A 57,120-nucleotide genomic window follows, 5' to 3' on the forward strand; every position below is an offset into this window, starting at 1 on the left:
TCGCCGGTATCGTGTTGACCATGGGTATGGCGGTCGACGCCAACGTTCTGATCTTCTCGCGGATTCGTGAAGAGATTGCGGCGGGCATGAGCGTGCAGCGGGCGATCAACGAAGGTTTCGGTCGCGCATTCACGGCGATTCTCGACGCCAACCTGACCACCTTGCTGGTGGGCGGAATCCTGTTTGCCATGGGTACCGGTCCGGTCAAGGGCTTCGCCGTCACCATGTCCCTCGGGGTTTTGACTTCGATGTTCACGGCCATCATGGTCACCCGCGCGATGGTCAACCTGATCTTCGGCGGTCGTGACTTCAAGAAGTTGTGGATTTAAGGGGCTGCCATGTTACGTACAATCAACTTCATGGGCGTTCGCAACTTCGCGTTCGGCGTCACATTGTTCCTTACCGCACTGGCCATTTTCAGTGTCTTTCACAAGGGCATGAACTGGGGCCTGGACTTCACCGGCGGTACGCTCATCGAGCTGACCTACGAGCGTCCGGCAGACGTGACCAAGGTGCGCGAGCAGCTGGTGACGTCGGGCTACCACGAAGCCATCGTGCAGAACTTCGGCGCGACCACCGATCTGCTGGTGCGCATGCCGGGTGAAGACCCGCAACTGGGTCACCAGGTGGCTGAAGCGCTGCAGAAGGTCGGCGGCGACAACCCGGCGACCGTGAAGCGCGTCGAGTTCGTTGGCCCTCAGGTGGGTGAAGAGCTGCGCGACCAGGGCGGCCTCGGCATGCTGATGGCGCTGGGCGGCATCCTGATCTACCTGGCGTTCCGCTTTCAGTGGAAATTCGCCGTCGGTGCGATCGTGTCCTTGATCCATGACGTGATAGTGACCATCGGTATCCTGTCGTTCTTCCAGATCACCTTCGACCTGACGGTGCTGGCGGCGGTACTGGCGATCATCGGTTACTCGCTCAACGACACCATCGTGGTATTCGACCGGGTTCGCGAGAACTTCCGCGTGCTGCGCAAGGCCAGCCTGATCGAGAACATCAACATCTCGACCACGCAAACCCTGCTGCGGACCATTGCGACGTCGGTTTCCACTTTGCTGGCAATCGCGGCACTGCTGTTCTTCGGTGGCGACAACCTGTACGGCTTCTCCCTGGCGTTGCTGGTGGGTGTTCTGGCCGGTACTTACTCGTCGATCTACATCGCCAACGTGGTGCTGATCTGGCTGAACCTGAGCTCGGAAGACCTGATTCCACCGGTCAATACCGAGAAGGAAGTCGACGACCGTCCTTGAAGGAAGCTTCTTCCAGTGATGTAGTCCAAAAAGGCGCGAGTTGAACTCGCGCCTTTTTTTATGCTCCAAGGCTGGGAGAAGCGCGGGTTAGTCCCGCCTGTGATGGTCAGGAGGTTCATGTGAACAAGTCGATGCTGGTTGGTGCGGTATTGGGTGCTGTCGGTGTGACTGCCGGGGGTGCTGTGGCCACCTACAGCCTGGTTAAAAATAACGGACCTGAGTATGCGCAAGTACTCGCCGTTGAGCCGGTCAAGACGCAAATCAAGACTCCACGTGAAGTGTGCAAGGATGTCACGGTCACCCGGCAGGCGCCGGTGAAGGATCAACACCAGATTGCCGGTACCGTGGTCGGTGCGCTGGCAGGTGGTTTGCTGGGTAACCAGATCGGCGGCGGCACCGGCAAGAAGATTGCCACGGTGGCGGGCGCGGTCGGTGGCGGTTACGCCGGCAACAAGGTTCAGGAAGGCATGCAGGAGCGTGACACCTACACTACGACGCAAACCCGTTGTAATACGGTGAATGACATCAGTGACAAGGTCGTGGGTTACGACGTGCGGTACTCGCTGGACGGCAAAGAGGGGAAAGTGCGAATGGATCGCGATCCCGGGAACCAGATTCCGGTGGATAAAGAGGGCAAGTTGATCTTGTCGGAGAATCAGCAGGGTCAATGATCGGCTGAGAGATTTAAGAAGAAGCACCCTGCGGGGTGCTTTTTTTGTGCTCGGGATCCATGCGCCACCACCAACCCTGTGGGGGCGGGCTTGCTCGCGACAGCGGTGTGTCAGTCGATATCAATATTGGATGTCAGCCCGCCTTCGCGAGCAAGCCCACTCCCGCATTGGATCTGTGGGGTGTTGGCGATCGAATTTCTGGCATAAAAAAAGCACCCCGAAGGGTGCTTTCTCTGTCGCTGGACGCTTAGCGCTTCAGCGAGGCTGGCAGGTGCGGCTGGATCGCCGTCAGGACGGCCTTGAAGCACTTGGTGTTGCCGGCAACGATGTGGCCTTTTTCAAGGAAGTCGTGACCGCCGGTGAAGTCGCTCACCAGGCCGCCGGCTTCTTGAATCAGCAGGGCGCCTGCTGCCATGTCCCACTCGGACAGGCCCGACTCCCAGAAGGCGTCGAAGCGACCGGCGGCCACGTAGGCCAGGTCCAGGCTCGCCGAACCGGCGCGACGGATGCCGGCGGTCTGGCCGACCAGGGCGCGGAACATGCCCAGGTAGTTGTCGAGGTTGTCCATCTGGTCGTCACGGAACGGGAAGCCGGTACCCAGCAGGGCGCCGTCCAGGCTGGTGCGACCGCTGACGCGCAGGCGACGACCGTTCAGTTGAGCGCCGCGACCACGGCTGGCGGTGAATTCTTCCTGGCGAACCGGGTCCAGGACAACAGCGTGTTCCAGGCGACCGCGGTATTTGCAGGCGATGCTGACAGCGAAGTGAGGAATGCCGCGCAGGAAGTTGGTGGTGCCGTCCAGTGGGTCGATGATCCACAGGTATTCTTCGCCTTCGATCCCGGTACCGGCGTGCAGGCCGGTCTCTTCACCGCGGATCGAGTGATTCGGGTAAGCCTTGCGCAGGGCATCGATGATTTTCTGTTCGGCGGCGCGGTCCACCTCGGATACGTAATCCTTGGCGTCTTTTTCGTCGACCTTGATGGTATCCAGGCGCTCGATGGAGCGGAAGATCAATTCACTGGCGCTGCGGGCGGCGCGCAGCGCGATATTCAGCATGGGCTGCATGGATGTGTCACCTAAGGTTGTTAAAGAAAGCCGGGCATTCTATCAGAAAGTTTCTACAGGTGAAGGACGACGTTCGCTTTCATGGCTTAACGGTAGTTTGAGCTGTAAGATTCTGCTCCCAATCTATATGTTCGAGAGCGCCTCCCTTGCTGCAAAACATTCGTGTCGTCCTGGTCAATACCAGCCATCCGGGCAATATCGGCGGGACTGCGCGCGCCATGAAAAACATGGGCCTGTCGCGGCTGGTGCTGGTCGAGCCACGGCTGTTTCCGCACCACGAGGCCGACGCCCGTGCCTCCGGTGCCGGTGACATCCTTGAAAATGCGCAAGTCGTCGCCACGTTGGAGGATGCCCTGGTCGGCTGCAACCTGGTGCTCGGCACCAGCGCTCGCGACCGCCGGATTCCCTGGCCGCTGCTCGATCCCCGCGAATGCGGTGCGAAAGTGGTCGAGGAAGCCGGGCAGGGCGCCGAGATCGCCCTGGTGTTCGGTCGTGAAGATTCCGGCCTGACCAATGACGAGCTGCAGCGATGTCATTATCACGTGCACATCCCATCAGACCCCGAGTTCAGTTCGCTGAACCTTGGGGCGGCGGTGCAGGTGTTGAGTTATGAAGTGCGCATGTCCTGGCTGGCGGCCCAAGGCCAGCCGAGCAAGGTCGAGAAGGAAGAGGTGGCATCGGTCAAAAGCGCTGAGCTGGCGACCATGGATGAGCTGGAGCGGTTCTATGAGCACCTGGAGCAAACCCTGGTGGCCATCGAGTTCCTCGATCCGGAAAAGCCACGGCACTTGATGGCGCGCCTGCGCCGGTTGTACGGACGCAGCTCGGTCAGCCGGGCGGAAATGAATATATTGCGTGGCATCCTCACGGAAACCCAAAAAGCGGCCCGTGGTGAGCTTCTGAAGCGGAAGGATTAATGATGTTCGAGCGTTTGCGTGAAGATATCCAGAGTGTTTTCCATCGTGACCCGGCGGCGCGTAATGCTTTTGAAGTCCTGACCTGCTACCCCGGCATGCATGCCATCTGGATCCATCGCCTGTCTTCGATGTTGTGGCGCGCGGACCTGAAATGGCTGGCGCGCCTGGTCTCGAACTTTGGTCGCTGGTTGACCGGGATCGAGATTCATCCGGGCGCGAAGGTCGGTCGACGTTTCTTCATTGACCATGGGATGGGCATCGTCATTGGCGAAACCGCTGAAATCGGCGATGACGTCACGATCTATCAGGGTGTGACCCTGGGCGGCACCAGCTGGAACAAGGGCAAGCGACACCCTACTTTGGGCGATGGCGTGGTGGTCGGGGCGGGCGCGAAGGTGCTCGGTCCGTTCACTGTTGGAGCCGGCGCCAAGGTGGGCTCCAATGCCGTTGTGACCAAGGAAGTGCCGCCGGGCGCCACTGTGGTGGGTATTCCGGGGCGGATCATCGTCAAGCCCGACCAGGAGCTGGACGCCAAGCGCAAGGCCATGGCCGAGAAGATCGGCTTCGATGCCTACGGAGTGACTGAAGACATGCCGGATCCGGTGGCGCGTGCCATCAATCAATTGCTCGATCACCTGCAGGCAGTCGATGGGCGTCTGGAGGGGATGTGCGGGGCGTTGAAGGATCTGGGCAGTAATTACTGTGCGAAAGATCTGCCTGAGCTGCGCGAGGAAGACTTCGCTTGCGTAAAAGACAAAGATCAAAGCCAGGCCAGTTGATGCTTTTGTAGGAGCTGCCGCAGGTCGTATTCAGGCAATGGCGCAGCGCTCAGCGGTGTGCCATTAAGCCGCAGACCCTGATATCATGCGCCCGCTGTTTTGCGGGTAAACCTGACTAAAGTACTAGGTCTTATAGTTGACTTAAATACTCGGGAATTGCATACTCGCCCCATTCCGAACTCCGTGGTAATTGTCCATGCGACTGACTACAAAAGGCCGATACGCCGTGACCGCCATGCTAGACCTGGCGTTGCACGCGCAGCACGGGCCCGTGTCCCTGGCCGATATCTCCGAGCGCCAAGGCATCTCCCTGTCCTACCTCGAACAGCTTTTCGCCAAGCTGCGCCGCAGCAACCTGGTGTCGAGCGTGCGTGGTCCAGGTGGCGGTTACCAGCTGTCACGCGACATGCAGGGTATCCAGGTCGCCCAGGTGATCGATGCGGTGAACGAATCGGTCGATGCCACCAAGTGCCAGGGCCAGGGCGACTGCCACCAAGGCGATACCTGCCTGACCCATCACTTGTGGTGCGATCTGAGCTTGCAGATTCACGAATTTCTGAGCGGTATCAGCTTGGCTGACCTTGTGACTCGCCGTGAGGTGCAAGAAGTAGCCCAGCGCCAGGACCAACGCCGTTGCAACAGCAAGGCGCCACGCCTGGACAAGATTGAAGCGTCCGCCGTCGAATGACAGCCATAGAGCTAACGGCGTGCCAGCCAGCCTGATTTAGGAGATAGTCCATGAAATTGCCGATTTACCTTGATTACTCTGCGACGACCCCGGTTGATCCGCGTGTCGCGCAAAAAATGAGTGAATGCCTGCTGGTCGACGGAAACTTCGGTAACCCGGCGTCCCGTTCCCACGTGTTCGGCTGGAAAGCTGAAGAATCCGTCGAAAACGCCCGTCGTCAGGTGGCCGACCTGGTCAATGCCGACCCGCGTGAAATCGTCTGGACCTCCGGTGCCACCGAATCGGACAACCTGGCAATCAAGGGTGCGGCACATTTCTACGCCACCAAAGGCAAGCACCTGATCACCACCAAGATTGAGCACAAGGCTGTCCTCGACACCATGCGCCAACTGGAACGTGAAGGTTTCGAAGTCACCTACATCGAGCCTCGTGAAGATGGCCTGGTGACCCCGGAGATGGTCGAAGCCGCACTGCGCGACGACACCATCCTGGTTTCGATCATGCACGTGAACAACGAAATCGGCACCATCAACGACATCGCCGCCATCGGCGAGCTGACCCGTTCCAAGGGCATCCTGTTCCACGTCGACGCCGCTCAGTCCACTGGCAAGGTCGAAATCGACCTGCAGAAACTGAAAGTCGACCTGATGTCGTTCTCCGCCCACAAGACCTACGGCCCTAAAGGCATCGGCGCCCTGTACGTGAGCCGCAAACCGCGAGTTCGCATCGAGGCGACCATGCACGGCGGCGGTCACGAGCGCGGCATGCGTTCCGGTACCCTGGCGACCCACCAGATCGTCGGTATCGGTGAAGCCTTCCGTGTAGCCAAGGAAGACATGGCTGCCGAGAACGTGCGCATCAAGGCCCTGAGCGACCGTTTCTACAAGCAGGTCGAGCATCTGGAAGAGCTGTACATCAACGGCAGCATGACCGCCCGCGTACCGCACAACCTGAACCTGAGCTTCAACTACGTTGAAGGCGAGTCGCTGATCATGGCGCTCAAGGATCTGGCGGTTTCGTCCGGTTCGGCCTGCACCTCGGCCTCGCTTGAGCCTTCGTACGTGCTGCGCGCCCTGGGCCGCAACGACGAACTGGCTCACAGCTCGATCCGTTTCACCTTCGGTCGCTTCACCACCGAAGAAGAAATCGACTATGCCGCGCAGAAGGTCTGCGAGGCCGTTACCAAGCTGCGCGCTCTGTCGCCGCTGTGGGACATGTACAAAGACGGTGTCGACATTTCGAAAATCGAGTGGGCGGCACACTGATTTCAAGTCGCCGCGAACCAGCCTCGGGGACTCAGGTCCCGGGGTTCCAAGAGCGACTCTCTGATGAGTGAGGATTAAGCATCATGGCTTACAGCGAAAAGGTCATCGACCACTACGAAAACCCGCGCAACGTCGGCAAGATGGACGCGGAAGATCCTGATGTCGGCACCGGCATGGTCGGCGCGCCGGCTTGCGGCGACGTCATGCGCCTGCAGATCAAGGTCAACGACGCCGGCATCATCGAAGATGCCAAGTTCAAGACCTATGGCTGCGGTTCCGCCATCGCTTCCAGCTCCCTGGCCACCGAGTGGATGAAGGGCAAGACGCTGGATGAGGCAGAAACCATCAAGAACACTCAGCTGGCTGAAGAACTGGCCCTGCCGCCAGTGAAAATTCACTGCTCCGTGCTCGCTGAAGACGCCATCAAGGCGGCCGTTCGCGACTACAAGCAGAAGAAAGGCTTGATCTGACTTTCAGGATTTGGCGACGAGTAAGGAGTCACCGATGGCTATCAGCATGACAGAAGCGGCTGCTCGACACGTGCGACGCTCCCTCGACGGGCGCGGCAAAGGTGAGGGGATTCGTCTGGGTGTTCGCACCACAGGCTGCTCCGGCCTTGCCTACGTGCTGGAGTTTGTCGACGAGGTGGTTGCAGAGGACCAGGTGTTCGAAAGTCACGGCGAGAAAGTGATCATCGACCCGAAAAGCCTGGCCTACCTGGACGGCACCGAGCTCGATTTCGTCAAGGAAGGGTTGAACGAAGGCTTCAAGTTCAACAACCCTAACGTGCGCGGTGAGTGTGGCTGCGGCGAAAGCTTCAATATCTGAGGCTTCTTGTGGGTACTCCTTGTCATTTCGCTTTATTTGAGCTGCAACCGAGCTTCAATCTGGACCTCGATCAGCTGGCTACGCGCTACCGTGAGTTGGCGCGCAGTGTTCATCCGGACCGTTTTGCGGACGCTTCCGAGCGCGAGCAACGGCTGGCGCTAGAGCAATCCGCGAGCCTCAACGAGGCCTACCAGACGCTCAAGAATCCCCCCAAGCGCGCGCGTTACCTGCTCGCCTTGAGTGGTGGTGAGCTGCCGCTGGAGGTCACGGTGCATGACCCGGAATTTCTTCTGCAACAGATGGAATTGCGCGAAGAGCTCGAAGACCTGCAGGACAGCGCCGATTTGTCGGGTGTTGCCGCGTTCAAGCGCCGCCTGAAATCTGCCCAGGATGAACTGAACCAAAGCTTCGCAGCTTGCTGGAACGATACCGCGCAACGTGAACGGGCCGAACGCCTGATGCGGCGCATGCAGTTCCTCGACAAGCTCACTTACGAAGTGCGCCAGTTAGAAGAGCGCCTCGACGATTAACCCAGTGCCGCTCCGGTCGCACGCCTGATATACAGATAAGTCCTGATAACGATGGCCCTACTGCAGATCGCCGAACCCGGCCAAAGTCCTCAACCGCACCAGCGTCGTCTGGCTGTGGGGATCGACTTGGGCACTACCAATTCGCTGGTCGCTGCCTTGCGCAGTGGTCTTTCCGAACCTCTGGCGGACGCGCAGGGGCAGGTCATCCTGCCATCCGCCGTGCGTTATCACGCCGATCACGTCGAGGTGGGCGAGTCGGCCAAGCTGGCTGCCTCAACCGATCCGCTGAACACCGTGCTGTCGGTCAAGCGCTTGATGGGTCGTGGTCTGTCCGACGTCAAGCAGCTGGGCGATCAGTTGCCATACCGCTTTGTCGGTGGCGAATCGCACATGCCGTTCATCGACACGATCCAGGGCCCGAAAAGCCCGGTCGAAGTCTCGGCGGATATCCTCAAGGTCTTGCGTCAACGTGCCGAAGCCACCCTTGGCGGTGAGCTGGTGGGCGCAGTGATCACGGTTCCGGCCTATTTCGACGACGCCCAGCGTCAAGCCACCAAGGATGCGGCCAAGCTGGCCGGCCTTAACGTGCTGCGTTTGCTCAATGAGCCGACCGCCGCGGCGGTGGCTTATGGTCTGGATCAGCACGCCGAAGGCCTGGTGGCGATTTATGACTTGGGTGGCGGTACGTTCGATATTTCGATTCTGCGCCTGACCGGCGGCGTCTTCGAAGTCCTGGCTACCGGTGGTGACAGCGCCCTGGGCGGCGATGATTTCGATCACGCCATCGCCGGCTGGATCATCGAGAGTGCCGGTTTGTCCGCCGACCTCGATCCCGGCGCACAGCGTAATCTGTTGCAAACCGCTTGCGCGGCCAAGGAAGCGTTGACCGATGACGTGGCTGTTGAGGTTGCTTACGGCAACTGGAAAGCCGAGCTGAGCCGCGAAGCCTTCAATGCGCTGATCGAGCCGATGGTCGCTCGCAGCCTGAAAGCCTGCCGTCGTGCCGTTCGTGATTCCGGCGTCGAGCTGGAAGAAGTTCACGCCGTGGTGATGGTCGGTGGCTCGACGCGTGTCCCGCGTGTTCGCGAAGCGGTCGCCGAAGCCTTCGGTCGTCAGCCGTTGACCGAAATCGATCCGGATCAAGTGGTAGCCATCGGGGCTGCGATCCAGGCTGATACCCTGGCCGGCAACAAGCGTGACGGCGACGAATTGCTACTGCTTGACGTGATCCCGCTGTCCCTGGGGCTGGAAACCATGGGCGGCCTGATGGAAAAGGTGATTCCGCGCAACACCACCATTCCCGTCGCCCGCGCCCAGGATTTCACCACCTATAAAGATGGCCAGTCGGCCATGGCTATCCATGTCTTGCAGGGTGAGCGCGAGCTGATCAGTGACTGCCGATCCCTGGCGCGCTTCGAATTGCGTGGCATTCCGGCGATGGTCGCCGGTGCGGCGAAAATTCGCGTGACCTTCCAGGTCGATGCCGATGGCCTGCTCAGCGTCTCTGCCCGTGAGTTGGGTTCGGGCATTGAAGCGAGCATCCAGGTCAAGCCGTCCTACGGTCTGACCGACGGTGAAATCGCCAAGATGCTCAAGGATTCGTTCCAGCATGCCAACGACGACAAGGTTGCCCGTGTGCTGCGTGAGCAGCAGGTCGATGCCCAGCGTCTGATCGAAGCGGTGCAGGCTGCCCTGGAAGCCGACGGCGACCGTTTGCTCGATGCCGATGAGCGCATGGTGATCGATCTGCAGGTGCAGGAACTCACCGAACTGATGAAAGGTACCGATGGTTACGCCATCGAGCAGCAGACCAAGCGTCTGTCGCAAGTGACCGATGCCTTTGCTGCCCGCCGCCTGGACTCGACGGTGAAAGCCGCGCTGGCGGGGCGCAACCTGAATGAGATTGAGGAATAACGATGCCGCAGGTCATTTTTCTGCCACACGAAAAGTTTTGCCCGGAAGGCATGGTCGTGGAGGCTGAGACCGGTACGTCCATCCTCGAGCTGGCCCATGAGCACCACATCGAGATGGAAAGTGCCTGTGGCGGCGTCTGCGCCTGTACCACCTGTCACTGCATCATCCGCGAGGGGTTTGACTCGCTGGAAGAGGCCGACGAGCTGGAAGAGGACTATCTTGACAAGGCTTGGGGGCTGGAAGCCCAGTCGCGCCTGGGCTGTCAGGCCAAGGTCGGGACTGAAGACCTGACGGTCGAAATTCCGAAATACTCGCTCAACCACGCAGCCGAAGCGCCGCACTGATTCAAGGAACTGTCATGAGTCTCAAGTGGACTGATGTGCTGGAAATCGCGATCCAGCTGGCTGAAAACAAGCCCGATGTAGACCCAATGTCGGTCAACTTCGTCGATCTGCGTAAATGGGTAATGGAATTGCCCGAGTTTGACGACAAGCCTGAGCATTGTGGCGAGAAGATCCTGGAGGCCATTCAGGCCCACTGGATCGAAGAACGCGACTGAGCCACGCTGCAGGTTAGGCAATACCTAAGAACCCGCGTATAATTCGCGGGTTTAATTTTTCGCAAATTACCGTTTCTGGAGTTACACCATGGCTGTTCAACGTACTTTCTCCATCATCAAGCCTGACGCCGTTGCAAAAAACGTTATCGGCGAGATCACCACTCGTTTCGAAAAAGCTGGCCTGCGCGTTGTAGCTTCGAAACTCAAGCAACTGTCCAAAGCTGAAGCCGAAGGCTTCTACGCTGAGCACAGCGCTCGTGGTTTCTTCGGCGACCTGGTTGCTTTCATGATCTCCGGTCCGGTTGTCGTTCAGGTTCTGGAAGGCGAAAACGCTATCGCTCTGAACCGTGAGCTGATGGGCGCTACCAACCCTAAAGAAGCTGCTGCCGGCACCATCCGCGCTGACTTCGCTGATTCCATCGACGCCAACGCTGTGCACGGTTCGGACTCCGAAGCCGCTGCTGCTCGCGAAATCTCGTACTTCTTCGCAGCTACTGAAGTAACCACTCGCTAAGCATTGGCTTAAGAGTGAAGGTGAATCCATGACGACATCGACTGTAAAAACCAACCTGCTGGGTCTGACTCAACAGGAAATGGAAAAATTCTTCGACTCAATCGGGGAGAAGCGTTTCCGTGCCGGTCAGGTAATGAAATGGATTCACCACTTTGGCGTCGATGATTTCGACGCCATGACGAACGTCAGCAAGGCCTTGCGCGAGAAGCTCAAGGCTGTTGCTGAAGTTCGCGGTCCGGAAGTGGTCAGCGAGGACATCTCCAGCGACGGCACCCGCAAGTGGGTGGTGCGCGTGGCGTCCGGCAGCTGCGTCGAGACCGTTTACATTCCCCAGGGCAAACGCGGCACCTTGTGCGTTTCGTCCCAGGCGGGCTGTGCCCTGGACTGCAGTTTCTGCTCCACCGGCAAGCAAGGCTTCAATAGCAACCTCACCGCCGCCGAAGTCATCGGCCAGGTGTGGATTGCCAACAAATCCTTTGGCAGCGTCCCGGCAACCGTCGACCGTGCCATCACCAACGTGGTGATGATGGGCATGGGTGAGCCGCTGCTGAACTTCGACAACGTCATTGCCGCCATGCACCTGATGATGGATGACCTGGGCTACGGCATCTCCAAGCGCCGCGTGACCCTGTCCACCTCGGGCGTGGTGCCGATGATCGATGAGCTGTCCAAGCACATCGACGTCTCCCTGGCGTTGTCCCTGCACGCACCGAATGACGCATTGCGTAACCAATTGGTGCCGATCAACAAGAAATATCCGCTTAAGATGCTGCTCGAGTCGTGCCAGCGCTACATGTCGTCCCTGGGCGAAAAGCGCGTGCTGACCATCGAGTACACCTTGCTCAAGGACATCAATGACAAGGTCGAGCATGCGGTCGAGATGATCGAGTTGCTCAAGAATATCCCGTGCAAGATCAACCTGATCCCGTTCAACCCGTTCCCGCATTCCGGGTACGAGCGGCCAAGCAACAACGCCATTCGCCGGTTCCAGGATCAGCTTCATCATGCCGGTTTCAACGTCACCGTCCGCACCACCCGTGGTGAAGACATCGACGCCGCTTGTGGTCAACTGGTAGGGCAGGTGCTGGATCGCACCCGTCGCAGCGAACGTTATATCGCCGTGCGTGAATTGAGCGCCGAGAACGATATGGCACAGAACGCTGCGAATAAGTAACCAAGAGAGGATCTCTATGTCCCTGCGCTTTGCGCTGCTTTTGCTTTTGGCCAGCCTGTGTGCTGGCTGTGTGCTTTCGGGCGATTACAACCCGATGAAGACCAGCAAGGGCCGTGACGAAGCGCGTGAGGCGTATGTGCAGTTGGGCATCGGTTATCTGCAGCAGGGCATGACCGAACGGGCCAAGGTGCCGTTGAAGAAAGCGCTGGAGCTGGACGATACCGACCCGGACGCCAACGCGGCGCTGGCGCTGGTGTTCCAGGCCGAGATGGAGCCGGAACTGGCCGACCAGCATTTTCGCAAGGCGCTGTCCAAACGTCCCGCCGATGCACGCATCCTCAACAACTACGGCAGTTTTCTTTTCGAGCAAAAACGCTACAAGGAAGCCTACGAGCGCTTTGAGCAGGCCGCTGCCGATACTCTGTATCCTGAGCGTTCACGAGTGTTCGAGAACCTGGGGATGACCGCCGCGATGCTCGGTCAGCGCGACCTGGCCCAGCAGCAACTGGAAAAAGCCCTGCGTTTGAATCGACAACAACCCCGCGCATTGCTGGAAATGGCTGAGTTGTCTTACGAAGACAGGCATTATGTGCCCGCGCGTGACTATTACGATCGTTTTAGCCTGCTCGCCGAGCAAAATGCACGTAGTCTATTGCTCGGCGTCCGGCTGGCAAAAGTGTTTGAAGATCGCGACAAGGCCGCCAGTTTTGGCTTGCAATTAAAAAGACTCTATCCCGGTACACCGGAATATCAGCAATACCTGTCGGAGCAATGATGAAAGCGGCGCATCCCGAAGTTGTAGCAGCGAATCGCGTTAACCCCGGTGAGACTCTGCGCCAGGCCCGCGAAAGCAATGGCTGGTCGCTGGCCGAAGTGGCTCTCAAGCTCAACCTCACCGTCAATTCCCTGAGCAATCTGGAAGCCGGCGCTTTCGACAAGCTGCCAGGGCATACCTTCGCTCGCGGCTATATTCGCGCCTATGCCAAATTGCTCGGCATGGACCAGGCCGTTCTGGTCCAGCAGTTCGACCAATCCACCGGCACCGACTCCCAGGGCAGCAGCGTGCATAGCCTGGGTCGCATCGAAGAGCCGGTCCGGGTATCCCACACTATTTTACGTATTGTCAGCCTGTTGTTGCTGGTGGCAGTGATTGGCGGCGGTTTTGTCTGGTGGCAGGATCAAACGTCGTTGCGCACCAAGGATCTGATCAGCCTGAGCCCTGAGCACGTTGAGGTCGAAGGCGCTGACGGCACCACCCAGATTCACCCGCTGGACGAGCCGGAAGACCAGGCTGTCGCCGAGGGCCAGGCTGAAAACTCCACGGTTCTGGCATTGCCGCAAGCCGAGACTTCGGCCGAAACACCGGTTGAAGCGCAAGTGACTGCACCCGCGGCAGCGCCAACACCAACGCCCGCTGCTCCAGCACACACGGCGGCACCAGTGGTCGCAACGCCAGCCCCGGCGGTTCCTGCCGTACCGGCCCCGACCGTGACCGCGCCAGTTGCTCCGGTGGCTCCTGCGCCAGCCACTCCGGCGGTTGCCCCGGTTGCCGGCCAGGGCCAGGTTCAGCTGCAATTTACCGCCGATTGCTGGACCCAGGTGTCCGACGGCAGCGGCAAGGTGCTGTTCAGTGGTCTCAAGCGTAAGGGCGACAGCCTTTCCGTCAGCGGCAAGCCGCCGTTCGCGGTCCGCCTGGGCTTCGCTCGCGGCGCACAGGTCAGCTACAACGGCCAGGCGGTTGATGTGGCTCCGTTCACCAGTGGCGAGACTGCTCGCCTGAAGTTGGGTCAATAAGTCATGCACGGCGAATCTCCAATCAAACGTCGCGAATCGCGCAAGATCTGGGTCGGTAATGTGCCTGTTGGCGGCGATGCGCCTATCGCTGTGCAGAGCATGACCAACAGCGATACCAACGATGTTGCTGCCACTGTGGCGCAGATCAACCGTCTGGAAGCGGCCGGCGTCGACATCGTAAGGGTGTCCGTGCCGGACATGGATGCCGCCGAGGCCTTCGGCAAGATCAAGCAACTGGTCAAGGTGCCGCTGGTTGCCGATATCCATTTCGACTACCGGATCGCCTTGCGCGTCGCTGAACTGGGCGTCGACTGCCTGCGGATCAACCCGGGCAACATCGGTCGCGAAGATCGTGTACGCGCCGTGGTCGATGCCGCCCGTGATCGCGGGATCCCGATTCGTATCGGGGTCAACGCCGGTTCCCTGGAAAAAGACCTGCAAAAGAAATACGGCGAACCGACCCCGGCCGCGCTGGTCGAGTCTGCCCTGCGCCACGTCGAGCACTTAGAACGGCTGAACTTCCAGGACTTCAAGGTCAGCGTGAAAGCGTCCGACGTGTTCATGGCCGTCGAGGCCTATCGCCTGCTGGCCAAGGAAATCGTCCAGCCGTTGCACCTGGGCATCACCGAAGCCGGTGGTTTGCGTTCAGGCACAGTGAAATCCGCCGTGGGCCTCGGTATGCTGCTCGCCGAAGGGATTGGCGATACTATTCGCATCTCGTTGGCGGCTGATCCGGTCGAGGAAGTGAAAGTCGGCTACGACATTCTCAAGTCCCTGCACCTGCGTTCCCGTGGCATCAACTTCATCGCCTGCCCGAGTTGCTCGCGGCAGAACTTCGATGTGGTCAAGACCATGAACGAGCTGGAAGGGCGCCTCGAAGATTTGCTGGTGCCGCTGGATGTGGCGGTTATCGGTTGCGTGGTCAACGGGCCGGGTGAAGCCAAGGAAGCCCATATCGGCTTGACCGGCGGCACGCCCAACCTGATTTACATCGACGGCAAGCCGTCGCAGAAACTGACGAATGACAATCTGGTGGATGAGCTTGAACGCTTGATCCGCGAGAAAGCGGCCGAGAAGGTCGAGGCTGAAGCAGCGGTTATCGCTCGCGGCTAAGCCCGACTGAAGAGCCGAACGAATTTAAGGATTTAAAGTGAGCAAGTCTCTGCAAGCCATTCGTGGCATGAACGACATCCTGCCCGAACAGACTCCGCTGTGGCGTCATTTCGAGGGCACCGTTTCGCGCCTGCTGGATAACTACGGTTACAAGCAGATCCGCATGCCAATCGTCGAGTTCACCGAGCTGTTCAAGCGCTCCATCGGTGAAGTGACCGACATCGTCGAAAAAGAGATGTACACCTTCGACGACCGCAACGGCGATTCCCTGACCCTGCGCCCTGAAGGCACCGCGGCCTGCGTGCGTGCTGTGCTTGAGCACGGCATCACCGGTGGTGGCCAGGTGCAGAAGCTCTGGTACATCGGCCCGATGTTCCGCCACGAGCGTCCGCAGAAAGGCCGGTACCGCCAGTTCCACCAGATCGGTGTCGAGGTGTTCAACCTGGATGGTCCGGACATCGATGCAGAGCTGATCGTGCTGACGTGGCGCCTGTGGGGCGAGCTGGGCATCCGTGATGCAGTCAAGCTCGAGCTCAACAGCCTGGGCACCAGCGAGTCCCGTGGCCGTTATCGCGAGGCGCTGGTCGAGTTCCTGTCCGGGCACCTGGACAAGCTGGACGAAGACAGCCAGCGTCGCCTGAAGACCAACCCGCTGCGGGTACTGGACACCAAGAACGCCGACACGCAGGCGATCCTGGTCGATGCGCCGAAAATGGCCGACTACCTGGACGAAGAATCACGCCTGCACTTCGAAGGCCTCAAGGCTCGTCTGGACGCCGCCGGCATTCCTTACGTGATCAACCCGAAGCTGGTTCGCGGGCTGGACTACTACAGCAAGACCGTTTTCGAATGGGTCACCGACAAGCTGGGCGCCCAGGGCACCGTGTGTGCCGGTGGTCGCTACGACGGCCTGGTCGAGCAGATGGGCGGCAAGCCGACGGCCGGCGTTGGTTTTGCCATGGGCATCGAGCGCCTGGTCCTGCTGCTGGAAACCCTGGAGCAGATCCCGCAAGAGATCTCCCGTCAGGTCGACGTCTACCTCTGCGCCTTCGGTGAAGAAGCCGAACTGGCCGGCCTGGCCCTGGCCGAGCGTGTGCGTGACCAGTTGCCCAACCTGCGCCTGCAAGTGAATGCCGGCGCCGGCAGCTTCAAGAGCCAGTTCAAGAAAGCCGACAAGAGCGGTGCGTTGTATGCACTGATCCTCGGTGACGATGAGATGGCCCAGCAGGTGGTAGGTTTCAAACCCCTGCGTGGCCAGGGCGAACAACAAAGCATTGCCTGGGATGCGCTTGCTGCACACCTGGCCACCTGCGTCGTGCAGGGTTGAAGCTGTCATAAACAGCCGATTTAGCGATTAAGGAGTATTGGGGTGTCGAGTACCGAAGACGAAAACCTGGCGGATTTAAAGGACTGGTGGTCACGCAACGGCAAGCCCCTGGTCACTGGCGGCCTGTTGGCGCTGGTCATCGTGTTCGGCTGGCAAGCCTTTCACAAGTATCAGAGCAATCAGTCGCAAGGCGCCTCGATGCTCTATCAGCAATTGCTGGAAACCACGCTGACGCCTGATGGCAAGCCTGATGCGGCCCGTGTTTCGGATCTGGCAGGCAAGCTCAACAGCGAGTTCGGCGGCAGCGCCTACGCGCAATACGGCAGCCTGTTCGTGGCCAAGGTCGCCGTCGACAGCGGCAAGCTGGATGACGCAGCCAGTGAGCTGAAAGCCATTGTTGCCAAACCGGCCAACCCGGCGCTGGGCGAAATCGCCCGTCAGCGCCTGGCGCAGGTACTGGCCGCGCAGAACAAGGCCGATGAAGCCCTGAAACTGCTTGAAGGCGATGCCGACAAGGCCTTCCTGGCCACTCGTGAAGAACTCAAGGGAGACCTGCTGGTGCAGTTGGGTCGTACCGATGAAGCACACGCGGCGTATCAAAAAGCCAAGGCGGCACTGTCGGATGAAGCGGCGGTCGGTGGCCTACAAATCAAGCTGGACGACCTGGCCAAAGGGGATGCGTGACGTGATCCGTTGGAAACATGCAGCATTGCTGGCCCTGGCCATTTTGGCCGCGGGTTGCAGCAGCAACAGCAAGAAAGAACTGCCGCCGGCCGAGTTGACCGATTTCAAGGAAGAAGTGGTCCTGCAAAAACAGTGGAGTCGTTCGATCGGTGACGGTCAGGGCGAAACCTACAACATGCTGGTTCCGGCGATCGATGGCGATACCATCTATGCCGCCGACGTCACCGGTGTGGTGATGGCGCTGGATCGCAGCAACGGCGACGTCAAGTGGAAGAAAGATCTCGAACTGCCTGTTTCCGGTGCCGTTGGCGTTGGTTACGGTCTGCTGACGATCGGTACGATCAAGGGTGAAATCGTTGCCCTGGACGCCATCAACGGTGAAGAGAAATGGCGCGCTCGCGTGTCCAGCGAAGTCCTCGCACCACCGGCCAACAACGGTGATGTGGTGGTGGTCCAGACCCAGGACGACCGTCTGATCGGCCTGGATGCCGCAACTGGCAACCAGCGCTGGTTGTATGACAGCACGCCTGCCGTACTGACCCTGCGTGGCACCAGCGCGCCGATCGTGACCAATCGCCTTGCAGTGGCTGGCTTTTCGACCGGTAAAGTGGTTGCCCTGGACATCTCCAACGGCGTGCCGGTCTGGGAGCAGCGTGTAGCGATCCCGCAAGGTCGTTCGGAGCTGGAGCGCGTGGTCGACATCGACGGCGGCCTGCTGCTGTCCGGCGAGACGATTTATGTCGCCAGCTACCAGGGTCGCGTTGCGGCACTGGACCTGCAAAGCGGTCGCCAGCTGTGGCAGCGTGATGCTTCCAGCTACGCCGGTGTCGCCCAGGGTTTCGGAAGCGTCTACGTGAGCCTGTCTTCGGGCACCGTTGAAGGCGTCGACGAACGTTCCACCACGGCCCTGTGGAGCAACGATTCGCTGGCTCGCCGTCAACTCTCGGCTCCGGAAGTGTTCTCCAGCTATGTTGCAGTCGGTGACCTGGAAGGTTACCTGCACCTGCTGAGTCAGGTGGACGGTCGATTCGTCGGCCGCGAACGCATCGACAGCGACGGCCTGCGTGCCCGCCCGCTGGTGGTGGGTGACACGATTTATGTCTATGGCAACAGTGGCAAACTGGAAGCCCTGACCATTAAGTAAAGGTTTGACTATGCTTGGGGTTAAACCCCCAGGCGGCCCCGATTTCCGGGGTTTGCAGCGTTTGTTTACGCTGCCCCGAGCACCAGCCGCTGCCTCGCAGCGGCTTTTGTATTTTCTGAAATAACGAAGTGGAGAGCCGCATGGTTCCCGTAATCGCCCTGGTGGGCCGACCGAACGTCGGCAAGTCCACCTTGTTCAACCGCCTGACCAGGACTCGCGACGCCATTGTCGGCGACTTGTCCGGTCTGACCCGTGATCGCCAGTACGGTGAGGCCAAGTGGCAAGGGCGTTCCTACATTCTGGTCGACACCGGCGGTATCTCCGGTGACGAACATGGTATGGACGAAAAAATGGCCGAGCAGTCGCTGCTGGCCATTGAAGAAGCGGATGTAGTGTTGTTCCTGGTAGATGCCAAGGCGGGTTTCACTGCCGCCGACCAGATGATCGCCGAGCATTTGCGCAAACGTAACAAGCGTTCCTACGTGGTCGCCAACAAGGTCGACAACATCGACCCTGAGATGGCTCGCGCCGAGTTCGCCCCGTTGGGCATGGGCCACGCGATCCCGATCGCCGGTGCTCACGGCCGTGGCATCACCCAGATGCTGGAAATCGCCCTGAGCGAATTCCCGAAAGACGAAGAAGAGCCGGAAGAAGGCGAGGAAGAGGACGTTGCCGAAGGCGAGGAAGCCAAGCGCATTCCTGGCCCGAGCGAAAAAGACGGGATCAAGATCGCAATCATTGGCCGTCCGAACGTCGGCAAGTCGACCCTGGTCAACCGCATGCTCGGTGAAGACCGGGTGATCGTGTATGACCAGCCTGGCACCACCCGCGACAGTATCTACATCCCGTTCGAGCGTAACGACGAGAAGTACACGCTGATCGACACCGCCGGTGTGCGCAAGCGCGGCAAGATCCACGAAGAAGTCGAAAAATTCTCCGTGGTCAAAACCCTGCAAGCCATCAAAGACGCCAACGTGGTGATCTTCGTCATGGACGCCCGCGAAGGCGTGGTGGACCACGACCTCAACCTGCTGGGTTTTGCCATCGAGGCCGGTCGTGCGCTGGTTATCGCGATCAACAAGTGGGACGGCATGACGCCGAGCGAGCGCGACTTCGTGAAGGTCGAGCTGCAACGTCGACTGTTCTTCGTTGACTACGCCGACATCCACTTCATCTCGGCGCTGCACGGTACGGGCGTGGGCAACCTCTACGCTTCGGTGCAGAACTCGTTCAAGTCCGCGGTCACCCGTTGGCCGACCAACCGCCTGACCCAGATTCTGGAAGACGCGGTCGGCGAGCACGCGCCACCGATGGTCAACAATCGCCGGATCAAGCTGCGTTATGCTCACCTGGGTGGCGCGAACCCGCCGATCATCGTGATTCACGGTAACCAGATCGAGAAGGTGCCGAAGTCGTACGTTCGTTACCTGGAAAACACCTATCGCCGTGTCCTGAAGCTGGTCGGTACTCCGATCCGCATCGAGTTCAAGGGTGGCGAGAACCCGTACGAAGGCAACAAGAACTCGCTGACCGACCGCCAGGTCAACAAGAAGCGTCGCTTGATGTCGCACCACAAGAAGGCCGACAAGAAGCGTCGCGATAAGCGATAGAAGCAGCTGCAAGCTACAAGCTGTAAGTTAAAGCGGAAAGGGCCCTGTTCAGGGCCCTTTTTTGCATCTGGAGGTTTGACGCTTGACCACTTGCGGCTTGCAGCTTGAAACTTGGTGCTCACCTGCAAGGGGCTACCGATGATCACCAGTAAGCTGCCGAATGTCGGCATCACTATTTTCACTCAAATGTCTCAGCTCGCGGCGCAAACCGGCGCGCTCAATCTGTCCCAGGGCTTCCCCGATTTCGATGCCCCGCAAGCGCTGTGCGATGCGGTCGGCCGGCATGTAGCCAAGGGTCACAACCAGTATTCGCCGATGACCGGCCTGCCGGCATTGCGTCAGCAAGTGGCAGCGAAGATCGCTCGCAGCTACGGCGTCAATGTCGATGCCGACCACGAGGTGACGATCACTCCCGGTGCCACCCAAGCGATTTTCTGTGCGATTCAGGCGGTTATCCACAGCGGCGACGAAGTGATCGTGTTCGACCCGTGCTACGACAGCTACGAGCCTTCGGTAGAGCTGGCCGGCGGTCGTTGCGTGCATGTGCAACTCGGGCTGAAAGATTTCGCCATCGACTTCCAGAAACTGGCCGAGGCCATCACGCCTCGCACGCGGATGATTGTGCTGAACACACCGCATAACCCCAGTGGCGCGTTGATCAGCCGTGCCGAACTGGATCAGTTGGCGGACCTGATCCGTGATCGCGATATCTACCTCGTCAGCGACGAAGTCTACGAGCACCTGGTGTTCGACGGTGTACCTCACGTCAGCGTGCTGAATCACGAAGAGCTGTATCAGCGTGCCTTCGTGGTCAGTTCCTTCGGCAAGACTTACCACGTCACCGGCTGGAAAACCGGATACGTCGTCGCACCGCCAGCCCTGACGGCCGAGCTGCGCAAGGTACACCAGTACGTCAGTTTCTGCGGCGTGACGCCGCTGCAATATGCCCTGGCTGATTTCATGGCCGAGCATCCGGAACACGTCGAAGAATTGCCGGGTTTCTATCAGGCCAAGCGCGATCTGTTCTGCGACCTGCTGGCACCGTCGCGTTTCAGTTTTACTCGGGTGACCGGCACCTATTTCCAGTTGGTCGATTACTCGCAGATCCGCCCGGACCTCAATGATGTCGAAATGGCGTTGTGGATGACCCGCGAACACGGTGTGGCGAGTATTCCGATCTCGGTGTTCTACCAGACTCCGCCCGAAGGCCAACGCCTGGTGCGCCTGTGTTTTGCCAAGCGCGAAGAGACCCTGTGCGAAGCGGCGGAGAAACTATGCGTGATTTGAGTGCACTTCCAAACCTGACCGTGGCGCTGATTCAGACGACCCTGGCCTGGCACGACCGCCAGGCCAACCTCGAGCATTTCGAGTCGTTGCTGGAGCAGGCTCGCGGCGCTGATCTGGTGATTTTGCCGGAAATGTTCACCACCGGCTTCTCGATGGAATCCGAGACGCTCGCCGAGGCGGAAAACGGCCCCACCAGCAAGTGGCTACGGTCGCAAGCGGCCAAGCTTGAGGCGGTGATCACCGGTAGCGTCATCGTTCAGGCGGCGGATGGCAGTCATCGCAATCGCCTGTTGTGGGCACGGCCGGACGGCGAGGTGCTGCATTACGACAAACGCCATTTGTTTCGCATGGCCGGCGAGCACAACCACTACACCCCCGGCGAGCGCCAGGTGCAGTTCGAGCTCAAGGGTTGGCGGGTGCGCCCGCTGATTTGCTACGACCTGCGCTTCCCGGTGTGGAGTCGTGATGCCCAGGACACCGACCTTCTGTTGTACACCGCCAACTGGCCAGGTGCGCGACGCCAGCACTGGAACCGCTTGCTACCGGCGCGGGCGATCGAAAACCTGTGCTACGTGGCGGCGGTGAACCGTGTTGGCACCGACGGTAAGGGCTTTGCCTATACCGGGGACAGTCAGGTGCTGGATTTCCAGGGTGAGACCTTGCTCAGCGCAGGGGAGGCGGACGGGGTGTTCAAGGTGGTGCTGGATGCGGCGGAACTGGCGGCTTATCGCACAAGATTTCCGGCGAATCTGGACGCAGATACTTTTGAGTTCACCTGAGATTTTGTCAGTACTGAAAAGATCGCAGCCTTCGGCAGCTCCTACAGGGGAATCCATTCCCCTGTAGGAGCTGCCGAAGGCTGCGATCTTTTGATCTTCAAGCGATACAAACAAAAAGGCCCCGGAATTTACACCCCAGGGCCTTTTTGAATGGCGGCGAAGGTTACGCCGCTTTCGCTTCCGGCTGGCTCAGGGAACGGTTCAGCGCGCTGAACAGGGCCTTGAAGCTGGCGGTGGTGATATTTTCATCGATACCGACGCCGTGCACGGCGCGCTCACCGTTCACCCGCAGTTCAATGTAGGCCGCGGCCTTGGCATTGGTGCCCGCGCCGATGGCGTGTTCGTTGTAGTCCATGATTTCCACCGGGATCGGCAGGCCGGCCACCAGCGCTTCCAGCGCGCCGTTGCCTTTGCCGCGCCAGTGAAGGTTGGTTTCGCCCTGGCCTTGGCTGGCGACTTCCACTTCGACGGCGCTGTGGCCGTTTTCTTCCTGCAGGCGATGGCTGACCAGCGCGTACGGGGCGTTGGCCTGCAAGTACTCCCTGTGCAACAGGGCGTGGATCTGCTGGGCGGTCATTTCCAGGCCCAGGCGATCGGTTTCACGCTGCACGACCTGGCTGAACTCAATCTGCATGCGACGTGGCAAGCTGATGCCGTATTCCTGTTCCAGCAGGTAAGCGATACCGCCTTTGCCCGACTGGCTGTTGACGCGAATCACCGCCTCGTAGCTGCGGCCGATGTCGGCCGGGTCGATCGGCAAGTACGGCACTTCCCACAAGGCATCGGATTTCTGCTGGGCAAAGCCCTTGCGGATCGCGTCCTGGTGCGAACCGGAGAATGCGGTGTGCACCAGGTCGCCGACGTACGGGTGACGTGGGTGCACCTGGATCTGGTTGCACTCCTCGACGACCTTGCGCACGCCGTCGATATCGGAGAAGTCCAGTTGAGGGTCGAGACCCTGGGTGTACATATTCAGGGCCACGGTCACCAGGTCGACGTTACCGGTGCGTTCGCCGTTGCCAAACAGGCAGCCTTCGACACGGTCGGCACCGGCCATCAGGCCCAGTTCGGTGGCGGCTACGCCAGTGCCACGGTCGTTGTGGGTGTGCAGGCTGATGATCACGCTGTCACGACGGTTGATGTGACGGCCGAACCATTCGATCTGGTCGGCATAGATGTTCGGGGTTGCGCATTCAACGGTGGCCGGCAGGTTGAGGATGATCTTGCGCTCGGGCGTCGGGTTCCAGACCTCGATCACTGCATCGCAGACTTCCTTGGCGAACTCCAGTTCAGTGGCGCTGAAGGTTTCCGGGGAGTACTGGAAGGTCCACTGGGTTTCCGGCTGCTGGGCGGCATATTTGACGAACAGCTTGGCCGCGTTCACGGCGATTTCCTTGACCCCTGCATAGTCCTGATTGAAGACGATGCGGCGGAAAGAAGGAGACGTGGCGTTGTACAGGTGAACGATGGCTTTTTTCGCGCCGCGCAGGGATTCGAAAGTGCGCGCGATCAGGTCTTCGCGTGCCTGGGTCAACACCTGGATGGTGGTGTCGTCCGGAATATGGCCGTCTTCGATCAGGGTGCGGACGAAGTCGAAATCAGTTTGCGAGGCGGACGGGAATGAGGCTTCGATCTCTTTCACGCCGACCTGCACGAGGGTTTTCCAGAAGCGCAGCTTCTTGGCGGCGTCCATCGGTTCGATCAGCGACTGGTTACCGTCACGCAGGTCGGAACTGCACCAGATCGGCGCGGCCGTGATGGTTTTCGACGGCCAGGTGCGATCCGGGATATCGATGGTCGGGAACGCACGGTATTTCGAAGACGGGTCTTTGAGCATGCTCATCGGGAAATCCTTATTGTGTGGGCCGAAAAAAGGCGGCCTGCCGGTGGATCAAATTTACTGGGGGGAAAGCGTGGGACGAGGCACCGCGATTCAGCCCGGCAGTCGTGCGCTGACAAGGCACAAGCTGCGGTGCTGGCGGAGCTGAATGAGGGTGTGAGAGGTTTTCATGCCTTCAACCCTAACCGCGAGGGGGAAGGATGGCAAGCAGCCGGAAAAAATTGAGAGGAATACTCGTCACGACCTGTTTATCGAGATTTTATTGCTCTTCATCGATCTGAACGTGAGGTTGTTTGCGCGAGGTTTGAGCGATGCGCAATCGGAAGTTTGGGCGCGGGGTCCCTGTGTGAGGCTATTCTTCTTTAAAGCCTCTACGGGCAAGCGGGAGTCGGCGATGAACGAGTCTGATTGGAAACAGTATTGCGTGTTGCGGCCGGTGGCCCACGAGCGGATGTGCGTCCGGATCATGGCAGACGTCGAAAAAATCGTGCTGGACAAGAGTATCTCGCCCTACGAACGGATTGATGCCAGCGAGGAGTTGCTCAAAGGGGGGCAGAAAGAGCTGTATTGGGCGTTTGGCGTTTTCAGGTTTTCACGCCATGAGGCGCGGTCGCACTTGCTGGGGTTGTGTGCGCGGGAGTTGATCACGGCGCAGGAGTTGAGCTGGTTTTCGGTGGAAACGCAGGAGTGGGTCAGGCACTGTCTGGCGGATCGGGAGGTTCACGGGATTGAGGATCTGGAAGCGGAATAGTGGTGTCAGCAATGCCGCCTTCGCGAGCAAGCCCGCTCCCACAAGGATCACTGAAACCCTGTGGGAGCGGGCTTGCTCGCGAAGAGGCCGGCTGCTGCACCGCAAATTCAGGGCTGGAATGCCCCGATAAAAATCGCCGGATCCACCCGCGCATCGTTCAGGCTGACATTCCAGTGCATATGCGGGCCGGTCGCCCGGCCAGTCGCACCCACCTTGCCCACCACGCCACCGCGAGCCAGTTGCTGCCCCAACTTCACATCAATCTTCGACATATGGCAGAACATGCTGATAAAGCCTTGGCCATGGTCGACAAACACGGTGTTGCCGTTGAAAAAGTAATTGCCGATCAGAATGACCTTGCCCGCGGCGGGGGTCTTGATTGGCGTACCTGCCGGCACGGCGAAATCCAGGCCGGAGTGAGGGTTGCGCTCCTCGCCATTGAAGAATCGGCGCACGCCGAACTTGCTCGACAGCGGGCCGTTGACCGGTTTGTCCAGCAACACATTGCTGGGCGTATTCGGGCTAAAGGTGCGATAGGCCGCGATCTGCTCGGCCAGTTCGCGCTCGATGCGCTTGAGATTGTCCGGGTCCGGGTTGACCTGTTGGGTGTTTTTCAGGGTGATGCGCTGTTCCGGGTATTTCTTGTTGCCGACGGTGAAACCCAGGTTGCGACCGCCGCTGCTGATGGACTGGGCGCCGGGCTTGGCGGTCAGTGGCACGCCGACAATGGCCAGCCAATTGTTCTGCTCCTTGATCACCAACACCGGCTTGCCCTGGTAGCTGGCTTTCGGTGCCTGTGCGGCAGCGCCGAGATCCACCACGGCCACGCCGCCCGGTACGGGTTTGTTCAACAGGCGCGTGATGTAACTGTCGGCATGGGCGTTGAAGGTCAGGCACAACAACAGAAAAGGAGCGAGAAAACGCGGCATGGATCAGTCCAGTAAAGAAAGAGTGACGGGGGTCAGGTGATTGTCTTCGACCCGCACTTGCAGTTCGCCTTCACCCAGCCTGGCCTTCAGGCGCTGGCCGGTATGGGTTTGCCCGGCGCTGCGGATGGCGTTGCCACGCTCGTCCAGCAAAATGCTGTAGCCACGGCCGAGGGTCGCCAGGGGGCTGACCACATGCAGCGTCTGCATTTGGCTTTGCAGTTGCAGGCGACGGCTTTTCAGGCCTTCGCGGATGGCCCGGGGCAGGCGTTCGGCGAGGCTGTCGAGGCGTTGACGCAGCAGCGCCAGTTGCCGGCCCGGATGCTGCCCGGCCAGGCGGGTTTCCAGGCGGATCAGCCGTTCGCGACGGGTGTTGAGGCTGCGCTCGAAGGCGCGGCGCAGACGCATGTCCAGGTCGTCCAGGCGCTGCGCTTGCTGGCGCAGGCGTTCGCCCGGATGACGCAGGCGGCGTGAGATCCCTTCCAGGCGCAGCCGGTCACGCATCAGGCGGTCACGCATGCGCATTACCAACCGACGGTGCAGGCTCTCGACCCGGCGCACCAGATCGCTGGAGTCTGGCGCCAGCAGTTCGGCGGCGGCAGAGGGCGTGGGGGCGCGAACGTCGGCCACGAAGTCGCTGATCGACACGTCGGTTTCATGGCCGACCGCGCTGACGATCGGCGTCACGCAGGCGTCCACGGCGCGGGCCACGGCTTCTTCGTTGAAGCACCAGAGGTCTTCCAGCGAGCCGCCGCCACGGGCCAGGATCAACGCATCGAAGCCACGGGCGTCCGCCAGTTTCAGCGCGCGGACAATTTGTGCGGTGGCTTCGCGGCCCTGCACGGCGGTGGGGATCAGGGTCAGTTGCACCTGCGGTGCGCGGCGGCGGAAGACGCTGATGATGTCGCGAATCACCGCGCCGGTGGGTGAGCTGATGATGCCAATGCGCTGCGGATGCGCCGGCAGTGGCACTTTGCGGTCGGCGCTGAACAGGCCCTCGGCGCTGAGCTTTTCCTTCAGCGCATCGAACGCCAGGCGCAACGCGCCGTCACCGGCCGGTTCCACGGTGTCGAGGATCAACTGGTAATCGCCGCGCCCCTCGAACAACGAGACTTTGCCGCGAACCTTGACCGCCAGGCCGTCCTTCAGCGCCTGGCGCACCCGGGCGGCGTTCTGCCGAAACAGCGCGCAACGCACCTGGGCACCGCTGTCCTTGAGGGTGAAATACACGTGGCCGGACGCCGGGCGGGCGAGGTTGGAAATTTCGCCTTCGACCCAGATGTTGCTGAACACGTCTTCGAGCAACACCCGTGCGCGGCCGTTGAGCTGGCTGACGGTCAGGACTTCGCGGTCCAGGCCGAGTCTTGCAAAGGGATCTTTAATCATGGGGCGCATGATAAAGGCAATCTCCAGCTGAATGCACGATCCCTTGTAGGCGCTGCCGAAGGCTGCGATCTTTTGACCTGGAAAGCAAAAATCAAAAGATCGCAGCCTTCGGCAGCTCCTACATGGATTGGATGAAATGTTGAGTGAATTGTTAAACCAATGGCCCTTCGGCGCCGTGGACTGGCTGGTGATCGGGACGGGCATCGCCCTGGCTTACATCGTGTTCGGCATTGCCGGGTTCGGTACGGCGCTGGTGGCCGGGCCAATTCTGATTCTGTTCATGCCGCTGTCGAAAATCGTTCCGCTGCTGGTACTGCTGGATTTCATCGCGGCGTTCGGCAACCTGTTACCTTCCAGAAGGGACGTGGCCAAGCCGGAGCTGCTGCGATTGCTGCCGTGCATGGCGGTCGGCTGCACCCTGGGGGTGATTTTTCTGTTGAACCTCAAGTCCGACGTGTTGCTGCTGTTGATGGGGCTGTTTATCAGCGCCTATGCCATTTACAGCCTGTGGGTGAAGGCGCGCCCGGCGCAATTGTCTGCCGTTTGGGCAGTGCCGATGGGCACGGTGGGCGGGATGTTCGGCGCGTTGTTTGGCAGTGGCGGCTTTTTGTACGCGATTTATCTGAACAGTCGACTGCCCAAGGACGAAGCCCGGGCAACCCAAAGCGCGCTGATCAGTTGCAGCACGGTGGTGCGCTTGAGCCTGTTTGTGGTGGCGGGCGTGTATGCCGAGCTGCCCTTGCTGGTCCTGGCACTGTGTCTGTTGCCCGCAATGGCATTGGGGTTGTGGATCGGGCGACGCTTGACCAGGCGCTTGTCCCGCGAGGCCTTTGTGCGGTTGGTGACGTGGCTGGTGCTGGCGAGCGGGATTGCGTTGATCGGGCGCTACCTGAGCGCCTGACCGTTTCCTGCAGGAGAGCCGCGCTGTATCGATTCAATCGTTGTATTGACTCAACAAACGCTCAAGTCGTGCGCTGAGGCGGCGTTTGATTTCGGTTTCGATGTGCGGCGCGAAGTCGTCGATCACGTCTTGCATGATCAATTGCGCGGCGGCGCGCAGCTCGCTGTCGAGGTACAGCAAGGCGTCGGCGTTCTTGTTGGCGCTCTGTGCCGGTTCGGCGGCAGGTTTGGCGGGTGTCGGCTCGACGGTCGGCGCGGGTTCGCTGACGGTGTCGAACAACATGGGAATCTGTTCCTGGTCACCGTCTTCGACCGTGTCGGTCAGTAGCGGTGGTTGCAGGTTGTCATCGCCGAGCAATTGGCGGATCGACTCGAGGTCGTCCAGCAGGTGCGCGGACTTTTGCAGCGGTTTTGGAGTGTCCATCGGAATGCTCAGAGTCGCTGTAAACGGTGATCTTGCAGAGGATAGCCCTGTTCGCGGTAGAAACGGAAACTCTCCCGCGCGGCCTGGCGGATCACTGGATCTTCGACCACCACTTCCGCCACGCGGGCGAAGCGTTGGGCAAAGGCCGGGACCTTCAGGTCGAGGTTGACCAGCAAATCCTGGTGCTGACCGCAGTCATCGCCAACCCCCAGGACGATGGTGCTGTCCGGTTCGCTTTCAGCAGGGCCGTGGGGCACAAAACTTTCACCCTTGAAGGCCCACAGTCGCGCATCAAGCTCCTCGCGCTGGGCGGCGTCGCTGCAATGCAGGTAGACACGGTGGCCCATGCGCCAGGCTTTTTCGGTGAGCTTGCAGGCGAAATCCAGACGTGCCGAAGGATCGGCGCTGGGCAGGATATAGAAGTCGACTTTGGTCATTGCGGTTCCTGAGCCTTGGGCGGCGCCACTCGCAAGCGACGCCGCCCAGGTTCATCGGTTTCAGGCTTTGGCGCGGTCCAGCAGGTACTGGGTCAGCAACGGAACCGGACGGCCAGTGGCACCCTTGTCCTTGCCGCCGCTGGTCCAGGCCGTGCCGGCGATGTCCAGGTGCGCCCAGTTCAGGTTCTTGGTGAAGCGCGACAGGAAGCAGGCGGCGGTGATGGTGCCGGCTTTTGGACCGCCAATGTTGGCGATGTCGGCGAACGGGCTGTCCAGCTGCTCCTGGTACTCATCGAACAGCGGCAGTTGCCAGGCGCGGTCGTCGGCAGCCTTGCCGGCGCTCAGCAGTTGGCCGATCAGTTCGTCGTTGTTGCCCAGCAGGCCCGAGGTGTGGGAACCCAGCGCAACCACGCAGGCACCGGTCAGGGTGGCGATGTCGATCACCGCTTGCGGCTTGAAACGCTCGGAGTAGGTCAGGGCGTCGCACAGCACCAGGCGGCCTTCGGCGTCGGTGTTGAGGATCTCCACGGTCTGGCCGCTCATGGTAGTGACGATGTCGCCAGGGCGCGAAGCGTTGCCGCTCGGCATGTTCTCGGCGCAGGCCAGGATGCACACCAGGTTGATCGGCAGCTTCAGTTCGAGCACGGCACGCAGGGTGCCGAACACGCTGGCGGCGCCGCCCATGTCGTATTTCATTTCATCCATGCCGGCGCCCGGCTTGAGGCTGATGCCGCCGGTGTCGAAGGTGATGCCCTTGCCGACCAGTGCGTACGGCTTCTCGGATTTCTTGCCACCGTTGTACTGCATGACGATCAGGCGCGGTGGCTGGGCGCTGCCCTGGCCGACGGCGTAGAACGAGCCCATGCCCAGTGCCTTGATCTTTTTCTCGTCGAGGACTTCGACTTTCAGGTCCTTGAACTCTTTGCCGAGGTCCTTGGCCTGCTCACCGAGGAAGGTCGGGTGGCAGATGTTCGGCGGCAGGTTGCCCAGGTTGCGGGTGAAGGCCATGCCGTTGGCGATCGCGGTGGCGTGAGTCACGGCGCGTTGCACTTCAGCCTGGGCTGCCTTGATGGTCAGCAGGGTGATTTTCTTCAGGGCGCGGGGTTCGGCTTTCTGGCTCTTGAACTGGTCGAACTGGTATTCGCCGTCCACCAGGGTTTCGGCCAGCAGGCGGGTCTTGCCGTAGCTGTCGCGGCCTTTGACCACGATTTCGTCGAGGGCCAGTACCGCATCGCTGCCGCCCAGGCCTTTGAGGGTGTTGAGTACGCCGGCGATGATTTTGCGGAACGGACGGTCGCCCAGCTCCTCATCCTTGCCCACGCCAACCAGCAGGACGCGTTCGGCTTTCAAGTTAGGCAGGCTGTGCAGCAACAAGCTCTGGCCGACTTTGCCGGCCAGGTCGCCACGCTTGAGAACGGCGCTGATCGCACCGCCGCTGAGTTCGTCGAGTTGCCTGGCGGCAGCACCGAGCTTGCGGCCTTCACCGACGGCAACCACCAGCGTGGCGGTCTTCAACGTTTCCGGGTTAACGCTTTTTACAACCAGTTCCATGTCCGGGTCCCTGAATTGATGGTCAACTCGCAAGCGCTCGACAGTGGTCTGCGTCGCTTGCTTATAAATAGAGGCGCCGGTAGTGCCCGGCGACGAAGGCCGCAGTTTGAACCTCGCTACCGGCGCCTGACAACCCTCGGCTGCACGAATATAGGCGCGAGCTCGCTCGCGATGAACCCAAGAACGGCGCGGGGTGTCAGAGGTCCGGCGTTATCGTTGACGACCATCGCGAGCAAGCTCGCTCCTGCGTGCATTGCGCCGTGACAGGCGCACTCAATCACAGGATAATGCGCCATCTTTTTTTGGCGGCTCTGCCTTGCGGGTTGCCAGAAATGTTTGCTTGTTTGGCCGCCTTAGCCTGACAACCCTGGAGTGTCTGGTTTGATTGTCTTCCGTTATCTATCCCGCGAAGTCCTGTTGACCTTGAGCGCCGTGAGCGGCGTGCTGCTGGTCATCATCATGAGCGGGCGCTTCATCAAATACCTCGCCCAGGCCGCCTCCGGCCAGCTGGATCCGGGCTCGCTGTTCCTGATCATGGGCTTTCGCCTGCCCGGCTTCCTGCAGCTGATCCTGCCTCTGGGCCTGTTTCTCGGCATCCTGCTGTCCTACGGTCGCCTGTACCTCGAAAGCGAAATGACCGTGCTCTCGGCCACCGGCATGAGCCAGCAACGCCTGTTTCGCATGACCCTGTTCCCGGCCACGCTGGTGGCGCTGGTGGTTGCCTGGTTGAGCCTGAGCCTGGCGCCACAAGGTGCCAATCAGTTCCAGCTGCTGCTGAACAAGCAAGATGCCCTGACCGAATTCGATACCCTGGAGCCTGGGCGTTTCCAGGCCCTGCGCGACGGTACCCGGGTGACCTACACCGAACAGTTGTCGGATGACCGCATCAACCTGGGCGGCGTGTTCATTTCGCAGAAGAACATCAATTCCGACAAGAAGGACCGCGGGATCTCCGTGCTGGTGGCCGAAAAGGGCCGCCAGGAGATCCGTCCCGACGGCAACCGTTACCTGATCCTCGACAATGGCTACCGTTATGACGGTAACCCCGGGCAAGCCGATTACCGTGCGATCAAGTACGAAGAGTACGGCGTGCTGCTGCCCAAGCCGGATGTCAGTGATGAAGTGACCGATCGCGATGCGATGACCACCGCGTCCTTGCTGGGTAGCGACGACATCCGTTCCCGCACCGAGCTGCAATGGCGTCTGTCGTTGCCGTTGCTGGTGTTCATCGTGACCCTGATGGCGGTGCCGCTGTCGCGGGTCAATCCACGCCAGGGCCGTTTCCTCAAGCTGCTGCCGGCGATTCTTCTTTATATGGCTTACCTGACCATCCTGATTGCCGCGCGCGGCGCCCTCGAAAAGGGCAAGATTCCGCCCGCGATCGGTCTGTGGTGGGTGCACGCGATCTTCCTGGTCATTGGTCTGGGCCTGCTCTACTGGGAACCCCTGCGCTTGAAGATGGCGAGTCGCCGCAGCGCGCTGGAGGTGGCCCGTGGTTAAGCTCGACCGCTACATCGGTAGCAGCGTGTTCATGGCGATCCTGGCCGTGCTGGGGATTATTCTGGGCCTGGCGACCTTGTTTGCGTTCATCGATGAGATGGGCGATGCCAGCGACACCTATACCTTGCTTGATATTCTGAGTTACGTGCTGCTGACCGCGCCGCGTCGCTTGTACGACATGCTGCCAATGGCCGCGCTGATCGGTTGCCTGATCGGCCTGGGCAGCCTGGCCAGCAACAGCGAGCTGACCATCATGCGCGCGGCCGGGGTCTCGGTCGGGCGGATCGTCTGGGCGGTGATGAAGCCGATGCTGGTGCTGATGGTGGTGGGACTGCTGATTGGCGAGTACATCGCGCCGGCCACTGAAAGCACCGCCCAGGCCAATCGCTCGCTGGCCCAGGGCAGCGGCGATGCGCAAAGTGCCAAGCACGGTCTGTGGCACCGTCAGGGCGACGAGTTCATCCACGTCAACTCGGTGCAACCCAACGGTCTGCTGTATGGCGTGACCCGTTATCGCTTCGATGGCGAGCGTCACATCTTGTCATCGAGCTTCGCCAAGCGCGCCGAGTTCGACAAGGATCACTGGCAGCTGAGCGACGTCACCACCACGCTGTTCCATGAAAAGAGCACCGAAGTGGTCAGCGCGCCGGTCGAGCGCTGGGACGTGGCGTTGAGCCCGCAATTGCTGAGTACCGTGGTCATGGCGCCCGAGTCGCTGTCGATCACCGGTCTCTGGGGTTATATCCACTACCTGGCGGATCAGGGGCTGAACAACGGTCGCTACTGGCTGGCGTTTTGGGTCAAGGTGTTGCAGCCGCTGGTGACCGCCGCCCTGGTGTTGATGGCGATCTCCTTCATTTTCGGTCCGTTGCGTTCGGTGACCCTCGGCCAGCGGGTGTTTACCGGGGTGCTGGTGGGTTTCACCTTCCGTATCGCCCAGGATTTGCTGGGGCCGTCGAGCCTGGTATTCGGTTTTCCGCCGCTGTTTGCAGTGCTGGTGCCGGCCGGTGTCTGCGCCCTGGCGGGGCTCTGGCTGTTGCGTCGCGCCGGTTGACGGCGGGGCTTTTACCGCTCCAGGCCCATGAAAAAACGCCCCTGTCGCGAGACCGGGGCGTTTTTGTACGCGCCGTCTGACCTGCGAACGTGACGCTTGCGCCGTGGATCAGGTACAATTCCCGGCTATTTTTCGGCGGGCTATGCCTGCAGCCTTTTTGAGTGTTGATCCGTGAGTGATTTGAGTCATATCCGCAATTTCTCCATCATCGCCCACATTGACCATGGCAAGTCGACGCTGGCCGATCGCTTCATCCAGATGTGCGGCGGCCTGGCCGAGCGTGAAATGGAAGCCCAGGTACTGGATTCCATGGATCTTGAGCGTGAACGCGGGATCACCATCAAGGCGCACAGCGTCACCCTGTATTACAAAGCCAAAGATGGTATCAACTATCAGCTGAACTTCATTGACACCCCCGGCCACGTTGACTTCACCTATGAAGTCAGCCGCTCGCTGGCGGCCTGTGAAGGCGCACTGCTGGTGGTCGATGCCGGCCAGGGCGTGGAAGCACAATCGGTTGCCAACTGCTACACGGCGATCGAGCAGGGCCTGGAAGTGATGCCGGTGCTGAACAAGATCGACCTGCCACAGGCCGATCCGGACCGCGTGAAGGAAGAAATCGAGAAAATCATCGGCATCGATGCCACCGACGCGGTCACTTGCAGCGCCAAGACCGGTCTGGGCGTCGATGAAGTGCTGGAGCGCCTGGTCGCTACCATTCCGGCGCCGACCGGCAATATCGAAGATCCGCTGCAAGCGCTGATCATCGACTCCTGGTTCGACAACTACCTGGGCGTTGTGTCCCTGGTGCGCGTACGCCACGGCCGCGTGAAGAAGGGCGACAAGATTCTGGTCAAGTCCACCGGCAAGATCCACCTGGTGGACAGCGTCGGTGTCTTCAACCCTAAACACACCGCCACCGTCGACCTGAAGGCCGGCGAAGTAGGCTTCATCATCGCCGGCATCAAGGACATTCACGGGGCGCCAGTGGGCGATACCCTGACCTTGAGCTCGACGCCGGACGTCGATGTGCTGCCAGGTTTCAAACGTATTCAGCCGCAGGTGTACGCCGGCCTGTTCCCGGTCAGCTCCGACGACTTCGAAGACTTCCGTGAAGCGCTGCAGAAGCTCACCCTGAACGACTCGTCCCTGCAGTACACCCCGGAAAGTTCCGACGCCCTGGGCTTCGGCTTCCGTTGCGGGTTCCTCGGCATGCTGCACATGGAAATCATCCAGGAGCGCCTGGAGCGCGAGTACGACCTGGACCTGATCACCACCGCTCCGACGGTAATCTTCGAGCTGCTGCTCAAGACCGGTGAGACGATCTACGTCGATAACCCGTCGAAACTGCCGGATCTGTCGTCGATCGAAGACATGCGCGAGCCGATCGTGCGGGCCAATATCCTTGTGCCGCAGGAGCACCTGGGCAACGTCATCACCCTGTGCATCGAGAAGCGTGGCGTGCAGCACGACATGCTGTTCCTCGGTTCCCAGGTGCAGGTGACCTATGACCTGCCGATGAACGAAGTGGTGCTGGACTTCTTCGACCGCCTGAAATCCACCAGTCGTGGCTATGCTTCGCTGGATTATCATTTCGATCGTTACCAATCGGCTAATCTGGTGAAACTGGATGTGCTGATCAACGGCGATAAAGTCGACGCCCTGGCGTTGATCGTGCACCGTGACAACTCGCACTACAAAGGTCGCCAGTTGACCGAGAAGATGAAAGACCTGATTCCGCGGCAGATGTTCGACGTGGCAATCCAGGCCGCCATTGGCGGTCAGATTGTGGCGCGTACAACCGTCAAGGCACTCAGAAAGAACGTATTGGCCAAATGCTACGGTGGTGACGTCAGCCGTAAGAAAAAGCTGCTGGAAAAGCAAAAGGCCGGTAAAAAACGCATGAAGCAGGTCGGTAACGTGGAAATTCCACAAGAAGCCTTCCTTGCCGTGCTCAGGTTGGATAGTTAGGTCCTATGTCACTAAATTTCCCGCTGTTGCTGGTCATCGCCGTGTTCGTCTGCGGCCTGTTGGCGTTGCTTGATCTGCTGGTCCTGGCACCGCGTCGGCGGGCCGCCATTGCCTCCTATCAGGGCAGCGTCAGCCAGCCTGATGTCGTGGTGGTCGAGAAGCTGAACAAGGAGCCGCTGCTGGTCGAGTACGGCAAATCGTTCTTCCCGGTGTTGTTCATCGTGCTGGTGCTGCGTTCGTTCCTGGTGGAGCCGTTCCAGATTCCTTCCGGCTCGATGAAACCGACCCTGGATGTCGGCGACTTCATTCTGGTGAGCAAGTTTTCCTACGGGATCCGCCTGCCGGTGATCGACAAGAAAATCATCGAGGTCGGTGAACCACAACGCGGCGATGTGATGGTGTTCCGCTATCCAAGCGATCCGAACGTCAACTACATCAAGCGTGTCGTCGGCTTGCCGGGTGACCAGGTTCGCTATACCGCCGACAAGCGTCTGTTCGTCAACGGCGAGTCGATTGCCGAGCAACTGGTCGGCTCCGAGCCGGGCACGTTGGGCAGCGCCGAGCTCTACAAGGAAAAACTCGGCGTCGCCGAGCACCTGATCCGCAAGGAAATGAGCCGCTACCGCGCAACGCCGGACCGTACGTGGACCGTGCCTGCCGGGCACTACTTCATGATGGGCGACAACCGCGACAACTCCAACGACAGTCGCTACTGGGATGATCCGAACATTCCCAAGGATCTGCTGGGCATGGTTCCCGACAAGAATATCGTCGGCAAGGCCTTTGCAGTCTGGATGAGCTGGCCGGAACCCAAACTCAGTCACCTGCCGAATTTCTCGCGGGTTGGCCTGATCCAGTAATCACACACGGCGCTGTTGAACACAGCGCCGAATGCATTTCTGGAGTCGGCACAATCGGCGGCAGAAGCATGAACAACGATATTCAGGACGTTATTTTTGAACACAGCGTTAATTGTCCCAAGCCTGCGCCAGTACCTGGCGATGGCGGTGGAATCCAACCACGAACTCAGCGTGGGAAAACCGTGAGCGTCTCTCTAAGCCGTCTCGAGCGTCAGCTCGGCTACACCTTCAAGGATCAGGAACTGATGGTCCTGGCCCTGACTCACCGCAGCTTTGCCGGGCGTAACAACGAACGCCTGGAGTTCCTCGGTGACGCCATCCTCAACTTCGTCGCCGGCGAGGCGCTCTTCGATCGCTTCCCGTTGGCCCGCGAAGGCCAGTTATCACGTTTGCGCGCGCGCCTGGTGAAAGGTGAGACCCTGGCTGTGCTGGCCCGCGGTTTCGATCTGGGTGAATACCTGCGCCTGGGTTCGGGCGAACTGAAAAGCGGCGGTTTCCGTCGCGAGTCGATCCTGGCCGATGCCCTGGAAGCGCTGATTGGTGCGATCTACCTCGACGCGGGCATGGAAGTGGCACGCGAGCGCGTACTGGCCTGGCTGGCCGGGGAGTTCGAAGGCCTGACGCTGGTTGACACCAACAAGGATCCGAAAACCCGCCTGCAGGAGTTCCTGCAATCCCGTAGCTGCGAACTGCCGCGTTACGAAGTGGTGGATATCCAGGGTGAGCCGCATTGCCGGACGTTCTTCGTCGAATGTGAAATCACTTTACTGAATGAAAAAAGCCGAGGTCAGGGTGTGAGTCGTCGTATTGCCGAACAGGTAGCGGCCGCCGCAGCACTGATTGCCCTGGGTGTGGAGAATGGCAATGACTGATTCAAACGCAACACGCTGTGGCTATGTTGCCATCGTCGGCCGTCCGAACGTGGGCAAGTCCACGTTGCTCAACCACATCCTGGGCCAGAAGCTGGCGATCACCTCGCGCAAGCCGCAAACCACCCGTCACAACATGCTCGGTATCAAGACCGAAGGCGACGTGCAGGCGATCTATGTCGACACGCCCGGCATGCACAAGGGTGGCGAGAAGGCCCTGAACCGCTACATGAACAAGACCGCTTCGGCGGCGTTGAAAGACGTCGACGTGGTGATCTTCGTGGTTGACCGCACCAAGTGGACCGAAGAGGACCAGATGGTCCTCGAACGCGTGCAGTACGTGACCGGCCCGTTGATCGTCGCGCTGAACAAGACCGATCGCATCGAGGACAAGGCCGAGCTGATGCCGCACCTGTCCTGGTTGCAGGAGCAGCTGCCGAACGCGCAGATCATCCCGATTTCGGCTCAGCACGGGCACAACCTCGATGCGCTGGAGCGGGTGATTGCCGGGCATCTGCCGGAAAACGATCACTTCTTCCCGGAAGACCAGATCACCGACCGCAGCAGCCGCTTCCTCGCCGCTGAACTGGTGCGTGAAAAAATCATGCGTCAGATGGGCGCCGAGCTGCCGTACCAGATCACCGTCGAAATCGAAGAGTTCAAGCAGCAAGGGAAAACCCTGCACATTCATGCCTTGATCCTCGTCGAACGCGACGGCCAGAAGAAAATCATCATTGGCGACAAGGGCGAGCGCATCAAGCGCATCGGCACCGAGGCGCGCAAGGACATGGAGCTGCTGTTCGACTCCAAGATCATGCTTAACCTTTGGGTCAAGGTTAAGGGTGGCTGGTCCGATGACGAGCGCGCGCTGCGTTCGTTGGGTTACGGCGACCTGTAAGCCGACATAGATCTACTGTGGGAGCGGGCTTGCTCGCGAAGAGGATGTAACATTCAGCATTCATGTTGGCTGTTACACCGCTTTCGCGAGCAAGCCCGCTCCCACAGTGGTTTCTGGCTGTATGTAAAGCTGCGTTCCGTCATTGAGAACCCCCATGTCCCAACCCATCAGCCAGCCCGCCTACGTCCTCCACTCCCGCGCCTACCGCGAAAACAGCGCCCTGGTGGACTTCCTCACGCCGCAAGGTCGGTTGCGGGCGGTGCTGCGCAGTGCGCGGGGCAAGGCCGGGACGCTGGCGCGGCCATTCGTGCCGCTGGAGGTCGAATTCCGGGGGCGTGGCGAACTGAAGAATGTCGGGCGCATGGAAAGTGCCGGCGTGTCCACCTGGCTCATCGGCGAGACGCTGTTCAGCGGCCTCTATCTCAATGAGTTGCTGATTCGCCTGCTGCCTGCCGAAGATCCCCATCCCGGTGTCTTCGATCATTACGCCGCGACACTGCTGGCCCTGGCCGAAGGTCGACCGTTGGAACCCTTGCTGCGATCCTTCGAATGGCGGTTGCTGGATGACCTGGGTTACGGCTTTGCCCTGAGCACCGACATCCATGACGCGCCCATCGCGCCTGACGGTCTGTACCGCTTGCAAGTGGATGCGGGACTGGAGAGGGTCTACCTGTTGCAACCGGGGCTGTTCAATGGCGCCGAGTTGCTGGCCATGGCGGACGCTGACTGGAGCGCCCCCGGCGCGTTGTCCGCCGCCAAGCGCTTGATGCGTCAGGCGCTGGCGGTTCATTTGGGTGGTCGGCCACTTGTCAGTCGCGAGCTGTTTCGCAAGCCCTGATCACACCGTATGCTGTGCACCGAACTTTCTCTTCTTCTGGAGCGCTTCCGTGACCACCAGCACCCGCATTCTTCTTGGCGTGAACATCGACCACGTTGCCACCCTGCGTCAGGCCCGGGGCACTCGCTACCCGGACCCGGTCAAGGCAGCACTGGATGCGGAAGAGGCGGGCGCTGACGGCATCACCGTGCACCTGCGCGAAGACCGCCGCCACATCCAGGAGCGCGATGTGCTGCTGCTCAAGGACGTGCTGCAAACCCGCATGAACTTCGAAATGGGCGTGACCGAAGAAATGATGGCGTTCGCCGAGCGTATTCGTCCGGCGCACATTTGCCTGGTGCCGGAAACCCGTCAGGAGCTGACCACCGAAGGCGGCCTGGACGTGGCGGGTCAGGAAGCGCGGATCAAGGCCGCTGTGGAGCGCCTGTCGAAGATCGGCTCCGAAGTGTCTCTGTTCATTGATGCCGATGAGCGGCAGATCGAAGCTTCGCGCCGTGTCGGTGCGCCGGCCATCGAGTTGCACACCGGTCGTTATGCCGATGCCGAGACGCCGGCCGACGTGGCTGAAGAGCTCAAGCGCGTCGCCGATGGCGTGGCGTTTGGCCTGGCCCAGGGGCTGATCGTCAATGCCGGTCATGGCCTGCACTACCACAACGTCGAGGCGGTGGCGGCGATCAAGGGCATCAACGAACTGAACATCGGCCATGCGCTGGTGGCTCATGCGCTGTTCGTCGGCTTCAAGTCGGCCGTGTCAGAGATGAAGGCGCTGATTCTGGCGGCTGCATTGAAGGGTTAAGATCAAAAGATCGCAGCCTGCGGCAGCTCCTACAGTGGAATGCGTTTTTTCTGTAGGAGCTGCCGCAGGCTGCGATCTTTTGCTTTAGAGCTGCGGGGTTTCCTGCGCCGGCTTGCTCTTGTCGATCCCCGGTACCACCAGTTTGCCCTCGGCCACCTGGTCGCCTTCAAGCTGCGGCTGCGTGACCCAGGTCAGGATGTCGTAGTAGCGACGGATGTTCGCCACGAAATGCACCGGCTCGCCGCCACGGGCGTAGCCGTAACGGGTCTTGCTGTACCACTTCTTCTCGGACAGGCGCGGCAGGATTTTCTTCACGTCCAGCCACTTGTCCGGATTCAGCCCTTCCTTGGCCGCCAGTTTGCGCGCGTCATCCAGGTGACCGCTGCCCACGTTGTAGGCCGCCAGGGCAAACCAGGTGCGATCCGGTTCCTGGATCGACTCGTCCAGCTGTTCTTTCATGTAGGCCAGGTACTTGGCGCCACCCATGATGCTCTGCTTGGGGTCGAGGCGGTTGGACACGCCCATGGCCTGCGCGGTGTTCTGGGTCAGCATCATCAGGCCGCGCACGCCGGTCTTGGAGGTGACGGCCGGTTGCCAGAGGGACTCCTGATACCCGACCGCCGCCAGCAGGCGCCAGTCGACTTTTTCCTTTTTGGCGTACGCCTTGAAATGCTGTTCGTACTTGGGCAGGCGTTGCTGCAAGTGTTGGGCGAAGGTGGTGGCGCCCATGTAGCCGAGGACGTCGACGTGGCCGTAGTAGCGGTCCTTGAGCCGTTGCAAGGTGCCGTTTTTCTTGACCTTGTCGAGGTATTCGTTGATTTCGTTGAGCAGGCTGTTGTCTTCGCCGGCCGCCACCGCCCAGCTCTGGTTGCTGGCATCGCCCAGGTCGAAGGCCACGCGTATGTTGGTGAAATACACCTGGTTCATCGCCACTTCGTTGGAGTCGACCAGGGTCAGGTCGATCTGACCTTCGTCCACCATGCGCAGGAGATCGACGACCTCGACCGCGTCGGACTCTTCGTAGTCGATGCCGGGGAATTTCTGTTTCAGCTGGGCCAGTTGATCGGCGTGGGTGCTGCCCTTGAGCACCATGATCTTCTTGCCCACCAGATCCTTCGCGTCGGTGGGGCGCGACTGGCCGTTGCGGTAGATGATCTGCGGGGTGACTTCGAGATAGGAGTGGGAAAACCGCACCTGCTTCTTGCGGGCTTCACTGCTGACCAGGCCGGCCGCCGCCAGCACCGGGCCATTGGGCTTGCCGACCTGGTTGAAGAGGTCGTCGAGGTTGTCGGCGGTCTCGATCTTCAGCTCCACCCCCAGATCGTCGGCGAAGCGCTTCACCAGCTCGTATTCGAAGCCGGTTTCACCGTTGCGATCCTGAAAGTAGGTGGCGGGGCTGTTTCGGGTAACCACCCGCAGCACACCATCCTCCTTTACGCGCTCCAGGGTGTTGGGTTTATCAACACAGCCACTGAGCATCAGGAAGAGTCCGGTTGCGATCAGCCATTTGGCGTACCGCGGACGCAAAGCCGTTGGGGAAAACATTTGCGCAGTATACGCAAAGGACCACGAGCGCCATATCTCGACAGCGAAGGGCTAGTCTGCTAGAGCGCGAAAAACCTGCGCAAAGCCCGCAGGAATGGGCCCTGGCGACATTTCTTGAGCGCAAAAATATCCCGTGGCGAACGACTCGATCGGCACCGTTGACCGGTCCGGATCGCCGGGCCGACGCCCGGGTGCAACCGCGCGTAGCGTTTCGGGTGATGTCGCGGGCTGTTTAGGCTAGAATGCACGGCCTCAAAGCACACCCCTTCCCGAGGCTGTCCCGAAGATGTTGATCCTGCGCGGCGCTCCTGCCCTTTCTGCCTTTCGCCACAGCAAACTCCTTGAGCAACTGAGCCAGAAGGTCCCGGCTGTCAGCGGCCTGTATGCTGAATTCGCTCACTTCGCCGAAGTGACCGGCGTCCTGACCGACGACGAACAGCAGGTGCTCGCGCGCCTTCTGAAGTACGGTCCAAGTGTTCCGGTCCAGGAGCCGACCGGTCGTCTGTTCCTCGTGCTGCCGCGTTTCGGCACCATTTCGCCATGGTCGAGCAAGGCCAGCGACATCGCTCGCAATTGCGGCCTGACCAAGATCCAGCGCCTGGAGCGCGGCATCGCCTTCTATGTAGCGGGCCAGTTCAGCGACGCTGAAGCTCAGCTGATTGCCGACGCACTGCACGACCGCATGACCCAGATCGTGCTGGGCAACCTCGAACAGGCCGCCGGTCTGTTCAGCCACGCCGAACCCAAGCCCCTGACCGCGATCGACGTGTTGGGTGGCGGCCGCGCCGCGCTGGAAAAAGCCAACACCGAGCTGGGCCTGGCCCTGGCCGAAGACGAGATCGACTACCTGGTCAACGCCTTCGTCGGCTTGAAGCGCAACCCGCATGACATCGAACTGATGATGTTCGCCCAGGCGAACTCCGAGCACTGCCGTCACAAGATCTTCAACGCCAGTTGGGACATCGACGGCCAGAGCCAGGAAAAAAGCCTGTTCGGCATGATCAAGAACACCTACGTGATGCACAGCGAGGGCGTTCTGTCGGCTTACAAGGACAACGCGTCGGTGATCGTCGGCTCCGTGGCCGGGCGTTTCTTCCCGGACCCTGAAACCCGCCAGTACGGCGCGGTGCAGGAGCCGGTGCACATCCTGATGAAGGTCGAGACCCACAACCACCCGACCGCGATTGCCCCGTTCCCGGGCGCGTCCACCGGTTCCGGTGGCGAGATCCGCGACGAAGGTGCGACCGGTCGTGGCGCCAAGCCCAAGGCCGGCCTGACCGGTTTCACCGTGTCCAACCTGCAGATCCCGGGTTTCGAACAGCCGTGGGAAGTGCCGTACGGCAAGCCTGAGCGCATCGTCACCGCGCTGGACATCATGATCGAAGGTCCGCTGGGCGGCGCCGCGTTCAACAACGAATTCGGCCGTCCGGCGCTGACCGGTTACTTCCGTACCTTTGAACAATCGATCACCACGCCTCATGGCGATGAAGTCCGCGGATACCACAAGCCGATCATGCTGGCCGGCGGCATGGGCAACATCCGTGAAGAGCACGTCAAGAAAGGCGAGATCGTCGTGGGCTCCAAGCTGATCGTGCTGGGCGGCCCGGCGATGCTGATCGGCCTGGGCGGCGGCGCGGCTTCCTCCATGGCCACCGGCACCAGCTCGGCGGACCTGGACTTCGCTTCGGTACAGCGCGAAAACCCGGAAATGGAACGTCGCTGCCAGGAAGTCATCGACCGTTGCTGGCAACTGGGTGACAAGAACCCGATCAGCTTCATCCACGACGTCGGTGCGGGCGGTCTGTCCAACGCCTTCCCGGAACTGGTCAACGACGGCGACCGTGGTGGCCGTTTCGAATTGCGCAACATTCCAAACGACGAGCCGGGCATGGCCCCGCACGAAATCTGGAGCAACGAATCCCAGGAACGTTACGTTCTGGCGGTCGGTCCGGCTGACTTCGAGCGCTTCAAGGCAATCTGCGAACGCGAGCGTTGCCCGTTCGCCGTGGTCGGCGAAGCCACGGCCGAGCCGCAGCTGACCGTGACCGACAGCCACTTCGGCAACAGCCCGGTGGACATGCCGCTCGAAGTGCTGCTGGGCAAGGCCCCGCGCATGCACCGTTCGGTGGTTCGTGAAAACGAGCTGGGCGACGATTTCGATCCGTCGACCCTGAACATCGCCGACTGCGTCGAGCGCGTCCTGCATCACCCGGCCGTGGCGAGCAAGAGCTTCCTGATCACCATCGGCGACCGCACCATCACCGGCCTCGTGGCCCGCGACCAGATGGTCGGCCCGTGGCAGGTGCCGGTGGCCGACGTTGCCGTCACCGCCACCAGCTTCGACGTCTACACCGGTGAAGCCATGGCCATGGGCGAGCGTACTCCGCTGGCCTTGCTGGACGCTCCGGCGTCGGGCCGCATGGCCATCGGCGAGACCCTGACCAACATCGCGGCTTCGCGCATCGGCAAGATCTCCGACATCAAGCTGTCGGCGAACTGGATGTCCGCCGCCGGCCACCCGGGTGAAGACGCGCGTCTGTACGACACCGTGAAAGCCGTCGGCATGGAACTGTGCCCGGAGCTGGGTATCACCATTCCGGTGGGCAAGGACTCGATGTCCATGGCCACTCGCTGGAACGACGAAGGCGTGGACAAGGCGGTCACCTCGCCAATGTCGCTGATCGTCACCGGTTTCGCGCCAGTGACTGACATCCGCCAGACCCTGACCCCGCAACTGCGCATGGACAAGGGCACCACCGACCTGATCCTGATCGACCTGGGCCGTGGCCAGAACCGCATGGGCGCCTCGATCCTGGCTCAGGTGCACGGCAAGCTCGGCTCGCAAGCGCCGGACGTCGATGACGCCGAAGACCTGAAAGCCTTCTTCGCCGTGATCCAGGGCCTGAATGCCGACGGTCATCTGCTGGCGTACCACGACCGTTCCGACGGTGGCCTGCTGACCAGCGCCGTGGAAATGGCCTTCGCCGGTCATTGCGGCCTGAGCCTGAACCTCGACGGCCTGGCCGAAACCTCGGCCGACATCGCCGCGATCCTGTTCAACGAAGAATTGGGCGCGGTGATCCAGGTTCGCCAGGACGCGACCCCGGACATCCTCGCGCAGTTCAGCGCCGCCGGCCTGAGCGATTGCGTTTCGGTGGTGGGTCAGCCGATCAACAACGGCGAGATCAGCATCACCTTCAACGGCGACACCGTGTTCGAAGGCCAGCGTCGCCTGCTGCAACGCCAGTGGGCCGAAACGAGCTACCAGATCCAGCGCCTGCGTGACAACGCCGATTGCGCCGATCAGGAATTCGACGTGCTGCTGGAAGAAGACAACCCGGGCCTGAGCGTCAAGCTCAGCTACGACGTCAACCAGGACATCGCCGCGCCTTACATCAAGAAGGGCATTCGCCCACAGGTTGCCGTACTGCGCGAGCAGGGCGTCAACGGTCAGGTGGAAATGGCGGCAGCGTTCGACCGTGCCGGTTTCAACGCGATCGACGTGCACATGAGCGACATTCTGGCCGGCCGTGTCGACCTGAACGAGTTCAAGGGCCTGGTCGCCTGTGGCGGTTTCTCCTACGGCGACGTGCTGGGTGCCGGTGAAGGCTGGGCCAAATCGGCGCTGTTCAACAGCCGTGCCCGCGATGCGTTCCAGGGTTTCTTCGAGCGTAACGACAGCTTCACGCTCGGCGTGTGCAACGGTTGCCAGATGATGTCCAACCTGCACGAGCTGATCCCGGGCAGCGAGTTCTGGCCGCACTTCGTGCGTAACCGTTCCGAGCAGTTCGAAGCCCGTGTCGCCATGGTGCAGATTCAGGAATCGAACTCGATCTTCCTGCAGGGCATGGCCGGTTCGCGCATGCCGATCGCCATCGCCCACGGTGAAGGCCATGCCGAGTTCGCCAGCGAAGAAGCCTTGCTGGAAGCCGACCTGTCCGGTTGCGTGGCGATGCGTTTCGTCGACAACCACGGCAAGGTCACCGAAACCTACCCGGCCAACCCGAACGGCTCGCCGCGCGGGATCACCGGTCTGACCAGCCGCGACGGTCGCGTGACCATCATGATGCCGCACCCGGAGCGTGTGTTCCGCGCCGTGCAGAACTCGTGGCGTTCGGACGACTGGAACGAAGACGCTCCTTGGATGCGCATGTTCCGTAATGCTCGTGTGTGGGTGAACTAAGAGCCGTGTACAAGCTCAGCTTTTTTGTTCCCGACAGCCATGTCGAAGTGGTCAAAAGTGCCGTATTCGCCGCCGGTGGCGGGCGGATCGGTGCTTACGATCACTGTTCATGGCAGGTGTTGGGCCAGGGCCAGTTTCGACCATTGGACGGCAGCCAGCCGTTCATTGGCGAAGTGGGGCAGGTCGAGAAGGTCGAGGAATGGAAAGTTGAGCTGGTGGTGGCCGATGAGTTGATCGTCGCTGTGGTGGCGGCGCTGAAACTGAGCCATCCCTACGAGACACCGGCTTATGAGGTATGGCGGCTGGAAGGTTTCTGATTTTCCAGGCTGCTGAAATGAAAAACCCGCTGAAGTGATTTCAGCGGGTTTTTTATTGCCCGAATCAATCGTGGGGATTTACGGGCGGATTTCGATCATCGTGCCGTCCGGTACCAGGTTCCAGACTTCGCGCATGTCCACGTTGCGCATGGCGACGCAGCCGTCGGTCCAGTCCAGGGTGTGGAACAGGTCCTCGGGGTTTTCCTCGGTGTCCGGCGTGCCATGGATCATGATCATGCCGCCAGGGTCGACGCCTTCGCGGCGGGCGCGGGCAGAGTCGCTGATGTTCGGGTAGGAAATGTGCATCGCCAGGTTGAAGCGGTCGCTGACCTTGCGCCAGTCAATCCAATAGAAACCTTCCGGCGTGCGTTTATCGCCCTCCATCAATTTCGGCCCTTTGGGGCGCTTGCCCAGGGAAATGCGATAGGTCTTGAGCGGCTTGCCGTCATTGATCAGTTGCAATTGGTGGGCAGACTTGAGAACCAGGACTTTCTCGATGACCTTGCCGTCGAGCGTTTCCACGGCGGAAGCCTGGGACACCGCGACGAACGACAAGCAGAACAGGGCAAGCAACCAGCGCATTGAAACGATTCCCCAGGAGGTGTCGCGACTATTTATTTATAGATGTTTTTTAGTTGGCAGGCTGAGCAAGCGGCGGGATCGATTCGGACCGTACGGGGTAGACCTCGGTCCGCCGGTCAGCGAAGAAGCATTCTAAGGTACGGCCCACGGTGCGGAAAGCCAGCTCGTCCCAAGGGATGTCCGCTTCGTCGAATAATTGCACTTCGAGGCTTTCGGGACCGGCGGCAAAGTTCAGGTCCGCCAGCTCGGCGCGGAAGAATACATGCACCTGGCTAATGTGTGGCACATCGATCAGCGTGTAGATGCTCAGGTTGCGCACCCGGGCGCAGGCTTCCTCGGCGGTTTCGCGAATGGCCGCCTGCTCGATGGTTTCGCCGTTTTCCATGAAACCGGCCGGCAGGGTCCAGTAGCCCCGTCGCGGTTCGATGGCGCGCCGGCACAGCAGCACCTGGGTGCCCCAGGTCGCTACGCAGCCGGCGACGATATTGGGGTTCTGGTAATGAATGGCCTGGCAGGTGTCGCAAACAAATCGCAGGCGCGAATCGCCTTCGGGGATGCGTTGGGTCACCGGGTTGCCGCACTGGCTGCAAAATTTCATGCTTGGGTTCCTGATTGCTGCGCCTATCTTGGCGTGCGGCGGTGTCTGTCGGCAAGTTGTCGTTTAGCGACACGCCACTGTCCGGGGGGTTGGGCGACCGAAGCGATTGGTGCATGATGCGGGGTAAGGCACAGATCGAGAACACTCATGCTGGACGAGCTACTGCATCGGGTAAGTCATCACACACCGCGCACGTTGGAGTCTGACCAACGTTTTCCCGAGGCTGCCGTACTGGTGCCCATCACCCGCAGTGACAAGCCGGAACTGGTATTGACCCTGCGTGCCAGCGGGCTCTCGACCCATGGCGGCGAAGTCGCCTTCCCCGGCGGCCGGCGTGACCCTGAAGACCCTGACCTGATTTTCACCGCCCTGCGCGAGGCCGAGGAAGAAATCGGCCTGCCCCCAGGACTGGTCGAGGTGATCGGCCCGCTGAGCCCGCTGATTTCCCTGCACGGCATCAAGGTCACCCCGTATGTCGGGGTGATTCCGGATTTCGTCGAGTACCAGGCCAATGATGCCGAAATTGCCGCCGTGTTCAGCGTGCCCCTGGAATTCTTCCGCAAGGACCCGCGCGAACACACCCACCGCATCGATTATCAGGGCCGCAGCTGGTACGTGCCGAGCTATCGCTACGGCGAATACAAGATCTGGGGGCTGACGGCGATCATGGTCGTGGAGTTGATCAACCTGCTCTATGACGCGAAAATCAGCCTTCATGAACCGCCGAAAAGCTTTATCAATATCTGAAGCCATCATTCGAATGGCCTGAACACGCGATGCCTTGAGGAAAACACCATGAAATACCGCCTGGGCGACGCCCGTGTCGAAACCCACCCGGACAGCTGGGTTGCGCCCAATGCCGTGCTGGTGGGCAAGGTCAAACTGGAAGAGGGCGCCAACGTCTGGTTCAACGCCGTGCTGCGCGGCGACAACGAATTGATCCTGATCGGCAAGAACAGCAACGTCCAGGACGGCACCGTGATGCACACCGACATGGGTTACCCGCTGACCATTGGCACCGGCGTGACCATCGGTCATAACGCCATGCTGCATGGCTGCACCGTGGGCGATTACAGCCTGATTGGCATCAACGCGGTGATCCTCAACGGCGCGAAGATCGGCAAGAACTGCATCATCGGCGCCAACTCGCTGATCGGCGAAGGCAAGGAGATCCCGGACGGTTCGCTGGTCATGGGCTCGCCCGGCAAAGTGGTGCGCGAACTGACCGAGCCGCAGAAAAAGATGCTGGAAGCCAGCGCCGCTCACTATGTGCATAACTCGCAGCGTTATGCCCGTGATTTGGCCGAGCAAGAAGAATGACCACGCCAGAACGCCCGGTGCTGTCGCCCTGCGTGAATATTTGCGCACTGGATGACGATGATGTCTGCACCGGTTGCCAACGCACGGTGGAAGAAATCACCCGTTGGAGCCGGATGGACAATACGGAACGCCGCAAGGTACTGGAGTTGTGTCATGAGCGGGCCAAGTCCAGTGGGTTGGTGTGGATGATGGATAAAACACCCGGCCAGTAACAGAAGATCAAAAGATCGCAGCCTTCGGCAGCTCCTACAGGGGATCGCGCTTCATCTGTAGGAGCTGCCGAAGGCTGCGATCTTTTGATTTTGTTTTTAGCTGCAGTACCCTGTGCGCCAATTTGACAGGTACGCCCATGCTCTTCCTCATCGCCTACATCAGCAGCGTCGTGCTGATCAACTACGCCTTTTCCACCGCTCCGCACCTGGACATCATCTGGTCGGCCTGGGGCGGTCTGGTGTTCATCTTGCGCGACATGGTGCAGACCCGCTTCGGCCACGGCGCGATTGCCGCGATGCTGGCAGCGCTGGTGCTGTCCTATGTCACCTCCGACCCGTCCATCGCCCTGGCCAGCGCCACCGCGTTCGCGGTGTCCGAATGCATCGACTGGCTGGTGTTCAGCCTCACCAAACGTCCGCTGCATGACCGCCTGTGGATAAGTTCGGCGCTGAGCATTCCCCTTGATACCTTCATCTTCTTCGGCATGATCGATGCGCTGACCCCCGGCGTGGTCCTAACCGCCCTGGGCTCGAAGTTCGCCGGGGTCACCGCCGTATGGATGATCATGGCCTGGCGTCTGCGCAAACAGGCCGTCGTCAGCTGAAGCCAAACCCCGCGGTTCATGTAAAATGCCGCGCTTTCTCCCACGGGATGCGCGCAAGACGCTGCTTCCCTCGATGATCCGCTTCCTTGAGGACCCTCAGATGACCCGTATCGGAACTCCATTGTCGCCCACCGCGACCCGCGTATTGATGTGTGGCTGTGGCGAGTTGGGCAAGGAAGTGGTGATCGAGCTGCAACGCCTGGGCGTTGAAGTGATTGCCGTTGACCGTTACGCCAACGCGCCTGCCATGCAGGTTGCCCACCGCAGCCACGTGATTAACATGCTCGACGGCGCGGCCCTGCGTGCGGTGATCGAAGCCGAGAAACCGCACTTCATCGTGCCGGAGATCGAAGCCATCGCCACCGCGACCCTGGTGGAGCTGGAAGCCGAAGGCTTCACCGTGATCCCGACCGCCCGCGCCACGCAGCTGACCATGAACCGCGAAGGCATCCGTCGCCTGGCCGCTGAAGAGCTGGACCTGCCGACCTCGCCTTACCACTTCGCCGACACCTTCGAGGACTACAGCAAGGCCGTCGAAGACCTCGGGTTCCCCTGCGTGGTCAAGCCGGTCATGAGTTCCTCGGGCAAAGGCCAGAGCCTGCTGCGCAGCGTCGATGACGTGAAGACAGCCTGGGACTACGCTCAGGAAGGCGGCCGTGCCGGCAAAGGCCGGGTGATCATCGAAGGCTTCATCGATTTCGACTACGAAATCACCCTGCTGACCGTGCGTCACGTCGGCGGCACCACATTCCTTGCGCCGGTCGGCCATCGTCAGGAGAAGGGCGACTACCAGGAATCCTGGCAGCCGCAAGCCATGAGCCCGATTGCCCTGGCGGAATCCGAGCGCGTGGCCAAAGCCGTTACCGAGGCCTTGGGCGGTCGTGGCCTGTTTGGTGTCGAGCTGTTCATCAAAGGCGATCAGGTGTGGTTCAGCGAAGTGTCGCCGCGCCCGCACGACACTGGCATGGTCACGATGATTTCCCAGGACCTGTCGCAATTCGCCCTGCATGCACGGGCGATCCTCGGCTTGCCGATCCCGGTGGTGCGCCAGTTCGGACCTTCGGCTTCGGCGGTGATTCTGGTGGAAGGGCAGTCGACCCAGACCGCTTTCGCCAACCTGGGCGCGGCGTTGAGCGAGCCGGACACCGCGCTGCGCCTGTTCGGCAAGCCTGAAGTCAACGGCCAGCGCCGGATGGGCGTGGCCCTGGCACGCGACGAGTCGATCGAAGCGGCTCGTGCCAAGGCGACCCGTGCGTCTCAGGCGGTTGTTGTCGAACTGTAAAAACCTCTCTGACGGGCCTATACCTTCTATGGGCTCGCCTATTGAACCTTGTAGGAGCGAGCCTGCTCGCGATGGACTTGAGGGCAACGCGTTTAATCAGGGATTACGCGTTATCGTTAACGACCATCGCGAGCAGGCTCGCTCCTACAGTTAACTCGCGTCCGATCATTTATTAATGCTCCAGGCCTGTACCCATGAATTCGCAAAGCATCATCGTCCCGAAAATCTCTACATTGCCGGTGCACGAGCCCCGGGCCCGGGCGATTGTGCGCTGGCTGGTGCGCAAGAACATCATCAAGGAAGAACTCACCACGTGCGGCCGTACCGGCAATCGCATGGGCCATGCCATCGGTGACGGTGCCCGCGCGGTGGTCCTGCACCCGGAAGCGTTGCCATTCGGCGAACCGGTCAACGGCCTGGAAATCATCACCAAGCGCTGCATCTATACGCCGGCCAAGGGGTTCCTGGGCGAGGCGGGCTGTGCCGAGTGCCGCAAGGAAATCGGCGAGGCCCTGTTTGAAAGCCTGGAAGACTGGATGCCCGGGCGTACCGATAACTTCACCTGCCCCGAATGCGGGCATGAAGACGACATCAACGGCTTTCTGTTTTTGCAGGAATGCGGCTTTTCCAACCTGGGTTTCATCTTCAACAACTGGGCGGAAGCCGGGTTCAAGCAGAGCTTTCTCGACGAATTCGCCGATTGGCTCGATCAACCCGTGAGCTGGATTAAAGTCGAACTCTGAACCCTGTAGGAGCGAGCATGCTCGCGATGGACGTGAACGATAACGCGTGCTTTCTGGAAGCAAGCGTCGCCCTCAGGTTCATCGCGAGCAGGCTCGCTCCTACAAGGATTTGCGTTGCAAAACCCCCGTCGATCACTGCATCGATAATACAGAGAGTTTTACATTGAACCCGAGGGGGTGTCTGACTATAATGGCGCGCTTCCATTTTCCCGCTCGGGAGCCCCCGCGATGCTGCGTATCAGCCAAGAAGCTCTGACATTCGACGACATTCTCCTAGTGCCCGGTTATTCCGAGGTGCTTCCTAACGAAGTCAGTCTCAAGACCCGCCTTACCCGTGGCATCGAGCTGAATATTCCACTGGTTTCCGCCGCCATGGACACCGTCACTGAAGCCCGACTGGCAATTGCCATGGCTCAGGAAGGTGGTATCGGCATTATCCACAAGAACATGACCATCGAGCAGCAAGCTGCCGAAGTGCGCAAGGTCAAGAAGTTCGAAGCCGGCGTCGTCAAGGATCCGATCACCATCGAGGCTGACGCCACGGTTCGTGATTTGTTCGAATTGACCCGCATGCACAACATTTCCGGCGTTCCGGTGCTGCACGATGGCGACCTGGTCGGCATCGTCACTTCCCGTGACGTGCGTTTCGAAAACCGTCTGGACGCCAGTGTCCGTGAAGTGATGACGCCTAAAGAGCGCCTGGTCACGGTCAAGGAAGGCGCCGACAAGAACGACGTTCGCGAGCTGCTGCACAAGCACCGCATCGAACGCGTGCTGATCGTCGACGACAAGTTCGCCCTCAAGGGCATGATGACCGTCAACGACATCGAAAAAGCCAAGGCTTACCCGCTGGCCAGCAAGGACGATCAAGGTCGTCTGCGCGTTGGCGCTGCCGTCGGTACCGGTAAAGACACCGGTGACCGCGTTGCCGCCCTGGTCAACGCCGGTGTTGACGTGGTGGTGGTCGACACCGCCCACGGCCACTCCAAAGGCGTGATCGACCGCGTTCGCTGGGTCAAGCAGAACTTCCCTGAAGTGCAGGTCATCGGCGGCAACATCGCCACCGGCGCTGCCGCCAAGGCCCTGGCCGAAGCTGGCGCTGACGCGGTCAAGGTCGGTATCGGCCCGGGCTCGATCTGCACCACCCGCATCGTCGCCGGTGTCGGCGTCCCGCAAATCAGCGCCATCGCCAACGTTGCCGCTGCCCTCGAAGGCACCGGTGTTCCGTTGATCGCCGACGGCGGCATCCGTTTCTCCGGTGACCTGTCCAAGGCCATCGTGGCCGGTGCTTCCTGCGTGATGATGGGCTCGATGTTCGCCGGTACTGAAGAAGCGCCAGGCGAGATCGAACTGTTCCAGGGCCGTTCGTACAAGGCGTATCGCGGCATGGGTTCGCTGGGTGCCATGTCCCAGGCGCAAGGTTCTTCCGACCGTTACTTCCAGGACTCCTCGGCAGGCGCCGAGAAGCTGGTTCCGGAAGGCATCGAAGGGCGTGTTCCGTACAAGGGCACCCTGAGCGCCATCATCCATCAGCTGATGGGCGGCCTGCGTTCTTCCATGGGCTACACCGGTAGTGCCGACATCGAAGAAATGCGCACCAAGCCCGAGTTCGTGCGGATCACCGGCGCTGGCATGGCCGAGTCCCACGTCCATGACGTGCAGATCACCAAGGAAGCGCCGAACTACCGCGTAGGTTGAGCCTTCCAGCAAAAAGCTAAGCAACCGGGGCTGTTCTATTCAGCCCCGAGTTGTTTCTGAATCACGACTGTTTCTGAATGACTTAGACGAGACTGAATCATGGCCCTCGATATTCACGCTCACCGCATCCTGATCCTCGACTTCGGTTCCCAGTACACCCAGCTGATCGCCCGCCGCGTGCGTGAAATCGGCGTGTACTGCGAACTGCACCCGTTCGACATGGATGACGAAGCGATTCGCGAATTCGCACCGAAGGGGATCATCCTCGCCGGCGGCCCGGAGTCGGTACACGTGGCTGACAGCCCGCGCGCGCCACAAGCGGTCTGGGACCTGGGCGTACCGGTCTTCGGTATCTGCTACGGCATGCAGACCATGGCCGAGCAACTGGGCGGCAAGGTTGAAGGTTCCGAGCTGCGTGAGTTCGGTTATGCCCGTGTTGACGTGGTCGGCAAGAGCCGCCTGCTCGACGGCATCGAAGACCACATCGACGCCGATGGCCTGTTCGGCCTCGACGTGTGGATGAGCCACGGTGACAAGGTCACCCGCATGCCGGAAGACTTCCACATCCTGGCCAGCACCCCGAGCTGCCCGATCGCCGGCATGTTCAGCGATGATCGTCGCTACTACGGCGTGCAGTTCCACCCGGAAGTGACCCACACCAAGCAAGGCGGTCGCATCCTGTCGCGCTTCATTCTCGAGATCTGCGAGTGCGAAGCGCTGTGGACACCGTCGAAGATCGCTGAAGACGCCATCGCCCAGGTTCGCGCCCAGGTCGGCACCGACAACGTACTGCTCGGCCTGTCCGGCGGTGTCGACTCTTCCGTGGTAGCAGCCTTGCTGCACAAGGCCATCGGCGACCAGCTGACCTGCGTCTTCGTCGACAACGGCCTGCTGCGTCTGCACGAAGGCGAGCAAGTGATGGCCATGTTCGCCGAGAACATGGGCGTCAAGGTGATCCGCGCCAACGCCGAGGACCAGTTCCTCGACAACCTGGCCGGCGAGTCGGACCCGGAGAAGAAGCGCAAGATCATCGGCCGTACCTTCATCGACGTCTTCGATGCCCAGTCCAACAAACTGGAAAACATCAAGTACCTGGCCCAGGGCACCATCTACCCGGACGTGATCGAGTCGGCTGGCGCGAAAAGCGGCAAGGCCCACGTCATCAAGTCGCACCACAACGTGGGCGGCCTGCCGGAAGAAATGAACCTCAAGCTGGTTGAACCCCTGCGCGAACTGTTCAAGGACGAAGTCCGTCGTCTGGGCCTGGAACTGGGCCTGCCGTACGACATGGTCTACCGTCACCCGTTCCCGGGCCCGGGCCTGGGCGTGCGGATCCTCGGTGAAGTGAAGAAGGAATACGCCGACCTGCTGCGTCGCGCCGACCACATCTTCATCGAAGAACTGCGCAAGGCCGACTGGTACCACAAGGTCAGCCAGGCATTCGTGGTGTTCCAGCCGGTGAAATCCGTGGGCGTGGTCGGCGATGGCCGTCGTTACGCCTGGGTCGTGGCCCTGCGTGCCGTGGAAACCATCGACTTCATGACCGCGCGTTGGGCACACCTGCCTTACGAACTGCTGGAAACCGTTTCCGGCCGCATCATCAATGAAATCGAAGGCATCTCCCGCGTCACCTACGATGTGTCGAGCAAGCCGCCAGCGACCATTGAGTGGGAATGATCCCGCGCCAGCCTTGATGGCTTGAGCGCAGGCTCTACAAAAAGCCCCGTGAAACAATGTTTCACGGGGCTTTTTTGCTTCCGGGAGGGCTTACAGCGGTTTGGACCAGCCGGCCAGTTTCAGGTTGAGATTGTCCAGCGCCTTGAGCAGTGCTTCGACGCTGTCGAAGCGTTTTTCATGGAGGGAAGGCCAGGAGGGGCGCTCAATGTAGACGCGTCCGGACTCCGCGTGGATCAGCGTGTACGCGAGCGCGTTGTCACGGCCGCGATGTACCAGGAAAGTACCGCCGGGTTCCTTTTTCAAGGTGTAGCGTCCCGGTCGGGACAGCAGCTTTTCAATTTCCGGGGTCGTTTGGGCGTACCAGGGCGTTTCAACTTGCAGGCGCAGGTCGCCTTTGACCAGCTGCTCTTTCTTGGCCATTTCTCCGGGAAGGCGCCTGCCCGGATCAGGTTCGATACCCCCGGACGCACCTTCGGCCACATCCTCGGCGCGCAGGCCGACGGCGCCCTCCAGTTCACTGACACCGGCAACGCCTTCAAAGGTGTTCGAGTGGGTATTGCCCACCAGTGCCACCCAGTTATGCGGCTCGCGTGCCGCCTGGTCGGCCTCGATCACCGTGTGGGCGAAGAAATTCATCATTTTCTGGCGTGCCAGCGGGTAGGCGGCTTTCATTCCGGCCAGTCGATAACTGGCCAGGCAGTCGATGGCCTGAACCCGTATGCCGTTGCGGTTGGCCGCCTTGACCAGGTTGAGAAAGGTATAGCGTTGCATCGGATCGGTCAGGTGCCCGCCGTCGAGTTGGGTCAGGTACAGCTCCAGATCCCGGGGCATCACCGACGTCCTGGCGAAGTTGTCCAGCGCGGCCTGGTGGAAGTCCGTCAGCAGATGTTCGGCGTAGAGCGTTTTCACGCCCTTGTTGGCCAGCGCTTGCATGTTGTCGATGAGCCATTGCTTGCTGGCGGCTTCGGCATGGCTTTCGCCGATCACCAGCCCGCGGAATGCCTCGAACAATCGCTCGATGAACGCTGGCGCCGGCAATGCGGGCTCCGGGGGCGTTATCGGTGGACGCGCCGGGAGGCGCAGTTCGGCATAAAAGCCTGTGGCCGCGCCGTGCAGTTGTTTTCGCAATGTCTTGAACGTGTTGTAGGAGGTATTACCGTTCGCCGCCACGACGGCGTCGTCCAACAGGCTGTCCTGGTAGCCAAGTGCAGCGCTTTTCAGATCGGCCCGCGCTTCGCTCGGGATTTCATAGGGCGAGGTGATACGCGGCGGGTCGGTGATCACCAGATCGGGAGGTTGGGCTGCCGAAGGCCCGGGAGCAGGTGGCTCAATGTCCGGCAAGGCGCCGGGCGTGGCCAATGGATCAATGCGCACCTGCCGGTGTGTCAGCCCCTCATCTTCAAGGGCCGCGGCCAGTTCGTGCACACTGTCGAAGTGACGACCGCTGATCATTGACCATCTCGGGCGGATGACAAACAAACCTGTCGCGTCCTGCTGGATGGGCGTGTGAACCAGGCTGCCATCGCCACTGCGGTGGATCAGCGTGGACGGTTCCTGAAGCAGGAACATGCCTGGCTTGGGCAGCGCCTCCTCCAGGGTGCGGGCTGTCACCGTGGCAGGCGGTGCGCCCAGATGCAGGCGCAAATCGCTTTTCAGTTCATCAATGGTCCGTCCCAGTATGTCCTTGACCTTTTTCCCTGGGTCAGCGGTCAGTCCCTGGGCCTGCCCGACCGCACCTTCCTCGACACGCAACGCCACGACACCTTGCAGTTCGCTGACACCGGCAACCTGCTCGAAGCGACTGGCGCGCTCCTCATTCACCAGCGCCACCCAACGATGGGCGCCCCGTGCGGCCTGATCGTTGCGCAGGGTCGTGTCCGAATAGTAATTCATCATTTTCCGGCTGCTGGCGTCGGATGTCCCCTCCATCTGCGGGAAGCGACGGCTGGCCATGCTGTCGATGGCTTGAACGCGGACGTGGTTTAGTTGCGCGGTTTTCACCAGCTCGGTGTAGGCGTGAGGGCCGGCCGGGTCGGTCTTGAACCGAATGTCCAGGCCCTTCAGATAACCCTCGAGTGCGGGCGGCATCTTGCCGGTGTTGTGGAAAACATTCAGGTCCGCTTGATGGAAATCCGTGAGCAGGTGATCCAGGTAGAGGGTTCTGATTTTTTGTTTGTTCAGCGCCTTCAGATTGTCGATCAGCAGCTGTCTGGTGCCGGTACCGGAACTGTCTTGGCCGATCACCAGGCCGGGGTTCTCCTTGAACAGGCGCTTGGTCATTTCAGCAAATGACGTATTGGGTTTGAAGGCCGGCACGAGCGGACGCGGTGGTAACTCAGGGGCGACATAGAAGTTGATGGCATCGTCGTACAGCGTGCGACGCATTGTCTTGAAGTCTTGGTAGAAACGATCGCTGTTGTCCTGCGGGTCCAGCGGAAATTCATCCACCTCTGCTTCAGCCACCGGTTGCAGTGCCCCTCTTTGTGCCGGCGGCACGTCATACGCCAGCGGTTGCAATTCCACCTCGGGCAGGGGATCGGCTGTATGTCCCCAGGGCCATTTGCCAAAAATCTTCATCCCGCCCTTGAGGCCGGTGCGGGCGCCGGGCTCCCATTTCAGGGCTTCGTTCAGGCGCACTGGGACATTGCGGTAAAACGAAAAGGGATTGCCCGGATCGACAATCACCCAGCCGCGCAATTGCTCGACATAGCGCACCTGGTAAAAGCCGTCACTGCCGGCGCGACGCATGTAAATGTAGTGCTTGCCCGAGGCGGTCTGGATGATTTCCTGAAACCTGGGGTCACTGGCTTCGATGCGGGTGGCCTCGGTGATCCGGGTCTTGAAGGACGCGAGAAAATCCTCCGGCTCCGTGGGCAGGACCCGTGTCGGCGCGATCTCTTCGAGGGCGGGCAGCGGCGAGCGGGCGATCGCCGCTTCGGCCAGTTTTTCTTCCGGCGTGAAAAAGGCGTTGGCTTCGGCAATTTCCGGCAGACGGCCACTGCCCTTGATAAAGGTGGCGTTGAACAAGGTATCGATGGTCGCGAAAATAGCGCCCGTCACCGCCGCCTTGCGCGCGCCGGGGGTCTTGCCATTGATCGCCTGATCGATCTGCAAGCCGACGGTGGCGATGCCGGCGCCGACCACCGCCAGCGCCACCGGCCAGCCGACCGCGGCCATGGGGCCGAACATACGCCCGAAGGCATTGAGATAACCGAGCCACAGCTTTTTACGCAGGTCGCCATTGGTGTGCATCATGAACGTGCCGTCGCTGATCATGCGCATATGCGTGGCGCTGGCCAGGAAGGTGAAGGCGTCCTCGTTCAGCACGTCGCCGGTGTGTTCGATCAGGCTGTGATCGGCGCTGTCCCAGGTGCTGACCAACAGGTCCAGGACGTGGTTGAGCCCGACATTTTCGATATGCGGTGCGCGCCACAACGTCGAGGCCAGCCCCACCACGGGAC

General features: G+C 60.6%; 56 protein-coding genes (2 of these 56 running past the window's edge). 44 read left to right on the plus strand and 12 right to left on the minus strand.

Going from position 1 to position 57,120, the window contains the following annotated elements; genetic code table 11:
• The 3 genes from secD to F8N66_RS07270 form a co-directional block, all read left to right on the plus strand.
• Nucleotides 1–329: the final stretch of a protein translocase subunit SecD gene (gene secD / locus F8N66_RS07260; protein WP_150769542.1), read on the plus strand. 1,540 nt of this gene lie to the left of the window's left edge; only the last 329 of its 1,869 coding nucleotides appear in the window; its start codon lies off the left edge, out of view; the stop codon is at nt 327–329.
• 9 nt (nt 330–338) lie between these two features.
• Entirely contained in the window at nt 339–1,253 is a 915-nt protein-coding gene (secF, locus tag F8N66_RS07265) for a protein translocase subunit SecF (RefSeq protein WP_150769543.1), read from the plus strand.
• Nucleotides 1,254–1,372: 119 nt separating this feature from the next.
• Nucleotides 1,373–1,924: a glycine zipper 2TM domain-containing protein gene (locus F8N66_RS07270; RefSeq protein ID WP_150769544.1), complete on the plus strand. Its 552-nt coding sequence runs from the start codon at nt 1,373–1,375 to the stop codon at nt 1,922–1,924.
• Between the two features lie 247 nt (nt 1,925–2,171).
• Here F8N66_RS07270 and suhB read toward each other — a convergent pair whose 3' ends face one another.
• Complete coding sequence (suhB, locus tag F8N66_RS07280) at nt 2,172–2,990, minus strand: inositol-phosphate phosphatase (RefSeq protein ID WP_016984379.1); 819 nt, start codon at nt 2,988–2,990, stop codon at nt 2,172–2,174.
• Between the two features lie 146 nt (nt 2,991–3,136).
• Between suhB and trmJ the strand changes: the two genes are divergently transcribed.
• The 21 genes from trmJ to F8N66_RS07385 all read left to right on the plus strand — a co-directional run bounded on the left by trmJ (nt 3,137) and on the right by F8N66_RS07385 (nt 21,896).
• Complete coding sequence (trmJ, locus tag F8N66_RS07285) at nt 3,137–3,907, plus strand: tRNA (cytosine(32)/uridine(32)-2'-O)-methyltransferase TrmJ (protein ID WP_150769545.1); 771 nt, start codon at nt 3,137–3,139, stop codon at nt 3,905–3,907.
• Between the two features lie 2 nt (nt 3,908–3,909).
• Nucleotides 3,910–4,686, plus strand: a complete 777-nt coding sequence (gene cysE / locus F8N66_RS07290) for a serine O-acetyltransferase (RefSeq protein WP_150769546.1) — start codon at nt 3,910–3,912, stop codon at nt 4,684–4,686.
• 196 nt (nt 4,687–4,882) lie between these two features.
• On the plus strand, nt 4,883–5,374 hold the full coding sequence (gene iscR / locus F8N66_RS07295) for a Fe-S cluster assembly transcriptional regulator IscR (protein ID WP_007903581.1): 492 nt from the start codon (nt 4,883–4,885) through the stop codon (nt 5,372–5,374).
• A gap of 50 nt (nt 5,375–5,424) precedes the next feature.
• Nucleotides 5,425–6,639 (plus strand): IscS subfamily cysteine desulfurase, encoded by a 1,215-nt coding sequence (locus F8N66_RS07300; protein ID WP_150769547.1) that lies wholly within the window; start codon nt 5,425–5,427, stop codon nt 6,637–6,639.
• 83 nt (nt 6,640–6,722) lie between these two features.
• Entirely contained in the window at nt 6,723–7,109 is a 387-nt protein-coding gene (iscU, locus tag F8N66_RS07305) for a Fe-S cluster assembly scaffold IscU (RefSeq protein WP_007974006.1), read from the plus strand.
• Nucleotides 7,110–7,143: 34 nt separating this feature from the next.
• Nucleotides 7,144–7,467 (plus strand): iron-sulfur cluster assembly protein IscA, encoded by a 324-nt coding sequence (gene iscA / locus F8N66_RS07310; RefSeq protein WP_003227904.1) that lies wholly within the window; start codon nt 7,144–7,146, stop codon nt 7,465–7,467.
• Nucleotides 7,468–7,475: 8 nt separating this feature from the next.
• Nucleotides 7,476–7,997 carry a co-chaperone HscB gene (gene hscB / locus F8N66_RS07315; RefSeq protein WP_150770150.1) on the plus strand — a complete coding sequence of 174 codons (522 nt, stop codon included), beginning with the start codon at nt 7,476–7,478 and terminating at the stop codon, nt 7,995–7,997.
• A 51-nt stretch (nt 7,998–8,048) separates the two neighbouring features.
• Entirely contained in the window at nt 8,049–9,911 is a 1,863-nt protein-coding gene (gene hscA / locus F8N66_RS07320) for a Fe-S protein assembly chaperone HscA (RefSeq protein WP_150769548.1), read from the plus strand.
• A 2-nt stretch (nt 9,912–9,913) separates the two neighbouring features.
• Complete coding sequence (gene fdx / locus F8N66_RS07325) at nt 9,914–10,255, plus strand: ISC system 2Fe-2S type ferredoxin (RefSeq protein WP_085715824.1); 342 nt, start codon at nt 9,914–9,916, stop codon at nt 10,253–10,255.
• 14 nt (nt 10,256–10,269) lie between these two features.
• Nucleotides 10,270–10,470 carry a Fe-S cluster assembly protein IscX gene (gene iscX / locus F8N66_RS07330; protein WP_150769549.1) on the plus strand — a complete coding sequence of 67 codons (201 nt, stop codon included), beginning with the start codon at nt 10,270–10,272 and terminating at the stop codon, nt 10,468–10,470.
• A gap of 88 nt (nt 10,471–10,558) precedes the next feature.
• Entirely contained in the window at nt 10,559–10,984 is a 426-nt protein-coding gene (gene ndk / locus F8N66_RS07335) for a nucleoside-diphosphate kinase (protein ID WP_007916882.1), read from the plus strand.
• Between the two features lie 28 nt (nt 10,985–11,012).
• Nucleotides 11,013–12,158, plus strand: coding sequence for a 23S rRNA (adenine(2503)-C(2))-methyltransferase RlmN (rlmN, locus tag F8N66_RS07340; RefSeq protein ID WP_150769550.1), 1,146 nt, complete (start codon nt 11,013–11,015; stop codon nt 12,156–12,158).
• A 16-nt stretch (nt 12,159–12,174) separates the two neighbouring features.
• Nucleotides 12,175–12,933 carry a type IV pilus biogenesis/stability protein PilW gene (gene pilW, locus F8N66_RS07345; RefSeq protein WP_150769551.1) on the plus strand — a complete coding sequence of 253 codons (759 nt, stop codon included), beginning with the start codon at nt 12,175–12,177 and terminating at the stop codon, nt 12,931–12,933.
• Nucleotides 12,933–13,952 (plus strand): helix-turn-helix domain-containing protein, encoded by a 1,020-nt coding sequence (locus F8N66_RS07350; protein WP_150769552.1) that lies wholly within the window; start codon nt 12,933–12,935, stop codon nt 13,950–13,952. Before pilW ends, F8N66_RS07350 begins: the two co-directional genes overlap by 1 nt.
• Nucleotides 13,953–13,955: 3 nt before the next feature.
• The gene (gene ispG, locus F8N66_RS07355; RefSeq protein WP_150769553.1) at nt 13,956–15,065 is read left to right on the plus strand and encodes a flavodoxin-dependent (E)-4-hydroxy-3-methylbut-2-enyl-diphosphate synthase; all 1,110 of its coding nucleotides are present in this window, start codon (nt 13,956–13,958) and stop codon (nt 15,063–15,065) included.
• A gap of 37 nt (nt 15,066–15,102) precedes the next feature.
• Nucleotides 15,103–16,392, plus strand: coding sequence for a histidine--tRNA ligase (gene hisS, locus F8N66_RS07360; RefSeq protein WP_053162320.1), 1,290 nt, complete (start codon nt 15,103–15,105; stop codon nt 16,390–16,392).
• Nucleotides 16,393–16,434: 42 nt separating this feature from the next.
• Nucleotides 16,435–17,076 carry a tetratricopeptide repeat protein gene (locus tag F8N66_RS07365; RefSeq protein ID WP_150769554.1) on the plus strand — a complete coding sequence of 214 codons (642 nt, stop codon included), beginning with the start codon at nt 16,435–16,437 and terminating at the stop codon, nt 17,074–17,076.
• Nucleotides 17,069–18,220: an outer membrane protein assembly factor BamB gene (gene bamB / locus F8N66_RS07370; protein ID WP_032831492.1), complete on the plus strand. Its 1,152-nt coding sequence runs from the start codon at nt 17,069–17,071 to the stop codon at nt 18,218–18,220. Before F8N66_RS07365 ends, bamB begins: the two co-directional genes overlap by 8 nt.
• Nucleotides 18,221–18,360: 140 nt before the next feature.
• Entirely contained in the window at nt 18,361–19,830 is a 1,470-nt protein-coding gene (gene der / locus F8N66_RS07375) for a ribosome biogenesis GTPase Der (protein WP_150769555.1), read from the plus strand.
• A gap of 138 nt (nt 19,831–19,968) precedes the next feature.
• Complete coding sequence (locus F8N66_RS07380) at nt 19,969–21,117, plus strand: pyridoxal phosphate-dependent aminotransferase (RefSeq protein WP_150769556.1); 1,149 nt, start codon at nt 19,969–19,971, stop codon at nt 21,115–21,117.
• A complete protein-coding gene (locus F8N66_RS07385) occupies nt 21,105–21,896 on the plus strand; it encodes an amidohydrolase (RefSeq protein ID WP_150769557.1) in 792 nt (263 codons plus the stop codon). Before F8N66_RS07380 ends, F8N66_RS07385 begins: the two co-directional genes overlap by 13 nt.
• Nucleotides 21,897–22,059: 163 nt before the next feature.
• Here the strand turns inward: F8N66_RS07385 and leuA are convergent, their stop codons facing one another.
• The gene (leuA, locus tag F8N66_RS07390; protein ID WP_150769558.1) at nt 22,060–23,739 is read right to left on the minus strand and encodes a 2-isopropylmalate synthase; all 1,680 of its coding nucleotides are present in this window, start codon (nt 23,737–23,739) and stop codon (nt 22,060–22,062) included.
• A gap of 166 nt (nt 23,740–23,905) precedes the next feature.
• On the opposite strand from leuA, the gene F8N66_RS31670 reads away from it, so the two are divergent.
• Nucleotides 23,906–24,487, plus strand: coding sequence for a hypothetical protein (locus F8N66_RS31670; protein WP_224790450.1), 582 nt, complete (start codon nt 23,906–23,908; stop codon nt 24,485–24,487).
• A gap of 107 nt (nt 24,488–24,594) precedes the next feature.
• Here F8N66_RS31670 and F8N66_RS07405 read toward each other — a convergent pair whose 3' ends face one another.
• On the minus strand, nt 24,595–25,416 hold the full coding sequence (locus tag F8N66_RS07405) for a M23 family metallopeptidase (RefSeq protein ID WP_150769559.1): 822 nt from the start codon (nt 25,414–25,416) through the stop codon (nt 24,595–24,597).
• Between the two features lie 3 nt (nt 25,417–25,419).
• Entirely contained in the window at nt 25,420–26,799 is a 1,380-nt protein-coding gene (xseA, locus tag F8N66_RS07410) for an exodeoxyribonuclease VII large subunit (protein WP_150770152.1), read from the minus strand.
• A gap of 136 nt (nt 26,800–26,935) precedes the next feature.
• Here xseA and F8N66_RS07415 point away from each other — a divergent pair, with 136 nt between their 5' ends.
• Nucleotides 26,936–27,700 (plus strand): sulfite exporter TauE/SafE family protein, encoded by a 765-nt coding sequence (locus tag F8N66_RS07415; protein ID WP_150769560.1) that lies wholly within the window; start codon nt 26,936–26,938, stop codon nt 27,698–27,700.
• Between the two features lie 33 nt (nt 27,701–27,733).
• Here F8N66_RS07415 and F8N66_RS07420 read toward each other — a convergent pair whose 3' ends face one another.
• The 4 genes from F8N66_RS07420 to F8N66_RS32095 all read right to left on the minus strand — a co-directional run bounded on the left by F8N66_RS07420 (nt 27,734) and on the right by F8N66_RS32095 (nt 30,407).
• Nucleotides 27,734–28,123 (minus strand): DNA polymerase III subunit chi, encoded by a 390-nt coding sequence (locus tag F8N66_RS07420; protein ID WP_150769561.1) that lies wholly within the window; start codon nt 28,121–28,123, stop codon nt 27,734–27,736.
• 8 nt (nt 28,124–28,131) lie between these two features.
• On the minus strand, nt 28,132–28,560 hold the full coding sequence (locus F8N66_RS07425; RefSeq protein WP_150769562.1) for a DNA polymerase III subunit chi: 429 nt from the start codon (nt 28,558–28,560) through the stop codon (nt 28,132–28,134).
• A 60-nt stretch (nt 28,561–28,620) separates the two neighbouring features.
• A complete protein-coding gene (locus tag F8N66_RS07430) occupies nt 28,621–30,111 on the minus strand; it encodes a leucyl aminopeptidase (RefSeq protein ID WP_150769563.1) in 1,491 nt (496 codons plus the stop codon).
• Nucleotides 30,112–30,227: 116 nt separating this feature from the next.
• Nucleotides 30,228–30,407 (minus strand): AMP-binding enzyme, encoded by a 180-nt coding sequence (locus F8N66_RS32095; protein ID WP_150769564.1) that lies wholly within the window; start codon nt 30,405–30,407, stop codon nt 30,228–30,230.
• Between the two features lie 85 nt (nt 30,408–30,492).
• Between F8N66_RS32095 and lptF the strand changes: the two genes are divergently transcribed.
• The 8 genes from lptF (at nt 30,493) to pdxJ (ending at nt 38,897) form a co-directional block, all read left to right on the plus strand.
• Nucleotides 30,493–31,611 (plus strand): LPS export ABC transporter permease LptF, encoded by a 1,119-nt coding sequence (gene lptF, locus F8N66_RS07440; RefSeq protein ID WP_150769565.1) that lies wholly within the window; start codon nt 30,493–30,495, stop codon nt 31,609–31,611.
• On the plus strand, nt 31,604–32,665 hold the full coding sequence (gene lptG, locus F8N66_RS07445) for an LPS export ABC transporter permease LptG (protein WP_150769566.1): 1,062 nt from the start codon (nt 31,604–31,606) through the stop codon (nt 32,663–32,665). Before lptF ends, lptG begins: the two co-directional genes overlap by 8 nt.
• Nucleotides 32,666–32,836: 171 nt before the next feature.
• Nucleotides 32,837–34,636: a translation elongation factor 4 gene (gene lepA / locus F8N66_RS07450; protein ID WP_150769567.1), complete on the plus strand. Its 1,800-nt coding sequence runs from the start codon at nt 32,837–32,839 to the stop codon at nt 34,634–34,636.
• A gap of 5 nt (nt 34,637–34,641) precedes the next feature.
• Complete coding sequence (lepB, locus tag F8N66_RS07455; RefSeq protein ID WP_150769568.1) at nt 34,642–35,496, plus strand: signal peptidase I; 855 nt, start codon at nt 34,642–34,644, stop codon at nt 35,494–35,496.
• Between the two features lie 182 nt (nt 35,497–35,678).
• Nucleotides 35,679–36,368 (plus strand): ribonuclease III, encoded by a 690-nt coding sequence (gene rnc / locus F8N66_RS07460; RefSeq protein WP_150769569.1) that lies wholly within the window; start codon nt 35,679–35,681, stop codon nt 36,366–36,368.
• The gene (gene era, locus F8N66_RS07465) at nt 36,361–37,263 is read left to right on the plus strand and encodes a GTPase Era (protein WP_150769570.1); all 903 of its coding nucleotides are present in this window, start codon (nt 36,361–36,363) and stop codon (nt 37,261–37,263) included. The genes rnc and era overlap by 8 nt, the downstream gene beginning before the upstream one ends.
• A gap of 154 nt (nt 37,264–37,417) precedes the next feature.
• Entirely contained in the window at nt 37,418–38,101 is a 684-nt protein-coding gene (gene recO / locus F8N66_RS07470; RefSeq protein ID WP_150769571.1) for a DNA repair protein RecO, read from the plus strand.
• Between the two features lie 49 nt (nt 38,102–38,150).
• Complete coding sequence (gene pdxJ / locus F8N66_RS07475) at nt 38,151–38,897, plus strand: pyridoxine 5'-phosphate synthase (RefSeq protein WP_150769572.1); 747 nt, start codon at nt 38,151–38,153, stop codon at nt 38,895–38,897.
• Between the two features lie 84 nt (nt 38,898–38,981).
• Here the strand turns inward: pdxJ and mltF are convergent, their stop codons facing one another.
• Nucleotides 38,982–40,442, minus strand: coding sequence for a membrane-bound lytic murein transglycosylase MltF (gene mltF, locus F8N66_RS07480; protein ID WP_150769573.1), 1,461 nt, complete (start codon nt 40,440–40,442; stop codon nt 38,982–38,984).
• Nucleotides 40,443–40,728: 286 nt separating this feature from the next.
• On the opposite strand from mltF, the gene purL reads away from it, so the two are divergent.
• Entirely contained in the window at nt 40,729–44,625 is a 3,897-nt protein-coding gene (gene purL, locus F8N66_RS07485) for a phosphoribosylformylglycinamidine synthase (protein WP_150769574.1), read from the plus strand.
• A gap of 5 nt (nt 44,626–44,630) precedes the next feature.
• A complete protein-coding gene (locus F8N66_RS07490) occupies nt 44,631–44,942 on the plus strand; it encodes a YqfO family protein (RefSeq protein ID WP_150769575.1) in 312 nt (103 codons plus the stop codon).
• A gap of 78 nt (nt 44,943–45,020) precedes the next feature.
• Here the strand turns inward: F8N66_RS07490 and F8N66_RS07495 are convergent, their stop codons facing one another.
• A complete protein-coding gene (locus F8N66_RS07495; protein ID WP_150769576.1) occupies nt 45,021–45,524 on the minus strand; it encodes a L,D-transpeptidase family protein in 504 nt (167 codons plus the stop codon).
• Nucleotides 45,525–45,573: 49 nt separating this feature from the next.
• On the minus strand, nt 45,574–46,122 hold the full coding sequence (locus tag F8N66_RS07500) for an NUDIX hydrolase (protein WP_150769577.1): 549 nt from the start codon (nt 46,120–46,122) through the stop codon (nt 45,574–45,576).
• Between the two features lie 147 nt (nt 46,123–46,269).
• Here F8N66_RS07500 and F8N66_RS07505 point away from each other — a divergent pair, with 147 nt between their 5' ends.
• The 8 genes from F8N66_RS07505 to guaA all read left to right on the plus strand — a co-directional run bounded on the left by F8N66_RS07505 (nt 46,270) and on the right by guaA (nt 53,659).
• Nucleotides 46,270–46,869 carry a CoA pyrophosphatase gene (locus F8N66_RS07505; protein WP_150769578.1) on the plus strand — a complete coding sequence of 200 codons (600 nt, stop codon included), beginning with the start codon at nt 46,270–46,272 and terminating at the stop codon, nt 46,867–46,869.
• A 48-nt stretch (nt 46,870–46,917) separates the two neighbouring features.
• Entirely contained in the window at nt 46,918–47,442 is a 525-nt protein-coding gene (locus tag F8N66_RS07510; RefSeq protein ID WP_150769579.1) for a gamma carbonic anhydrase family protein, read from the plus strand.
• Complete coding sequence (locus F8N66_RS07515) at nt 47,439–47,654, plus strand: DUF1289 domain-containing protein (protein ID WP_150769580.1); 216 nt, start codon at nt 47,439–47,441, stop codon at nt 47,652–47,654. The genes F8N66_RS07510 and F8N66_RS07515 overlap by 4 nt, the downstream gene beginning before the upstream one ends.
• A gap of 137 nt (nt 47,655–47,791) precedes the next feature.
• Nucleotides 47,792–48,259: a VUT family protein gene (locus tag F8N66_RS07520; protein WP_150769581.1), complete on the plus strand. Its 468-nt coding sequence runs from the start codon at nt 47,792–47,794 to the stop codon at nt 48,257–48,259.
• A 100-nt stretch (nt 48,260–48,359) separates the two neighbouring features.
• Nucleotides 48,360–49,541, plus strand: coding sequence for a formate-dependent phosphoribosylglycinamide formyltransferase (gene purT / locus F8N66_RS07525; protein ID WP_150769582.1), 1,182 nt, complete (start codon nt 48,360–48,362; stop codon nt 49,539–49,541).
• Between the two features lie 194 nt (nt 49,542–49,735).
• Entirely contained in the window at nt 49,736–50,284 is a 549-nt protein-coding gene (locus tag F8N66_RS07530) for a sugar ABC transporter ATPase (protein WP_150769583.1), read from the plus strand.
• Nucleotides 50,285–50,512: 228 nt separating this feature from the next.
• On the plus strand, nt 50,513–51,982 hold the full coding sequence (gene guaB / locus F8N66_RS07535) for an IMP dehydrogenase (protein WP_150769584.1): 1,470 nt from the start codon (nt 50,513–50,515) through the stop codon (nt 51,980–51,982).
• A 99-nt stretch (nt 51,983–52,081) separates the two neighbouring features.
• Nucleotides 52,082–53,659, plus strand: a complete 1,578-nt coding sequence (guaA, locus tag F8N66_RS07540) for a glutamine-hydrolyzing GMP synthase (RefSeq protein ID WP_150769585.1) — start codon at nt 52,082–52,084, stop codon at nt 53,657–53,659.
• A 90-nt stretch (nt 53,660–53,749) separates the two neighbouring features.
• On the opposite strand, the gene F8N66_RS07545 is transcribed toward guaA, so the two are convergent.
• Nucleotides 53,750–57,120, minus strand: the 3' portion of a protein-coding gene (locus tag F8N66_RS07545; protein WP_191622933.1) for a membrane-targeted effector domain-containing toxin. The gene runs 934 nt beyond the window's last position; 3,371 of the gene's 4,305 nt are visible here — the last part of the coding sequence; its start codon lies beyond the right edge, outside the window; the stop codon is at nt 53,750–53,752.

The organism is Pseudomonas fluorescens (genome assembly GCF_902498195.1).
Taxonomy (GTDB): Bacteria; Pseudomonadota; Gammaproteobacteria; order Pseudomonadales; family Pseudomonadaceae; genus Aquipseudomonas; species Aquipseudomonas fluorescens_BU.

Excerpts from the sequence above, each read along its gene's own strand:
- secF (WP_150769543.1), top strand. The coding sequence starts at position 339 with ATGTTACGTACAATCAACTTCATGGGCGTTCGCAACTTCGCGTTCGGC.
- suhB (WP_016984379.1), bottom strand. The coding sequence starts at position 2,990 with ATGCAGCCCATGCTGAATATCGCGCTGCGCGCCGCCCGCAGCGCCAGT.
- cysE (WP_150769546.1), top strand. The coding sequence starts at position 3,910 with ATGTTCGAGCGTTTGCGTGAAGATATCCAGAGTGTTTTCCATCGTGAC.
- iscR (WP_007903581.1), top strand. The coding sequence starts at position 4,883 with ATGCGACTGACTACAAAAGGCCGATACGCCGTGACCGCCATGCTAGAC.
- F8N66_RS07300 (WP_150769547.1), top strand. The coding sequence starts at position 5,425 with ATGAAATTGCCGATTTACCTTGATTACTCTGCGACGACCCCGGTTGAT.
- iscU (WP_007974006.1), top strand. The coding sequence starts at position 6,723 with ATGGCTTACAGCGAAAAGGTCATCGACCACTACGAAAACCCGCGCAAC.
- iscA (WP_003227904.1), top strand. The coding sequence starts at position 7,144 with ATGGCTATCAGCATGACAGAAGCGGCTGCTCGACACGTGCGACGCTCC.
- hscA (WP_150769548.1), top strand. The coding sequence starts at position 8,049 with ATGGCCCTACTGCAGATCGCCGAACCCGGCCAAAGTCCTCAACCGCAC.
- fdx (WP_085715824.1), top strand. The coding sequence starts at position 9,914 with ATGCCGCAGGTCATTTTTCTGCCACACGAAAAGTTTTGCCCGGAAGGC.
- iscX (WP_150769549.1), top strand. The coding sequence starts at position 10,270 with ATGAGTCTCAAGTGGACTGATGTGCTGGAAATCGCGATCCAGCTGGCT.
- ndk (WP_007916882.1), top strand. The coding sequence starts at position 10,559 with ATGGCTGTTCAACGTACTTTCTCCATCATCAAGCCTGACGCCGTTGCA.
- rlmN (WP_150769550.1), top strand. The coding sequence starts at position 11,013 with ATGACGACATCGACTGTAAAAACCAACCTGCTGGGTCTGACTCAACAG.
- pilW (WP_150769551.1), top strand. The coding sequence starts at position 12,175 with ATGTCCCTGCGCTTTGCGCTGCTTTTGCTTTTGGCCAGCCTGTGTGCT.
- F8N66_RS07350 (WP_150769552.1), top strand. The coding sequence starts at position 12,933 with ATGAAAGCGGCGCATCCCGAAGTTGTAGCAGCGAATCGCGTTAACCCC.
- ispG (WP_150769553.1), top strand. The coding sequence starts at position 13,956 with ATGCACGGCGAATCTCCAATCAAACGTCGCGAATCGCGCAAGATCTGG.
- bamB (WP_032831492.1), top strand. The coding sequence starts at position 17,069 with ATGCGTGACGTGATCCGTTGGAAACATGCAGCATTGCTGGCCCTGGCC.
- der (WP_150769555.1), top strand. The coding sequence starts at position 18,361 with ATGGTTCCCGTAATCGCCCTGGTGGGCCGACCGAACGTCGGCAAGTCC.
- F8N66_RS07380 (WP_150769556.1), top strand. The coding sequence starts at position 19,969 with ATGATCACCAGTAAGCTGCCGAATGTCGGCATCACTATTTTCACTCAA.
- F8N66_RS07385 (WP_150769557.1), top strand. The coding sequence starts at position 21,105 with ATGCGTGATTTGAGTGCACTTCCAAACCTGACCGTGGCGCTGATTCAG.
- leuA (WP_150769558.1), bottom strand. The coding sequence starts at position 23,739 with ATGAGCATGCTCAAAGACCCGTCTTCGAAATACCGTGCGTTCCCGACC.
- F8N66_RS31670 (WP_224790450.1), top strand. The coding sequence starts at position 23,906 with ATGCCTTCAACCCTAACCGCGAGGGGGAAGGATGGCAAGCAGCCGGAA.
- F8N66_RS07405 (WP_150769559.1), bottom strand. The coding sequence starts at position 25,416 with ATGCCGCGTTTTCTCGCTCCTTTTCTGTTGTTGTGCCTGACCTTCAAC.
- xseA (WP_150770152.1), bottom strand. The coding sequence starts at position 26,799 with ATGATTAAAGATCCCTTTGCAAGACTCGGCCTGGACCGCGAAGTCCTG.
- F8N66_RS07415 (WP_150769560.1), top strand. The coding sequence starts at position 26,936 with ATGTTGAGTGAATTGTTAAACCAATGGCCCTTCGGCGCCGTGGACTGG.
- F8N66_RS07420 (WP_150769561.1), bottom strand. The coding sequence starts at position 28,123 with ATGGACACTCCAAAACCGCTGCAAAAGTCCGCGCACCTGCTGGACGAC.
- F8N66_RS07425 (WP_150769562.1), bottom strand. The coding sequence starts at position 28,560 with ATGACCAAAGTCGACTTCTATATCCTGCCCAGCGCCGATCCTTCGGCA.
- F8N66_RS07430 (WP_150769563.1), bottom strand. The coding sequence starts at position 30,111 with ATGGAACTGGTTGTAAAAAGCGTTAACCCGGAAACGTTGAAGACCGCC.
- F8N66_RS32095 (WP_150769564.1), bottom strand. The coding sequence starts at position 30,407 with ATGGCGCATTATCCTGTGATTGAGTGCGCCTGTCACGGCGCAATGCAC.
- lepB (WP_150769568.1), top strand. The coding sequence starts at position 34,642 with ATGTCACTAAATTTCCCGCTGTTGCTGGTCATCGCCGTGTTCGTCTGC.
- era (WP_150769570.1), top strand. The coding sequence starts at position 36,361 with ATGACTGATTCAAACGCAACACGCTGTGGCTATGTTGCCATCGTCGGC.
- recO (WP_150769571.1), top strand. The coding sequence starts at position 37,418 with ATGTCCCAACCCATCAGCCAGCCCGCCTACGTCCTCCACTCCCGCGCC.
- mltF (WP_150769573.1), bottom strand. The coding sequence starts at position 40,442 with ATGTTTTCCCCAACGGCTTTGCGTCCGCGGTACGCCAAATGGCTGATC.
- purL (WP_150769574.1), top strand. The coding sequence starts at position 40,729 with ATGTTGATCCTGCGCGGCGCTCCTGCCCTTTCTGCCTTTCGCCACAGC.
- F8N66_RS07495 (WP_150769576.1), bottom strand. The coding sequence starts at position 45,524 with ATGCGCTGGTTGCTTGCCCTGTTCTGCTTGTCGTTCGTCGCGGTGTCC.
- F8N66_RS07500 (WP_150769577.1), bottom strand. The coding sequence starts at position 46,122 with ATGAAATTTTGCAGCCAGTGCGGCAACCCGGTGACCCAACGCATCCCC.
- F8N66_RS07505 (WP_150769578.1), top strand. The coding sequence starts at position 46,270 with ATGCTGGACGAGCTACTGCATCGGGTAAGTCATCACACACCGCGCACG.
- F8N66_RS07510 (WP_150769579.1), top strand. The coding sequence starts at position 46,918 with ATGAAATACCGCCTGGGCGACGCCCGTGTCGAAACCCACCCGGACAGC.
- F8N66_RS07515 (WP_150769580.1), top strand. The coding sequence starts at position 47,439 with ATGACCACGCCAGAACGCCCGGTGCTGTCGCCCTGCGTGAATATTTGC.
- F8N66_RS07520 (WP_150769581.1), top strand. The coding sequence starts at position 47,792 with ATGCTCTTCCTCATCGCCTACATCAGCAGCGTCGTGCTGATCAACTAC.
- purT (WP_150769582.1), top strand. The coding sequence starts at position 48,360 with ATGACCCGTATCGGAACTCCATTGTCGCCCACCGCGACCCGCGTATTG.
- F8N66_RS07530 (WP_150769583.1), top strand. The coding sequence starts at position 49,736 with ATGAATTCGCAAAGCATCATCGTCCCGAAAATCTCTACATTGCCGGTG.
- guaB (WP_150769584.1), top strand. The coding sequence starts at position 50,513 with ATGCTGCGTATCAGCCAAGAAGCTCTGACATTCGACGACATTCTCCTA.
- guaA (WP_150769585.1), top strand. The coding sequence starts at position 52,082 with ATGGCCCTCGATATTCACGCTCACCGCATCCTGATCCTCGACTTCGGT.